Here is a 51,889-nt window from a genome sequence, read left to right on the forward strand (position 1 = left end):
GTAATCGCGCTGGCTACGTCGTACACCTTCTGCCATGGAGCGCTCCTGAAAATAAGGGCAAAGGTGTAAACCTTATTCAGGACGGGACACCTGAAATGAAAAAGCCCGGTCTCTGGACCGGGCTTTTTTATGTCAGGGGTATGCCAGTTGTAGGGCGATTTCAATCGCCAAGCAGGCCGGAGGTGTGCTCCGGGGTGTTGAGAGGGGCCGCTGCGCCGCCCTTGGCGAATGAATTCGCCCCTACAACAGAGCCTTCGGCCTTGGCCAACTGCTGATCCAGGTACTCGTAGGCGATATGCAGTGCCTGCTCGATATTGAAGCCATCGCCCGACAAGGCGCCGCGCAGCCACAGGCCGTCGATCAGCGCGGCCAGGCCACGGGCAGCAGAGCGCGCCTGGTCCTGGGGCAAGGCGCGGCGCAGTTCGCAGCAGAGGTTGGAGTAGAGCCGGTGATCGTTGATGCGCTGCAGGCGACGCAGGGAGGGCTGGTGCATGCTCGCGGCCCAGAAGGCCAGCCAGGTCTTCATGGCCGGTCCGCTGACCTGGCTGTCGTCGAAGTTGCCGGCGACGATCGCCCGCAGGTGCGCGCGCGGGGTATCTTCGCGCAGGCCGGCGCGGCGCTGGCGCACGGCGCTGCTCAGGGCGCCCATCAGGTGGCGCATGGTCGCTTCCAGCAGGCCGTTCTTGTCCTGGAAGTAGTGGCTGATGATGCCATTGGAGACGCCGGCGATGCGGGCGATGTAGGCGATGCTGGCATCGCTGAGGCCTACCTGGTCGACAGCTTCGAGGGTGGCCTGGATCAACTGCGAGCGGCGGATCGGCTGCATTCCGACCTTGGGCATCGGGTATTTCCACCATTTTGTGCGGGAATTGGGAGCGCGCAGTCTAGGGGGAAATTGATTGATCGATCAATCGATGGGGTTGATCGTTGTTGGAGCGTTCTTACTGTAGGGGCGATTTCAATCGCCAAGCAGGCCGAAGGTCTGCCCTGCAAACGTGAAAGGGGCAGCTGCGCCGCCCTTGGCGAATGAATTCGCCCCTACAAAGAGCCTGCCCCCCACAAAAGCAGAACGCCCCCGCGGGCGATGGCCGGCGGGGGCGTTCTGGAGCAAGGAGGCTGCTTACTTCAGCCACTCATCCACACGTTGCGGGTTCTTGGCGATCCACTCCTTGGCGGCCGCTTCCGGCTTGGCGCCTTCGCGGATGGCCAGCATCACTGCACCCACTTCCTCGCCGCTCCAGGAGAATTTCTTCAGGAATGCGGTGGCGTCGGCGGCCTTGGCTTCCAGGCCAGGGTTGACCACGGTGTCGACGTGCTCGTCATCGCCATAGACTTTTTTCGGGTCTTCCAGGAAGCGCAGCTTCCATTTGGCGAACATCCAGTGCGGAATCCAGCCGGTCACCACGATCGGCTTCTGCGCTTTCTCGGCGCGGGTCAGGGCGGTGGCCATGGCCGGGCCGGAGCTGGGCATCAGCTTGATATCGAGGTTGTATTGCTTGATGGCGTCTTCGGTGCGGCGCATCACGCCCGCGCCCGCGTCGATGCCGGTGATCTTGCCGTCGAAGTCGGCCTTGTAGGTGTTCAGGTCCTCGATGGATTTGGCTTGCACGTAGTCAGGGACGATCAGGCCGATCTTGGCGCCCTTGTAGTTGGAGCCCAGCACGACGACCTTGTCCTTCAGCTTTTCGAAGTACTCGCCGTGGGTAGCGGGCAGCCAGGCCGAGAGGGTGGCATCCAGGTCGCCACGGGCCACGCCCTGCCACATGATCGCTGGCTCGACGGGCTTCAGTTCGACGCCATAGCCGAGCTTCTCCTTGAGGATTTCGCCCGCGACGTAGGAAGCGGCGACGCTGTCGTCCCAACCGTTCACGAAGCCGATCTTCAGGGTGGGTTTATCCGCGGCGTTGACCATGCCCATGCCAAGGGCAAGGGTGGCGACGCCGAGGGTCTTCAGACACAGGGATTTCAACTTGCGCATACGTATTGCTCCATCAGGTGGGATTGGCAGCCAACTACGTGGTCGATGGCCCGTTCTCTGGCGGGTTCGCGACAGTGCCCGTCGTGGCCCGTTGCCGGGCCACGATTGGCGAATTGCAAGGAAACAGGCTCCGGAGCGGAGCCCGGGAATTACAGGCCGATGTGTTTCTTCACGGCAGCGGCGCCGTCCTGGCCATCATAGGTGGTAACGCCAACCAGCCACTTGTCGAGCACGGCCGGGTTGGCCTTGAGCCAGCCGGTGGCAACTTTCACCGGGTCTTCCTTCTCGAGGATCTTCTCCATCAGCTGGCTTTCGATCTCGACACTGAACTGCAGGTTGTTCAGCAGTTTGCCGACGTTGGCGCAGCGCTGCTCGTAGTCCGGCGGTACCACGGTGAAGACCTTGGCGGCGCCAAAGTCCGGGCCGAACACATCATCGCCGCCAGCCAGGTAGGTGATGTCGAACTGGGTGTTCATCGGGTGAGGTGCCCACCCCAGGAATACCACCGGTTCCTTCTTCTTAACCGCGCGCTGCACCTGGACCAGCATGCCGGCTTCGGACGACTCGACCATGCGGAATTGACCCAGGTCGAACTGGTTGCCCTTGATCATCTTGTCGATCAGCAGGTTGCCATCGTTACCCGGTTCGATGCCGTAGATCTTGCCGCCCAGCTGGTCCTTGAACTTGGCGATGTCCTGGAAGCTCTTCAGGCCGGCATCAGCTGCGTAGGTGGGAACTGCCAGGGTGTACTTGGCACCTTCCAGGTTCGGGGTCGGCAACACCTTCACGCCGTTGTCCTTGGTGAAGGGCTCGATCACCGCGTCCATGGAGGGCGCCCAGTAGCCGAGGAAGACGTCGATCTGCTTGTTCTTCACGCCGGTGAAGGCGATGGGCACGGACGCCATGATCTTGCGCGGGGTGTAGCCCAGTCCTTCGGTCAGCACCATGGCCACGCCGGTGGTGGCGGCGATGTCGGCCCAGCCGATCTCGGCGAAACGGACCTGCTTGCAGCTCTGCGGCTCCTGAGCCCAGGCACCCTGGGTCAGCGCGCAGGCCAGCAGGCCCAATGCAGCGACTTTCTTCATTTTTTTCATTAGCGACTCCCTGACATTGAAAAGGTGAAGCGTTCTTAGTGCGCTTGCTGCCGCTGCAGTTTGGCTCCGAGCCGGCCAAAGACACGACCGCGGGTCGTGGTCTGGCGAGTACCGAAGCTTTCGGTGATGCGGTCGAGAATGATCGCCAGCAGTACCACGGCCATGCCGCTTTCGAAGCCCAGGCCGATGTCCAGGCGCTGGATACTGGCGAGTACGTCGTTACCCAGACCGCCGGCGCCGACCATCGACGCGATGATCACCATGGACAGCGCCATCATGATGGTCTGGTTCACGCCGGCCATGATCGACGGCATGGCATTCGGCAGCTGCACTTTGTATAGCAGTTGCCAGCTGTTGCAGCCGAAGGATTGACCGGCCTCGACGATTTCCTTGTTCACCTGGCGGATACCCAGGGCGGTCAGTCGCACCGCCGGCGGCATGGCGAAGATCACCGTGGCGATGATGCCGGGCACGCGGCCGAGGCCGAAGAGCATGGCCGCGGGGATCAGGTAAACGAACGCCGGCATGGTCTGCATGAAGTCCAGGACTGGGCGGATGATCACCGCCACGCGCTCACTCTTGGCGGCCCAGATGCCCAGCGGAATGCCGAGCAACAGGCTGATCAAGGTGGAGGAGAAGGTCAGGCCGAGGGTGACCACGGTCTGCTCCCAGAAGCCCGTGAGGACGATCAGGATCAGCGATGCGGCGGTGAACAGGGCGAACTTGACGCCGATGCGCCAGAGACCGAGGCCGACGAATACGGCGATCAGCACCCAGGCCGGCGGCCACATCAGGAAACGCTCGATCAGCTCGGAGAAGCCGCTGACCACGTTGCCGACGCTTTCGAAGGCGCCGCTGTAGTTTTCGAGCAGGTGCTGGACGACGTCATTCACCCAGCTGCCAAGATCCAGTTTCTCGCTCATCGTCATTCTCCCCGCAGGCGGCTCAGCAGGCGGCCTTTGCTGATCGCACCGCTATAGCGGCCACTCTGGTCGACCACCGGGATCGGCCCCTCGTTGATCACCAGGCGCTGGATGACGCTGTCGAGCGGCAGGTCTTCCGGTACCGGATCGATGTGCTTGAGCAGGCTCTGCTCCAGGTCCAGGGTGCGGCCACCCTCGACCAGCAGCGCGATCTTCTCGAGGCTGATGGAGCCACGGAAATTGTTCTTCTCGTCGACGATGAAGGCGTAGTGCTTGTCCATGGCCTGCAGCTTCTGGCAGACCGTCTGCGCGTCCGGCGCCTTGCCGTTGTGCACGAACAGCGGAACGCTGTCGGACTTGAGCTGGCCGGCGGTGAGGTAGCGGCTGGTATCGACCGTGTTGAAGAAGTTGCGCACGTAGTCGTTGGCGGGGTTTTCGATGATCTCCTGGGGCGTGCCCACCTGGATCAGCTTGCCGCCTTCCATGATGCCGATGCGCGAACCGATGCGCATGGCTTCCTCGATATCGTGGGAGACGAAGATGATGGTGCGGCTGTGCTTCTTCTGCAGGTCCAGCAACACATCCTGCATCTCGCGACGCTTGAGCGGGTCGAGGGCGGAGAAGGCCTCGTCCATGATGATCATCGACGGGTCAACGGCCAGGGCGCGGGCCAGGCCGACACGCTGCTGCATACCGCCGGAAAGCTCATGGGGGTACTTGTGCGCGAAGCTGGCCAGGCCGACCTGTTCCAGCACTTCCATGGCGCGCTTCTCGCGTTCCTTCTTGCCCTTGCCGGCCACTTCCAGGCCGAAGGCGGCGTTGTCCAGCACACAGCGCGAAGGCATCAGGGCGAAGGACTGGAACACCATGCTCATGTCGCGACGACGCAAGTCGATCAATTGCGACGTGGGTAGCTTGGCGACGTTCTGCCCGTCGATGAACACGTCACCGGCGGTAGGTTCGATCAAGCGGTTGATCAAGCGAATCAAGGTCGACTTGCCCGAACCCGACAGGCCCATCAGCACGAAGATTTCACCTTCGTTGACGCTGAAAGACACATCGCTGACGCCAATCACGGCGCCGCGCTCAGCCAGAATCTTTTCCTTGCTCCAGCCCTGCTTGAGTAAATCGATTGCTTCTTGTGGTTGTTGCCCGAAAACCTTGTACAGGTTTTGAACCACGATCTTTCCAGACTGCATGGGATATTTCCCCTTCAGTAGACATCCAGGACAGCTACACGGAGCCAGAACTGGCGCTCGACGACGCTCAGTCCGGTGATGCCGACTGTCTTGCCTGTGTGGATAACAATGTTTCGAGAACCTCGCAGCCCTCTGGCAGTGTTACGAAACCCATTCCCTGGGCGGGTTCTGCACCTCGGTCCGAGGTGCGCGTACTTCCGAAATTTCTTATTAGGCCGACCTCTACTCGGGGGGAGGCCGCCGCTTGTGTTCTTCGGTCCGGAGCGGAGTGCTCACGGTCTGCCGGTTCACGGGAACCGACAGCGACGAAATCGGGTGACTCAACGATAAAGCCTTGAGGCCTTGGCAATTGTCGGTTTGCGACGTTCATATGTTGCGCGACGACATGGCCCATGGATATCGCTGGATGGGACGCATCAGGGTGCTTTGGCCTGTGTGAGGGCCAACGGCAGCGGGCTGCCGTCGCGCGCGGTAACACCCTGTAGCCAGGCAGACAGGGTGTCGGGATTGGCCTTCAGCCACGCCTTTGCTTCGCGTCGGCGGTTGGTGCTTTGATTCAGTATGGCCTCCATCAGGTGGTTCTCCATGGCCAGGCTGAACTTGAGGTTCTTCAACAGTAGCCCGAGGTTCGGGCACTCCTGGGTCAGGCCCTTGCGCACGTTGGTGTAGACGGTCGCGCCGCCGAAATCGGGGCCGAACCAGTCGTCGCCGCCGGCCAGGTAGTGCATGTTCAACTGGTTGTTCATGGGGTGCGGCTCCCAGCCGAGGAACACCGCCCACTGGTTGAGGTGCTCGGCGCGTTTGACCTGCGACAGCATGCCGTTCTCGCTCGACTCCACCAGTTTGAAGTCGGCAAGGCCGAAAGCGTTCCCTTTGATCATCTTGTCGATCAGCTTGTTGCCGTCGTTGCCCGGCTCTATGCCGTAGATCTTCCCGCCCAGCTGCTGCTTGAACTTCGCCAGGTCGGCGAAGCTTTTCAATCCGCCATCCCAGGCCGCCTGGTTCACTGCCAGGGTGTACTTGGCGCCGGTAAGGTTGGCGCCGAGGTTTTCCACCGTGCCCTTTTCCAGGTAGGGGCGGACGTCGTTTTCCATGCTCGGCATCCAGTTGCCGAGGAACACGTCGATCTTGCCTTCGCCAAGGGCCTTGTAGGTGTCGGGCACCGACAGACGCTTGACCTTGGTGACGTAGCCGAGCTCGCTCAGCACATGGCGGGTGACGGCGGTCGTGACGGTGATGTCGCTCCAGCCGACGTCGGCGAAATGCACCGTGGAGCAGCGTTCGGGATCGGCGGCTGCCAGGGTGGCCTGGGTACTGAAGAGGGAGATGGCCAGCAGCGACGCTGCCAGCAGGGGAGTGGTGGGTCGAGTCATGGGAGGGGTCCATCCACAGCAGGATTTATTGTCGTTTTCCGGACTCGCGTGGCTGTCGGACTGCTGCAGGCCCCCGCCCCCGGGCGCGGGAATGATGCGGGCCAGACGCATCGCCTGACTACCGACTCGGTCGCAGTCAGAACTTATCTGTCGCGGGTGACATAGGAAAGCTGTTGCTCAGTCGCGACGACTCTCTGTAGGGGCGAATTCATTCGCCAAGGGCGGCGCAGCTGCCCCAACTGGCCGTGCTGGGCAGACCTTCGGCCTGCTTGGCGAATGAATTCGCCCCTACAAGGACAGAGCGAACCATCCTCGGCCGCGGCGTATTTGGATACGAGCAAGTCGGTGTGGGAAGTCCGCGCTTCGGTGAAATGCCGATCATGTCGCCAAGTGTCATTCCTACCGGAGTTTTACCTGTGGCCATCAGCGTGTTCGACCTGTTCAAGATCGGTATCGGCCCTTCCAGCTCGCACACCGTGGGCCCGATGCGGGCAGCGGCGCTGTTCGCCACGGCGCTGCGCGAGCGCGGCCTGCTGGCGCAGGTGACGCGCGTCGAGGTGCGCCTGTACGGCTCGCTGTCGGCCACCGGCGTTGGCCACGGCACCGACCGCGCGACCCTGGTGGGGCTGATGGGCGAATGGCCGGACCAGGTCGACCCGAAACAGATCGCCCCGCGCATCGAGGCGCTGAAGGAAGCCCGCGAACTGCTGCTGGCCGGCAGTCATCCGGTGGCGTTCGACTGGCAGCGTGACCTGTTGCTGCTCGACGAGAACCTGCCGTATCACCCCAACGCCATGACCTTGATTGTCGAAGGCGCGACAGGTGAACTGCACCGCGACACCTACTACTCCGTCGGCGGCGGCTTCGTGGTCGACGAGGCCCAGGCCAAGGCCGGGCAACTGGATCAGGACGCCACCGAACTGCCCTACGACTTCTCCAGCGCCGAGGAGCTGCTGGTGCTGTGCCAGCGCCATAACCTGCGCATTTCGGAACTGATGCTGGCCAACGAGAAGGCCTGGCGCAGCGAGGCGGAGATCCGCGCCGGGCTGCTGAAACTCTGGGACGCCATGCAGGAATGCGTAAGCAACGGCCTCGGCCACGAAGGCATCCTCCCCGGCGGGCTGAATGTGCGCCGCCGCGCGGCCAAGCTGCACCGCAGCCTGCAGGAGCTGGGCAAGCCCAACGTCATCGGCAGCACCATGAGCGCCATGGAGTGGGTGAACCTCTACGCCCTGGCGGTGAACGAGGAAAACGCCGCCGGCGGACGCATGGTCACCGCGCCCACCAATGGCGCGGCCGGAATCATTCCGGCGGTGCTGCACTACTACATGCGCTTCAACCCCGAAGCCAATGACGACGACGTGGTGAATTTCCTCCTCGGCGCCGCCGCCGTCGGCATCCTGTGCAAAAAGAACGCGTCCATCTCCGGTGCCGAAGTCGGCTGCCAGGGCGAAGTGGGCTCGGCCTGCGCGATGGCGGCAGCCGGCCTGGCGGAAGTGCTGGGGGCGACCCCGGCGCAGCTGGAGAACGCCGCCGAGATCGGCCTGGAGCACAACCTCGGGCTGACCTGCGACCCGGTCGGCGGGCTGGTGCAGGTGCCGTGCATCGAGCGCAACGCGATTGCCGCGGTGAAGGCGATCAACGCCGCGCAGATGGCCCTGCGTGGCGACGGCGAGCACTTCATCTCGCTGGACCAGGTGATCCGCACCATGCGCGACACCGGTGCCGACATGCATGACAAGTACAAGGAAACCTCGCGCGGCGGCCTGGCGGTCAGCGCCATCGAATGCTGAGCAGTCATCGACCAGCCTGACTGCCGCTGCCCCGTCCTGGTGCGCAAAGCGATGGAAATGGCGGTGACTGGACGGTCAATGAATGAATCGTCCGTCTGTTACTGAAGGTTGTGTCCTACGGCACGGGGTGACATTCGCTGACACCCCCAGTGCTACCTAAGTCCACAGGCCCCAGGACGCGCGGGCTCTGGCGGTCGCAAACAGAATGATTCTGTCGCTCTCACCTAGGCCCAATGGCATGGGCCTTGGATGAAATCCGCCATTTTTAATTGAATGACCAATCAAGTTAGGCACGACCTTTGCCTAGATTTGGTATCACCTGGTTTAGCCGTACCAGGCCATAACAAAAAAGCCCCGAAAACGGGGCTCCGCCCGTGCCTAGTCTGAGGGTTTCGCGAATGTCACAGTTCAACCAAGGGGCTCAACCCCAGAACCGTGTTCCCCAGTCCATCGGTTTCCTGCTGCTGGACAACTTCACCCTGATTTCCCTGGCGTCCGCGGTGGAGCCGCTGCGCATGGCCAACCACCTCTCCGGTCGCGAACTCTACCGTTGGTACACCCTCAGCCAGGGTGCCCGCCCGGTCAGCGCCAGCGACGGCCTGCAGATCACCCCCGACAGTGGCCTGGACAATGCTCCGGCCCTGGATGCCGTGATCGTCTGCGGCGGTGTCGATATCCAGCACAGCGTCAGCCGCGAACACGTGCAGTGGCTGCAGTCCCAGGCTCGCCAGGGCCGCCAGCTGGGCGCCGTGTGCACCGGCAGCTGGGCGCTGGCCAAGGCCGGCCTGCTCGATGGCTTCGAGTGCAGCGTGCACTGGGAGTGTCTGGCTGCGATGCAGGAGGCCTTCCCGCGTGCCGGCATCACCACCCGCCTGTTCTCCATCGACCGCAATCGCAATACCTCGTCCGGCGGCACTGCGCCCATGGACATGATGCTGCACCTGATCGCCCGCGAGCATGGTCGCGAACTGGCGGCGGCGATCTCCGAGATGTTCATCTACGAGCGCATCCGTAACGAACAGGATCACCAGCGCGTCCCGCTCAAGCACATGCTCGGCACCAACCAGCCGAAGCTGCAGGAAATCGTCGCGCTGATGGAAGCCAACCTTGAAGAGCCCATCGACCTCGATGAGCTGGCCACCTACGTCGACGTCTCGCGCCGGCAGCTGGAGCGCCTGTTCCAGAAGTACCTGCACTGCTCGCCTTCGCGTTATTACCTGAAGCTGCGCCTGATCCGTGCGCGCCAGCTGCTCAAGCAAACCGCCATGTCGATCATCGAAGTGGCTTCGGTGTGCGGCTTCGTTTCCACACCGCACTTCTCCAAGTGCTACCGCGAGTACTTCGGCATTCCGCCGCGCGACGAACGCGCCGGCCAGAACGCCAATGTGGTGGCCCTGATGCCGGTGCCGGACGAACTGGTACGCAATGCACCGTCCACCGCCGGCGTGGCGCTGAGCCGCGCCCAGGGCGAGTCCACCTTCGCCAGCGTGCGGGTGGTGTAACGCACCTCCCTTGGCGAATGAGGAGCCTGTAGGGGCGAATTCATTCGCCAAGGGCGGCGAAGCTGCCCCATTCAGGACCAGAAGGGCGGACCTGCGGCCCGCTTGACGATTGAAATCGCCCCCACAAGGTTTCGAATGATTTTGCGGCAACAAAAAAGGGCGCCAATAGCGCCCTTTTTCATGGCCGGATATACTGCCGCTCAGCGCGGCACCAGTGCCGGCAGCAGCGTGCGTGAAATGGCTTCACGCACGTTCGGCAGCAGGGTGGCGCTGCCACCCAGCAACTCTTCCACCAGGCGGCGCAGCGCCAGTGCGCGCTCCGGGCTGAGACCGCTCACCGCCTGCTCGCAGGCCTGCTCGGCGCTCACCCCTGGCGGGATGCTGATTCCCAGCGCCACCAGGCGCTCGCGAAAGTCTTCCTGGTCGATCAGATCGGCATGCATCATCGCGCTATTCCTCCGCGTCAGGTGCTGCGCGATCAGCGCAGCACGCCCTCTTCCAGCAACAGTTTGAAGATAGCTTCGGCGCCCGCTTGCGGCGAGACGTCCTTGAGTACCTGGCCGCCACCGCCGGATGCCTTGGCGGTGGCCGCCTTCATCCGCTCGGCGCCGGTCTTGGCCTTGATCACCTTGAGCCGCTTGGGTCGCGGACGGGCCGGCTGCAGCTGGGCCTCGGCGAACATTACATCCTCCACGAGCTCGACGTCTTCCGCTTCGACGCGGCCGCGACGGGCCGGACCGAAGGCGCTCTGGCGAGCGGTGGGCGCGGCGTTGTCGACGCTGGCGAGGAAGGGCAGGCGAACCTTCAGGCGGCGACGTTGGCCCCGGGGCAGGGCTTGCAGCACCTGGGCCACACCATTGTCGACTTTCTCCACCTCGGCCAGGCCCACCACCAGCGGCCAGCCCAGGCGTTCGGCCAGCAGGTAGGGCAGCAGCCCCGAGCCTTCGCCGGTTTCCGCCTGACTTCCGGTAAGGACGAGTTGGGCACCGCTCTCGCGGAGGAAATCCCCCAGCGGGTGCAGCGCATCGTCCTGCGGTCCCTGTTCCAGGACGATCAGCTCATCCAGCCCCATGCCCAGATAGGCGCGCAGGGCTTCTTCCTGGGGATCGCCGGCATGCACCACGCGCAGGCGCGGGCCTGCCAGGCGCAGGCCGAGTTCGACGGCGCGGGCGTCCTGGTCAGCTCGGCGCGCGCGGCCCGAAGTGGGGTGCGCGCCGATGGAGACCAGGCTGACGATCTTGAGTGCGTCATGCGGCATCGCGTGCCCCTCCCTGACGGTATTCGGTGGCCAGCTGGATCAGCGCGGCGAGGATGGCGCCCGAGTCGCCGATCACCGAGAGATCGGCGCGTTTGATCATGTCGCAACCCGGGTCCATGTTCACGGCCACCACCTTGTCGCAGGCGCCGATGCCCTGCAGGTGCTGGATGGCGCCGGAGATACCCACGGCCAGATAGACCCGTGCGGTGACCCAGGTACCGGTGGCGCCCACCTGGCGATTGCGCGGCATGAAGCCGTCGTCCACCGCCACGCGGGAAGCCCCTTCGGTGGCGCCGAGGGCGCCGGCCGCTTCGTGGAACTGTGCCCAGTCCTTCACCCCATTACCGCCGGAGAGGATGAACTCTGCCTCGGCCATGGGGATCTGCGCCGGGTCCACGGCCACGGGGCCGAGGTCCTCGATGCGCGGCAGGCTGTGGGCGATGTTCGCCGTCAGTTCCAGCGAACGGGCTTCATGACGGGTTTCGCTTACCGGTTCCGCACATTCGACGGCGGCGAGGATCAGGCGCGGCACGGCGCGGACCAGGTCCTCGCGGCCTGCACCGGCACGGCCAGTGGCTTGTTCGTTGGCGACTTGCCAGACGCGCGTGGCCGGGCGTTCGCCCAGCTTCGCGGCCAGGCGGCGGCCCAGTTCGCCGCCACCGGTGCGGCTGTCGGGTAGCAGCCAGTGACGCGGTGCCAACTGGCTTTCCACGGCGCTCAGGGCCAGCACGCGGGCTTCCGGTGCGTAGCCGTCGAAATCGCTGCCGGCAATGCGCAGGATGCGGTCGACGCCGGCGGTGTCGAAGGCGGATTCCTTGTCCTCGCCGAAGAGCACGGCAACCACCGCTCCTTCGTTGCCGGCCAGCTTGTTCGCCAGGCCGAGGAGGTCCTTGTCATGGCTGGACAGACGGCCACCGACCATGTCCGGTACGACGCAGATATGGAACGCCGGCTGCTCGATCACGTGCAGCGGCAGCTGTACCACTTCGCTGGCCGCGCTGCGCTTGCCGGCGGTGCCCTGTTGGGCGCCACTGCGGTCTATGCGCTTGAGGCCGTTGGGGCCGATGAAACCGGCGGCAGCGGCGTGGGGATTCTTGCGAAGCAGGCCGTTAGGGCCCATCCAGCTCGTCTGTCCCTGGGTCTGCATGGCGGCATGCAGCGGGTGCAGGCGATTGCGGGCGATCCACTCGGCACGCGGGTCGCGGCGGATGATGTCGCTCATGCGATGGACTCCTGCTCAGGTACAGAATGTCCCCTCTCCCCTGTGGGGGAGAGGGTTAGGGTGAGGGGGTAATGGGTGGGCACGGAGCTGCTGCCGAACACCCTCACCCCCGGCCCCTCTCCCAGAGGGAGAGGGGAGAAGAGCGACGGGAGAAGTGGGCTGTAAGTACCCATCACGCCACCTCCACAGCAGCTTTAGCCGCCGACGGCTTTTTTGCTTCCACCGGCACCTCGATCAGCACGTCGGCCACCAGTTCGGCGATGTCCTTGATCTCCGGGCGCGGAGCGACCACGCCTTCGAGCATCGCGGTGCACTGCGGGCAGCCGACAGCCACGAGCTCGGCGCCGGTTTCCTTGATATCCACCATGCGCATATCGGGAATCCGCTGCTTGCCGGGGATGTCGGTGATCGGTGCGCCACCGCCACCGCCGCAGCAACGGGAACGGAAGCCGGAGCGTTCCATTTCCTTAACCTCGATGCCGATGGCCTTGAGCACGGCGCGCGGCGCTTCGTACTCGCCGTTGTAGCGGCCGAGGTAGCACGGGTCGTGGTAGGTCACGCTGCCGCCCTTGTGCTGGCCGAGGCTGAGGCTGCCGCCTTGCATCAGTTCGTTGATGTAGGTGCTGTGGTGCAGGACTTCGTAGCTGCCACCCAGGGCGCCGTACTCGTTCTTCAGCACATGGAAGCTGTGCGGATCGCAGGAGACGATTTTCTTGAAGCGGTACTGGTTGAGGGTCGCGATGTTGCGTTTGGCCAGTTGCTGGAAGGTGGCTTCATCCCCCAGGCGCCGGGCCACGTCACCGCTGTCGCGTTCTTCCAGGCCGAGTACGGCGAAGTCGACGTTGGCGGCTTTCAGGACTTTGACGAAGGCGCGCAGGGTGCGCTGGTTGCGCATGTCGAAGGCCCCGTCGCCAACCCAGAACAGCACGTCGGCCTGTTTCTTCTCGCTCATCAACGGCAGGTTCAGGTCCGCGGCCCAGTTCAGGCGGCCGCCGGGGGCGAAGCCGCCGGGGTTGTCGGTGGCGATCAGGTTTTCCAGCACCTCGGCACCCTTGTTCGGGGTGGCGCCCTTCTCCAGGGTGAGGTGGCGGCGCATGTCGACGATGGCATCGACGTGCTCGATCATCATCGGGCATTCCTCGACGCAGGCACGGCAGGTGGTGCAGGACCAGAGGGTGTCCGCTTCCACCAGGCCCTTGCCGCCCTGGACCACGATCGGCTGGTGCGGGCCACCAGCGTGTTCGCCCAGCGGGATGCCCGGATAGGGACTGCCGGCGAACTTGGCGTCATTGCCGCCAGCCAGGCCGATGACCATGTCCTGGATCAGCTTCTTCGGGTTCAGCGGCTGGCCGGCAGCGAACGCAGGGCACACGGCCTCGCACTTGCCGCACTGCACGCAGGCGTCGAAGCCGAGCAGTTGGTTCCAGGTGAAGTCGGTGGGTTTCTCGACGCCGAGCGGTGCCTCGGGATCGTTCAGGTTCAGCGCCTTGAGACCGGTGGAGCGGCCGCCGCCGAAGCGCTCGGCACGGCGGTGCCAGGCCAGGTGCAGCGCGCCGGCGAAGGCGTGCTTCATCGGGCCACCCCAGGTCATGCCGAGGAACAGTTCGGACACGCCCCAGGCCACGCCAATGGCGAGGATGCCGGCGAGGAACCAGCCGCCGAAGCCTTCTGGCAGGATGCCCGCCACCGGCAGCGTCGCGATGAAGAAGCTCGCCGCGAACATCAGCAGGCTCTTCGGCAGGCGCATCCACGGACCCTTGGACAGGCGGGACGGCGGGTCCAGACGGCGTTTGGCGACGAAGAGGGCGCCCACGAACATCAGCACGGTGGCGGCAAGCAGGGCGAAGCCGAGGATCCGGCTCTGCAGGCCGAAGCCGTGTACCGCGATTGCCAGCACGGCCGACAGCACGAAGCCGCCGGCGGTGGCCACGTGGGTCTTGGACATGTACTTGTCGCGCTCGACCACATGGTGCAGGTCCACCAGGTAGCGGCGCGGCATCTTCATCAGGCCGCCGATCCAGTCGACCTTGGAGGGTCGGCCCCGGCGCCACATGAAGAAGCGCTTCGCGGCGCCCAGCACGGCAAGTGCCAGGGCGGCGAAGAGCAGGATGGGAAGAAGGGTGTTCAGCATTGTTGGTCTCCTACCGGGACCTGAAAGCGGCACGGATGGCTCCCTCTCCCCGTGGGAGAGGGCTGGGGTGAGGGGAGCGTGGCGTCACTGGAAATCCGTGCCGGTCCTCGCCATCCCTCACCCCCGGCCCCTCTCCCAGAGGGAGAGGGGAGCGTCCATCAGAAGTCCTTGCACAGACGCAGAGCGTCGTAGATCGCCGCGTGGGTGTTGCGCTGGGCCACGCAGTCGCCGATACGGAACAGCAGGTAACCGTCGCCGGGCTGGCTCAGGCAGGGCTGCGGCTTGATGGCGAATAGCGCCTCGACGTCGATCTGGCCCTTGTTGCGCGAACCGTCCTTGAGCGCGTAGTACAGGCTCTCGTCCGGACGCACGCCGTTCTCGATGACGATCTGGTCCACCACGCGCTCTTCGCGAGCGCCGGTGTACTCGTTCTCCAGCACCGCCACTACCTTGTCACCCTCGCGGTAGACCTTCTCCAGCATCAGGTCGCCGGTCATGATCACTTCCTTGGGGTACATGCTGCGGTAGTAGGTCGGGAAGGTGGTGCCACCCATGGCGATGCCCGGCTTGATGTCGTCGGTGACGATCTCCACCTGGGCGCCCTTGTCGGCCAGGAAGTCCGCCGCCGACATGCCTCCGAACTCGCAGATGGTGTCGTAGACCAGCACATTCTTGCCCGGCGCCACGGTGCCGTTGAGCACGTCCCAGCTGCTCACCACCAGGCCTTCTGCCGCGCCCCAGTGCTCGTTCTGCTCCAGGAACGGATGACCGCCGTTGGCCAGGACGACGATGTCCGGCTTGAGGTCGAGGATGGCTTCCGGGTTAGCCGCGGTGCCCAGGCGCAGATCGACGCCGAGGCGCGCGATTTCCAGCTGGTACCAACGGGTGATACCGGCAATCTGGTCACGTTGCGGTGCCTTGGAGGCGATGGTGATCTGGCCGCCGAGCTGGTCCTTCTTCTCGAACAGGGTCACGTCGTGGCCGCGCTCAGCCGCCACGCGGGCCGCTTCCATGCCAGCCGGGCCACCGCCGACGACGACTACCTTGCGCTTCACGCCGGTGGTCTTCTCGATGATGTGCGGCACGCCCAGGTATTCACGGGAAGTCGCGGCGTTCTGGATGCACAGTACGTCCAGCCCCTGGTACTGGCGGTCGATGCAGTAGTTCGCGCCGACGCACTGCTTGATCTGATCGATCTGGCCCATCTTGATCTTGGCGATCAGGTGCGGGTCGGCCATGTGGGCGCGGGTCATGCCCACCATGTCCACATAGCCGCCTTCCAGGATACGGGTGGCCTGGTTCGGGTCCTTGATGTTCTGCGCATGCAGGACGGGGACGTTGACCACTTCCTTGATGCCGGCTGCCAGGTGCAGGAACGGCTCCGGCGGGAAGCTCATGTTCGGGATCACGTTGGCCAGGGTGTTGTGGGTATCGCAGCCTGAGCCGACCACGCCGAGGAAGTCGATCATGCCGGTGTCGCTGTAGTACTTGGCGATCTGCTTCATGTCCTCGTGGGACAGGCCGTCCGGGTGGAACTCGTCACCGCAGATACGCATGCCGACGCAGAAGTCGTCACCGACTTCGGCGCGCACGGCCTTGAGCACTTCCAGGCCGAACTTCATGCGGCCTTCGAAGGTGCCGCCCCACTCGTCGGTACGCTTGTTGACGCGCGGGCTCCAGAACTGGTCGATCATGTGCTGGTGCACGGCGGACAGCTCGACGCCGTCCAGGCCGCCTTCCTTCGCCCGGCGCGCGGCCTGGGCGTAGTTGCCGATCACACGCCAGATCTCTTCCACCTCGATGGTCTTGCAGGTGGCGCGGTGCACGGGCTCGCGGATGCCGGACGGCGACATCAGGGTCGGCCAGTTGAAGCCGTCCCAGCGGGAGCGGCGACCCATGTGGGTTATCTGGATCATGATCTTGGCGCCGTGCTTGTGCATGGCGTCGGCCAGATTCTGGAAGTGCGGGATGATGCGGTCGGTGGACAGGTTCACCGAGCTCCACCATTCCTGCGGGCTGTCGATGGCGACCACCGAGGAACCGCCGCAGATGGCCAGGCCGATGCCGCCCTTGGCCTTCTCCTCGTAGTACTTCACGTAACGCTCGGTGGTCATGCCGCCATCGGTGGCGTAGACCTCTGCGTGGGCGGTGGACAGCACACGGTTGCGGATGGTGAGTTTGCCGATCTGGATCGGCTGGAACATTGCTTCGAATGCCATTGCCCTAGCCTCGCCTTACAGAGGTTTGACGATGAACAGGCCGTCGTCGTGGCCTTCCTCGGAGCCGCCGTACACCTGCTCGGCGACGGTGCGGACACTGCTGCCACGGGCCTGGAGGATCTGGTCCATGGCCCCGGCGAACCAGCCGGTGAACATGTAGTCGACTTTGCGACCGACCTTGCCGTACACGTACACGAACGCAGAGTGCTTCAGGCGCACCTGGGCGGTGCCCTTGTCGAGGTCGATGGATTCGATCTGGAACAGGCCCCAGCCGCGCTGGGACAGGCGCTTCATGTAGTGCTCGAACACCGCCACGCCTTCCAGGCCATGGCATTCGGCTTCCTTCTCGCACCAGTGCCAGGCGGACTTGTAGCCGGCCTTGTAGAGGATTTCGGCGTAGCGCTCCGGGCCCAGCTCGGCTTCGATGCCCATGTGGTTGTTCACGAAGAAGTGACGGGGCACGTACAGCATCGGCAGGGCGTCGGTGGTCCATACACCGGTTTCGCTGTCGACTTCGATGGGCAGTTCGGGGGCGTGTTTGGCCATGTTGTTTTAGCTCCGGAATTCGATTTGGGCCCGGCTGCGGGCTTCATTAACCCCCTCTCCCTTTGGGAGAGGGTTGGGGTGAGGGTTTGAGGGGTTGCGAGCGGGATTCGACATCCCTCACCCCCGGCCCCTCTCCCATAGGGAGAGGGGAGAAGAGCGGTTACTCGCCCCAGACGTCCTTCAGTACGCGAACCCAGTTCTCGCCCATGACCTTGCGCACCACGCGCTCGGGCATGCCGCGCTTGAGCAGGGTTTCGGTGAGGTTGGGGAATTCGCCCACGGTGCGGATGCCCAGCGGGTTGACGATCTTCCCGAAGTTGGTCAGGCGGCGGGCGTAACCCTTGTCGTGGGTCAGCCACTCGAAGAATTCCTTGCCATGGCCCTGGGTGAAGTCGGTACCGATGCCGATGGCGTCTTCGCCAACGATGTTCATCACGTACTCGATGGCTTCGGCGTAGTCATCGATGGTCGAGTCGATGCCCTTGGCCAGGAAGGGAGCGAACATGGTCACGCCGACGAAACCGCCGTGATCAGCGATGAACTTCAGCTCTTCGTCGGACTTGTTGCGCGGATGTTCTTTCAGCCCGGACGGCAGGCAGTGGGAGTAGCAGACGGGCTTCTTGGATTCGAGGATGACTTCTTCGGACGTCTTGGAGCCCACGTGGGACAGGTCGCACATGACGCCGACGCGATTCATCTCGGCAACGATCTCGCGGCCGAAGCCGGAGAGGCCGCCGTCGCGCTCGTAGCAGCCGGTGCCGACCAGGTTCTGGGTGTTGTAGCACATCTGCACGATGCCCACGCCCAGCTGCTTGAACACCTCGACGTAGCCGATCTGGTCTTCGAACGCATGGGCGTTCTGGAAGCCGTAGAGAATGCCGGTCTTGCCCAGTTCCTTGGCCTTGCGGATGTCGGCGGTGGTGCGCACCGGGATCACCAGGTCGCTGTTTTCGCGGATCAGCTTGTTGCTCGCGGTGATGTTGTTCACCGTCGCCTGGAAGCCCTCCCAGACCGACACGGTGCAGTTGGCTGCGGTCAGGCCGCCCTTGCGCATGTCTTCGAAGAGTTCACGGTTCCACTTGGCGATGATCAGACCGTCGATGACGATGCTGTCGGCGTGCAGTTCGGCTGGGCTCATCAGGCTGTCCCCTGTTATCCATGCGCCGAATCTTCTGCCGGCGCTTTGAGGGGAGCATATCCCTGGGGAATTCGGCGCTATCGCGCAAAAGCGACCGGGGTATTGCCGAAAGCGTCAAGCCGGTCGCTAATGGGCAAGCGGGGTTCGGAACTGCCGTTTTTACGGGGCGTACAGCCAACTCAGCAGCAAACCACAGGTCCGCCCGTCGCCAAGTGCCTTCGCCAACCACCTATAAAGGAAGGTACGGAGCGCTCCGTCGGCCTGCGTCGGTTTCAGAATGCGCAGGGTCGCTGGGGTGAAATTTCCGAATGACGGGGATGGCAAGCTCCCCGAATGTCCCGACGAGCGCGCGTAGATGTGCTTCGGGGCGCTAGGACGGCCACCACAGACCACGCTCCGTGACGTGGTGAGTGAGCCGCAGCCGAGACCTCCGGACGATGAACGGCACTGCCCTGTCGTCCGCGAAGCAGAGGAACGCTGTATGCCCGATGAGACGCTTCACCTGCCTCTGATCCATAGCGTGCTGGAGCGCGAGAAGGACACCCCTGGTGCCCTGCTGCCGATCCTTCACGCCATCCAGGAAGGCGCGGGTTACATCCCAGTCGTCGCCATTCCCGAAATCGCCCACGCCCTGAACCTCAGCCTGGCTGAGGTGCGTGGGGTGATCAGCTTCTACCACGATTTCCGTACCACACCGCCGGCGAGCCATACCCTGCGCCTGTGCCGTGCCGAGTCCTGCCAGAGCATGGGCGCCGAGCGCCTCGCCGCGCAGTTGCGCGAGCAACTGGAGCTGGATGACCACGGCACCAGTGCCGACGGCCAGATCAGCCTGCGGCCGGTCTACTGCCTGGGCGCCTGCGCCTGTTCGCCCGCCCTGGAGCTGGACGGCCGCCTGCACGCGCGCCTCACCCCGGAGCGCCTGAGTGCGCTGGTGAAAGGCTGCCTGGAGGACGGTTCATGCTGACGCTGTGCATCTCCTGTGATTCCGTCGCCCGTGCCGTCGGCGCGGACGATGTGGCAACGGCGCTCGCCCGTGAAGCCGAACAGCGCAAGCTGCCACTGGACATCCGGCGCACCAGTTCCCGTGGCCTCTACTGGCTGGAACCGCTGCTGGAGCTGGATAGCGCCGAAGGGCGCCTGGGCTTCGGTCCGATTGCACCCGAGGATGTGCCCTCGCTGCTGGACGCCCTGCAGGGCGATGCCAGTACCCATCCGCTGGCCCTGGGGCCGGTGGAGGAACTGCCGTACCTGAAGAGCCAGCAACGGCTGCTCTTCGCCCGCGCCGGCATCACCCGGCCGCTGTCCCTGGATGACTACCGCGCCCACGGCGGTTTCGAAGGGCTGGCGCGCGCGATTGGTTTGAGCGGCGATGACGTCGTCACCGCCGTGCTGGATTCCGGCCTGCGTGGTCGGGGCGGTGCGGCCTTCCCGGCAGGCATCAAGTGGCGCACCGTGCGTGGCGCCGCCTCCTCGCAGAAGTACGTGGTCTGCAACGCCGACGAAGGCGACTCCGGCACCTTCGCCGACCGCATGCTGATGGAGGGCGACCCCTTCCTGCTGATCGAGGGCATGGCCATCGCCGGCCGCGCCGTTGGCGCCACCATGGGCTACATCTACGTGCGCTCCGAGTACCCGCAGTCGGTGGATAACCTGCGCGCGGCCATCGAGATCGCCCGTGAGGCCGGCTACCTCGGCGCCAACGTCGGTGGCAGTGGCCTGGCGTTCGACCTGGAAGTCCGTGTCGGTGCCGGTGCCTACATCTGCGGCGAAGAAACCGCTCTGCTGGACTCGCTCGAAGGCAAGCGCGGCGTGGTCCGTGCCAAGCCACCGCTGCCGGCGCTGCAGGGCCTGTTCGGCCTGCCGACGCTGGTCCACAACGTGCTGACCCTGGCCTCGGTGCCGGTCATCCTCGCCCGTGGTGCGCAGTTCTACCGCGACTTCGGCATGGGCCGCTCGCTGGGCACCATGCCCTTCCAGCTGGCCGGCAATATCCGTCACGGCGGCCTCGTGGAGCGCGCCTTCGGCCTGACCCTGCGCGAGCTGGTGGAAGGCTATGGCGCTGGCACTGCCAGTGGCCGCCCGCTGAAGGCCGCGCAGGTGGGCGGCCCGCTGGGCGCCTGGGTGCCCCCGTCGCAATTCGATACGCCGCTGGACTACGAGGCCTTCGCCGCCATGGGCGCGATGCTCGGTCACGGTGGCGTGGTGGTGGCCGACGACACCCTGGACATGGCCCATATGGCCCGCTTCGCCCTGGAGTTCTGCGCTGAGGAGTCCTGCGGCAAGTGCACGCCATGCCGCATTGGCTCGACGCGCGGCGTGGAAGTGGTGGACCGGCTGATCGCCGCCACGGACATCACCGCCCGCGAAGAGCAGGCCCTGCTACTCAGGGACCTCTGCGACACGATGACGTACGGCTCGCTCTGCGCCCTGGGTGGCATGACCGCCTTCCCGGTGACCAGCGCGCTCAAGCACTTCCCTGCCGACTTCGGTCTTGAGCCCGTGGAGGCCGACCAATGATCAACATCTTCGATCCCGCCAGCGATATCGATCTCGGCACCCCGGCCCGCGAAAGCGAGGTGCAGGTCAGCCTGAGCATCGACGGTCGTGAGATCAGCGTGCCGGCCGGCACCTCGGTCATGCGTGCCGCCGCGCTGCTCGGCACCACCATTCCCAAGCTGTGCGCCACCGACAGCCTGGAAGCCTTCGGTTCCTGCCGCATGTGCCTGGTCGAGATCGACGGCATGCGTGGCTATCCGGCCTCCTGTACCACGCCTGTGACCGAAGGCATGGTGGTCCACACCCAGACGCCCAAGCTCGCCACCCTGCGCCGCAACGTGATGGAGCTGTATATCTCCGACCACCCGCTGGACTGCCTGACCTGCTCGGCCAACGGCAACTGCGAACTGCAGACCGTCGCCGGCCAGGTGGGCCTGCGCGAGGTGCGCTACGGCTACGACGGCGCCAATCACCTGGATGAGCAGAAGGACGTCTCCAACCCCTATTTCGACTACGACCCGAGCAAGTGCATCGTCTGCAACCGCTGCGTGCGCGCCTGCGAGGAGACCCAGGGCACCTTTGCCCTGACCATCAGCGGCCGTGGTTTCGAGTCCCGCGTGGCGGCGGCCGGTGGCGAGAACTTCCTCGACTCCGAATGCGTGTCCTGTGGCGCCTGTGTACAGGCCTGCCCGACCGCCACCCTGATGGAAAAGAGCGTGGTCGAACTCGGCCAGCCGGAACGCAGCGTCATCACCACCTGTGCCTACTGCGGTGTCGGCTGTTCCTTCCGCGCCGAAATGAAGGGCGACCAACTGGTGCGCATGGTTCCGGACAAGAACGGCCAGGCGAACCACGGTCACTCCTGCGTGAAAGGCCGCTTCGCCTGGGGTTATGCGACCCACCCGGACCGCATCACCAAACCGATGATCCGCAAGCACATCGAAGATCCCTGGCAGGAAGTCAGCTGGGAAGAAGCGGTGAACTACGCGGCCAGTGAATTCCGTCGCATCCAGCTCAAGTACGGGCGCGACTCCATCGGCGGCATCACCTCCAGCCGCTGCACCAACGAAGAGACCTACCTGGTGCAGAAGCTGGTGCGCGCCGGCTTCGGCAATAACAACGTCGACACCTGCGCCCGTGTCTGCCACTCGCCCACCGGTTACGGTCTCAAGCAGACGCTCGGAGAATCCGCTGGCACCCAGAGCTTCGACTCGGTGATGCAGGCCGACGTAGTACTGGTGATTGGCGCCAACCCCACCGACGCCCACCCGGTGTTCGGCTCCCAGCTCAAGCGCCGCCTGCGCGAGGGCGCGCGGTTGATCGTCATCGACCCGCGCCGTATCGACCTGGTGGATTCGCCCCACGCCCGCGCCGACCTGCACCTGGCGCTGCGACCGGGCACCAACGTGGCCATGCTCAACGCCCTCGCCCACGTGATCGTCACCGAAGGCCTGGTCAAACAGGACTTCGTCGACGCCCGCTGCGAAGCGACTGACTTCGCCCGCTGGCGCGATTTCGTCAGCCTGCCGGAAAACTCCCCCGAGGCCATGGGGCCGATCTGTGGAGTGTCGCCTGACGACATCCGCGCCGCTGCGCGGCTCTACGCCACCGGCGGCAACGCGGCCATCTACTACGGCCTGGGCGTGACCGAGCACAGCCAGGGCAGCACGTCGGTAATGGGCATCGCCAACCTCGCCATGGCCACCGGCAACATCGGCCGCGAGGGCGTCGGGGTGAACCCGCTGCGTGGCCAGAACAACGTGCAGGGCTCCTGCGACATGGGTTCCTTCCCCCATGAACTGCCCGGCTATCGCCATGTCTCCAACGACGCGGTGCGCCACCAGTTCGAACAGGCCTGGGGCGTTACCCTGCTGCCTGATCCGGGCCTGCGCATTCCCAACATGTTCGAGGCGGCGCTCGGCGGCACCTTCAAGGCGCTCTACTGCCAGGGCGAGGACATCGCCCAGAGCGACCCCAACACCCAGCACGTCACCGCCGCCCTGTCGGCCATGGAGTGCGTGGTGGTGCAGGACATCTTCCTCAACGAAACCGCCAAGTTCGCCCACGTCTTCCTGCCGGGCAGCTCGTTCCTGGAAAAAGACGGCACCTTCACCAACGCCGAGCGGCGTATCTCCCGCGTACGCAAGGTGATGGACCCGCTGGGCGGCAAGGCCGACTGGGAGGCGACGCAGCTGCTGGCCAACGCCCTCGGCTACAAGATGGACTACAAGCACCCGTCCCAGATCATGGACGAGATCGCCAGCCTGACCCCGACCTTCACCCGCGTCAGCTACGCCGAGCTGGATCGTCACGGCAGCCTGCAATGGCCCTGCAACGACGCCGCGCCGGATGGCACGCCGACCATGCACATCGAGGAATTCGTGCGGGGCAAGGGGCGCTTCATGCTCACTGGCTACGTGCCTACGGAAGAGAAGGTCAACAACCGCTATCCGCTGCTGTTGACCACCGGCCGCATCCTCAGCCAGTACAACGTCGGCGCCCAGACCCGGCGCACCGACAACGTTGCCTGGCATGAAGAGGACCGCCTGGAGATCCACCCGACCGATGCCGAGAGCCGGGGCATCAACGAGGGCGATTGGGTGGGCGTGGGCAGCCGCGCCGGACAGACGGTGCTGCGCGCCAAGGTCAGCGAGCGAGTGGCGCCGGGGGTGGTGTACACCACCTTCCACTTCCCCGAATCGGGGGCCAACGTGATCACCACCGACAACTCCGACTGGGCCACCAACTGCCCGGAATACAAGGTGACGGCGGTGGAGGTGACGCGGGTCTACCACCCTTCCGAATGGCAAAAACGCTATCAAGAGTTCAGTGACGAACAGCGGCGCCTGCTCAAGGACCGCCGCAGGACCGAAAAAGTCGAGGTACGCCGATGAGCACCGACAACCTGATCAAGATGGCCAACCAGATCGCCCAGTTCTTCGCCTCCGAGCCGGACAAGGAGCAGGCCGTGAAGGGGGTGCGTACGCACCTGCAGAGCTTCTGGACGCCGGCCATGCGCATCGAGCTGATGGCCTGGCAAGTGGAGCATCACGGCGAATGTCTGCACCCCCTGGTGCAGCAGGCGCTGGCGGAGCAGGGGAGGGCGGTTTAGCCCTGCTCAGGGCTTGCAGGCGCGAATGCTGTAGGGGCGAATTCATTCGCCAAGGGCAGCTCAGCTGCCCCCATGCAAGGCTTCAGGGCAGACCTGCGGCCTGCTTGGCGAATGAATTCGCCCCTACAACAAACCAGTGCCCCCACGAGCCCTCGGTTCACCTGGTCTGCCGCGCTGGGACATCTCTCTGGCGGATATTGGTGGGCCTTGCGGGTACGAATGCCTGTAGGGGCGAATTCATTCGCCAAGGGCAGCTCAGCTGCCCCCTGCAAGGCTTCAGGGCAGACCTACGGCCTGCTTGGCGAATGAATTCGCCCCTACAGGTTCTTGATCCGGATGCTCATGCCGGTCCTGGCTCGGGCAGGTGTTGAAGCGCGCGCGGTAGGCGCGAGAGAAGTAGGACGAGGACTCGAACCCGCAGGCCAGCGCCACCTCCAGCACGCTCATGTCGGTCTGGCGCAACAGCTGCCGTGCCTTCTCAAGGCGCAGGCCGAGGTAAAAGTTCGACGGTGTTTCCTTCAGGTGCAGGCGGAACAACCGCTCCAGTTGGCGCGGCGTGACGTTCACCCGTTCGGCCAGCTCCCGCGAGCTCAGGGGTGCCTCGCTGTGCCGTTGCATCTCGCCGATTACCTGCACCAGTTTCTTGTTGTGCACATTGAAGCGGCTGGCGACCTGCATGCGCTGGTGGTCCTGCTGGGTGCGGATGCGGCCCAGCACGAACTGCTCGGAAACCTGCAGCGCCAGGGCTTCGCCATGGCTGCGGGCGATGAGGGTGAGCATCAGGTCTAGGCTTGCGGTGCCGCCGGCACTGGTGATGCGTCGTCCGTCGATCTCGAAGAGCTCCTGGGTGACGCTGAGTGCCGGGTAGCGCTCCTGGAAGGCTTCGATGGCTTCCCAGTGCAAGGTCAATCGCTGCCGGCTGAACAGCTCGGCTTCGGCGAGCACGAAGCTGCCGGTATCTATCCCACCCAACAGCAACCCGTCGTGTTCCGCACGGTTGAGCCAGTGGGCCAGGCGCGGACCGAAGCTGGCCAGCGGATCGAAGCCGGCCACCACGAATAGGCAATCCCCTTCCGGCGGAGTCTCCAGCCCAGCGTCGACGTTCAGCGACATGCCATTGCTGCCCGCCACCGGGCCCCCGTCCAGACTGAGTAGCCGCCAGCGGTACAGCTCACCGCGAAAGCGGTTGGCCACGCGCAAGGGTTCCACCGCCGACATCAGTCCCATCATCGAGAAGCCAGGCAGCAGGAGGAAGCTGAAAGTCTGGGACATGGTCGGTTTCCGCGCATGGGATAACCCACTAAAAGGGAATGGCCCTAAGAGCGCAAGAAAGGTGGTCGTTCCTGTTCAACAGGTAGTCGTTTTAGTTCGAATCGACGGACGCAACGCTGCGTAATTTGTGTTCATCGGGTTGTAGTGGCGCCCGAAAACGGATGGAGTCGCCCCCGGCTCCTGCACAACAAATACAAACCGTATGGCCGCAAGGGGAGCATCAATGAAACGTCTTACCGCATTCGCTGGTTGCTGTTTGTTCGCCCTCTCCAGTTCCGCCGCATTCGCCGCCGAAGACGCCAGTTGCCAGAAGATCCGCGTGGGCGTGGTCGGCTGGACCGACGTCGTCGCCACCACCGCCGTTGCCAACGAACTGCTCGGCAGCCTGGGGTACCAGACCACCCAGACCCAGGCGTCACAGCAGATCATCTTCGCTGGCATCCAGAAGAAACAGATCGACGTCTTCCTCGGCTACTGGAAGCCGATCATGGATGACAACATCAAGCCATTCCTGGAATCCAAATCGGTCAAGGTCGCCGCCGAGCCGTCACTCAATGACGCCATCGCCGTACTCGCCGTTCCTACCTACACCGCCGAGCAGGGCCTGCGCACCTTCGCCGATATCGCGAAATTCAAGGACCAGTTGGACGGCAAGATCTACGGCATCGAATCCGGTTCCGGTGCCAACACCGCGATCCAGAAGATGATCGACACCAATCAGTTCGGCCTGGGCGGCTTCAAACTGATCGAATCCAGCGAGGCGGCCATGCTCACGGCGGTCAAGCGGGCGGTGAAGAACAACAAACCGGTGGTGTTCTTCGGCTGGAAACCACATCCGATGAACATCCAGATGCCCATCACCTATCTCACCGGTAGCGAGGATGTGTTCGGCCCCAACGATGGCGCCGCCACGGTCTCCACCGTTACCGCTCCGGACTTCGCCCAGCGTTGCCCCAATGCCGATCGCCTTCTGGCCAACCTGCGCTTCACCAGCGCGCAGGAGGCTGAGCTGATGCAGCCGATCATGGAGCGGCAGGACCCCGCCAAGGTCGCCCGTGAGTGGCTGAAAGCCAACCCGGAAGTGGTCAAGGGCTGGCTTGCCGGGGTCACCACCTTCGACGGCAAGAGCGGTATCGACAGCGCCCTCGCTTCGCTGAAGTAACTCAACGCAACGCCCAGTGCGCGGGCCTGCCCGCGCACGGTTTCCGATCGCCTCGCAGAAGGATGAAACAACCGTGAACTACGAAGTCATCGTCACCTGTGCCGTTACCGGCGCCGGCGATACCGTCGGCAAACACCCGGCCATTCCCGTCACCCCGAAGGAAATCGCCGCCGCCGCCATCGAAGCCGCCAAGGCCGGCGCCACCGTCGCCCACTGCCATGTGCGCGATCCGAAGACCGGCAAGCCGAGCCGTGATGTGGCGCTGTACCGGGAGCTGGTGGAACGTATCCGCGAGAGCGACACCGACATCATCATCAACCTCACTGCCGGCATGGGCGGTGACCTGGAAATCGGCAAGGGCGAGCAGCCCTTGGAATTCGGCACCGGTACCGACCTGGTCGGGCCGCTGGAGCGGCTGGCCCATGTGGAAGAGCTGCTGCCGGAAATATGCACCCTGGACTGCGGCACCCTGAACTTCGGCGATGGCGACTTCATCTACGTCTCCACCCCGGCGCAGCTGCGCGCCGGTGCCAAGCGCATCACTGAGCTGGGCGTGAAGGCCGAGCTGGAAATCTTCGACACCGGCCACCTCTGGTTTGCCAAGCAGATGCTCAAGGAGGGCCTGCTGGAAGACCCGCTGTTCCAGATCTGCCTGGGGATTCCGTGGGGCGCGCCGGCTGACACCACCACCATGAAGGCCATGGCCGACAACCTCCCCGCTGGCTGCACTTGGGCCGGCTTCGGTATCGGCCGCATGCAGATGCCCATGGTCGCCCAGGCCATGCTGCTGGGCGGCAACGTGCGGGTAGGCCTGGAAGACAACATCTGGCTCGACCGCGGTGTGCACGCCAGCAATGGCCAGTTGGTGGAGCGGTCCATCGAGATCATCGAACGCCTCGGCGGCCGCGCCCTGACCCCGGCCGAGGGGCGCAAGAAGATGAACCTCAAGCCGCGCTGATGCTTTCTCCCCTCTCCCTCCGGGAGAGGGGCCGGGGGTGAGGGCAGCCGGATTGCACCTGGCCTTCCCCAACTCGCCATTCATTCGCCCACCAGGAGCCACCATGTCCTTCGTCACCCAGATCAAGACCTTCGCCGCCCTCGGCAGCGGCGTCATCGGCAGCGGCTGGATCGCCCGCGCGCTGGCCCACGGACTCGACGTCATCGCCTGGGACCCGGCACCCGGCGCCGAGGCCGCACTGCGTGCACGCATCGCCAATGCCTGGCCGGCGCTGCAGAAGCAGGGCCTGGCCCCTGGTGCTTCGCAGGAGCGTCTGCGCTTCGTCGCGACCATCGAGGAGTGCGTGCGGGACGCCGACTTCATCCAGGAAAGCGCGCCGGAACGACTTGACCTCAAGCTCGATCTGCACGCGAAGATCAGCGCTGCCGCACGGCCGGATGTGATCATCGGTTCCAGCACCTCGGGCCTGCTGCCCAGCGAGTTCTACGCAGACGCCGTGCACCCGGAACGCTGCGTGGTCGGCCACCCGTTCAACCCGGTCTATCTGCTGCCACTGGTGGAAGTGGTGGGCGGCGAGAAGACCGCGCCGGAGGCAGTCCAGGCCGCCATCGAAATCTACACCGCGCTGGGCATGCGCCCGCTGCATGTGCGCAAGGAAGTGCCGGGCTTCATCGCGGACCGGCTGCTCGAAGCCCTCTGGCGCGAAGCGCTGCACCTGGTGAACGATGGCGTCGCCAGCACCGGCGAGATCGATGACGCCATCCGCTTCGGCGCCGGCCTGCGCTGGTCATTCATGGGGACTTTCCTGACCTACACACTGGCAGGCGGCAACGCCGGTATGCGGCACTTCATGGCCCAGTTCGGCCCGGCGTTGCAGCTGCCGTGGACCTACCTGCCGGCGCCGGAGCTGACTGACACCCTGATCGACCGGGTAGTGGAGGGCACCTCCGAGCAGCAGGGTTCACGTAGCATTGCCGAGCTGGAACGCTATCGCGACGACTGCCTGCTGGCGGTGCTCGGTGCCATCAAGGACACCAAGGCCAATCACGGCTTCGCTTTCGCCGACTAACCTCAAACCTTCCCGCCACTCCGAGCCGGCCCCCTCTCCCTTCAGGGAGAGGGTTGGGGAGAGGGCGCATTGCTGGGAGTTTTCTAATGGGCCACGCCCTCACCACCTACCGCACTGCCGTCCTTCCCGACTGGGTGGACTACAACGGCCATCTGCGGGATGCGTTCTACCTGCTGATCTTCAGCTACGCCACCGATGCCCTGATGGACGAGATCGGCCTCGACGAACAGGGGCGTGCGTCCACGGGCCACACGCTGTTCACCCTGGAGTGCCACCTCAACTACCTGGCCGAGGTGAAGCTGGGAGCCGAAGTGGAGGTGCGTACCCAGCTGCTCGACCATGATGCCAAGCGGCTGCATATCCACCACGGGTTATATCTGAAGGGGGGAGAGGAGTTGCTGGCGGCCAGCGAGCAGATGTTGATGAACGTGGCTGCCGATACATCGCGCTCGGCGGTCTTCGCTGCGCCGGTGGCGGCGAAGGTAGAGGCCGTGTCGGCGGCTCATCGCGAACTGCCGCGACCCCGGCATGTGGGGTGTGTGATCGGGCTGCCGCCGCCCCGCTGAGGCGGCGGCATTTTCTTTTGGTGCGCGTTCCTCAGGGGGTGGGCACCACATAGCGGCGAGCGAAGTCGATCAGGTCGACCTGGTTGCGGGTCTTCAGCTTGTCCATCAAACGGGATTTGTAAGTACTGACCGTCTTGTGGCTGATGAACAGCTGCTTGGCGATTTCCTGATTGTTCTTGCCATTGGCCAGATTCTGCAGGACCGCCAGTTCGCGGTCGGACAGCGTGTCCAGCAGATGGCTGTCGCTGCACTCGCCCCGCTGCGAGGTATCCGGCAGGTGCACCGTGCTGGGAAACAGGCTGTACCCGGACAGTACCGAGCGCACAGCCGAGACCAGACTGACCGCCTGCTCCTGCTTGGACATGTAGCCGGTAGCGCCCGCCTGCAGGCAGCGGTTGGCGTACAGCGAGGCTGGCAGCGAGGTCAGCACCAGCAGTTTGAGGTTGGCGTCCATGCTGCTGAGTCGGCCCAGGACTTCCAGGCCGTCGAGCTTGGGGATGGCGATATCCAGTATCACCAGGTCGGGTCGCAGCGAACGCGCCATGCTCAGGCCTTCCACGCCGCTCTCGGTCTCACCGATCACTTCATAGTCCTCTCGCTCCAGCAGTACACGAGTTGCAAATCGGATCATGGACTGATTGTCGATCAGCAGTACCTTGTTCATCTGTTGGTTCTCCATGTCAGGTTTCCAATGAGTACGGAGCGCTCACAGGCCTTCGGGAATTGCCGTTGAGCATGGGGGCTATCGAAGATGTGGATGGCCACGCCGGCCCATTGAAATCGGGGTGCGTTTCGACCGGCGTGAGAATGCCAAGTTGGCTTTAACGGAAATCCTATTCAGAATCTCGGCAACTTATCCTTCAGACCGATCTGATAACTTCGTACTAACTTTCACCTTTTTCTGAGACTTGCCCGTACTGTTTTCGGGTGTCCCAAGTAGCAGGTGAATGTTCAGGGGCGGAAGTATATTGGCGGTTTTTCTGTTGATTGGACGTTTAGGAAGTTTCCTACAGAGTCTGTAGGCAGACTTCTTGGCGTGTAGGTCGCCCCGAAAAAAGTGCCCTCTTTCAACTAATGTTCTGTTCATTCAATTCTGCGAGGCGGACCGGCCAGGTGATCCGTAATTTCCTTTCCAGAGCAGTCCTGCACTTCTTCTGGCTTCTCATGGTGGGGACTGCCTACGCTGGCGAGGATGCCCGCCCATTGACCCTTTCCAGCCAACTGGTGGTCGATCAGCAGGAACTGTTGATCAGCGAGGAGGACTGGCACTGGCTACGGCAGAAGCGCGAACTGGTGCTGGGCGTCACGGGTGGAGAGTTCGCGCCCCTGGAAATCATCGGGCGTGATGGCGGCTACGAAGGCATCGCGGCCGACGCCGTGGCACTGGTCCAGCAATTGCTCGGCATGCAGATCAGGCTGCGTCGGTACCCCGACCGGCCGGCCCTGCTGCAGGCCCTGGTCGCCGGCGAGATCGACCTGCTGATTGGCGATGGCCAGGACGGTGCCGGCCAGAGTGTCGTTCGCAGCGTGCCCATTGCGACTGATCGGCTGGCGCTGTTCCGCCGCTATGACGACCAGCGCGACTTCCCGCAGGACCTCGCTGGCGTTACCGTCGCCCTGGTGCCGGGGCATGACCAGGCGCTCGGCCAACGCTATCCCGGTGCGCGGCAGGTGGTCGCCCGGTCGGTGGAGGATGGCTTGGCGGCGGTCGCGTTCGGGGAGGCCGATCTGCTGCTGGGCGACTTGCTGCCGGTTTATTACCAGCTCAATAGCAACTTCTATGGCATGGCCAGGTTCGATCGCTTCGTCGACCAGCCGGATGTCGGCGTCGCGTTCATCGTGCGGGAGCAGGACCAGCGCCTGTTGCGCGGCCTCGACGCGTCCCTGAGGGCGGTGGGTCGCGCGCGCCTTGACGAGATATCCCGGCGCTGGATGGGTGTTGGTGTGATTCCCGTACGCGACCTGCAGCCGCTCACACCTGAGGAAGCGCGCTGGATTCAATCCCATCCGGTGGTGCGCCTGGTGATCGATGACGACAAGGCACCGCTGGCGTACTTCGACGACAGTGGGCAGCTACGTGGTGGTGTGGCGGACCTGCTGGAAATGGTCTCGGTGCGCACGGGATTGCGTTTCGAAGCAGTCAGTCGTACCGGTGGCCCCGCCCGCCAACTCGAGGATCTGGAAGAGGGTGACGCGGACCTGGCCATCCTGACGCCGAGCAAGGAGCGGGAAAGCCAGCTGCGCTTCACCCGTCCGATCTCTACCAGCCCCTTCGTGTTGGTGGCGCCTATGGGCGACGAGGGCCAAGTCACGTCGATCGGTGAGAGGGGGCAGCGCCTCGCCCTTAGCCGCGGCAACGTGGCCCGGGAGCAAATCCGGCAGATCTATCCCGAGATGCAGTTTATCGATGCCGCCTCCTCTCTGGACGCCATGAATAGGGTGCGTTCCGGCGAAGCGGACTTCGCCTTGGTGGCGATGCCGGTGGCGCAGTACTACACCGTGCCCCTGTTCGAAAACAAACTGAAGATCGCGGCACTGCCGCCCATCGACACGGCGCATGCCAACTTCGCCGTGCGCCGCGCCGATACCGAGTTGTACTCGATCATCGAGAAGGCCCTGGCCAGTATTTCGCCGGACGAACTGAACGCAGCATCGAATCGTTGGCGCGGTAGCCGGGCCATGAGCCCGCAGATCTGGCGCGACTACAGCGCGCTGATTCAGCGCATCCTCATCGGTGCGTCCCTGCTGCTGCTGCTCGTGTTCGCCTGGGTCCTGCACCTGCGTCGCGAAGTGCGGCGGCGGAAGACGGCCGAGCGTCAGCTCAGCGACGAACTGCGCTTCATCGAAACCTTGACCGACAGCATGCCGCCGCCGCTTTATGTGCGGGATACCGAAGGGCGGCTGCTATCGTGCAACCGCAGCTATTCGACGAGCCTGGGACTGGCAGCGGATCAGGTGCGTGGACTCACTCCGATGGAACTGCCTGGAGACGTTTTCGAGGCTGCGCCGGAGTTCCATCGGCTCTACCTCCAGGCGATGGCGGAAGGGCGGATGATCAAGGGCGTCCACCACGTTCGTCTCGGTGGCAAGAGCCTGTGGATCGATCACTGGATCCAACCTTTCCAGGACTCCTCCGGCAAGGTCAAAGGCGTGATCTGCGGCTGGCTCGACATCACCGAGCACCGTCATCTGGTGCAGGAGCTGGAATCGGCGAAGAACCTGGCGGACGAGGCCAGCCGGGCCAAGACCACCTTCCTGGCGACCATGAGCCACGAAATCCGCACGCCGATGAACGCTGTGATCGGAATCCTCGAGCTGGCGCTGAAGCGTGCCGCCGACCAGCCCATCGACCGCTCCAGCATTGAAGTGGCCTACGGCTCGGCACGCAGCCTGCTGGCGCTGCTCGGTGACATCCTCGACATCGCCCGTATCGAATCGGGCCGGCTCAGCCTGGCACCGCAGCGGGCCAACCTGCGCGAACTGGTGGAATCGGTGGCACGGGTGTTCGATGGGCTGGCACGGCAGAAGCGCCTGAGCCTGCTGCTGGATATCGATTCCAGTATCCAGGGCGACGTCCTGGTGGACTCGCTGCGCTTCAAGCAGATCCTTTCCAACCTGGTCAGCAACGCGATCAAGTTCACCCGCGAGGGCAGCGTTCGCGTGCACATCCGCGGTGAGGCGCTGGAGGGTGAAATGCTGCGCGTCCACCTGGGGGTCGAAGACACGGGCATCGGTATCTCGCTGGAGGAGCAAGGCCGGCTGTTCCGCCCCTTCGCCCAGGTGGAGCGCGGCAACCAGCAGACCGAGGGCGCGGGCCTGGGACTGGTGATAAGCCGCTCCCTCTGCGAAATGATGGGTGGCCGGCTGAACCTGACCAGCACGCCTGGACAGGGCACGCGAATTGACCTGGAGCTGCGCCTGCACCGCCTCGAACCGGTCGAGGAGCCGGCGTTGCCCTCTCCCGATCGCGTACAGCAGCGCCGCAGGTTGCGGGTGCTGGTGGTGGATGATCATCCGGTGAACCGGCAAATCCTCGCCCAGCAACTGGCCTACCTGGGACACGAAGTGGTCGCGGTGGAGAATGGCGTGGAGGCCCTTGCCGCCTGGCGTGCCTACCCGTTCGATGTGATCGCCACCGATTGCCATATGCCGCTCATGAATGGCGCCAGCCTCACTCAAGCGATCCGCGCCGAAGAGCGCCAGGGGCCGCGTGCGCCGGTCCTGATTCTCGGCCTGACGGCCGATGCTCAGCCGGAAGAAATCGAGCGGGGCCTGCAAGCTGGCATGGACGATTGCTTGATCAAGCCCATCGGTCTCGACCTGCTGGAAGAGAAGCTCTGGGGGGCGTCGGGCGGCGAAGCCGTGGGGGAAACGGACCCAGCGGAGGAAGCCAAAGGTGATGCGCTGTTCGACCTGTCTCCCCTGGCGCCGCTTACTGGCGGTGATGCGGTTCTGGTTCGCAATCTGGTGAACGAGTTGCTGGAGACCAATCGGCGGGATCTGGAGCCCTTGGCCGAACTGGCCGGGAGGAATGATGCGCCTGCCCTGGCTGAACTCGCCCACCGCCTCAAAGGCGCCGCACGTGTGATCCGCGCGGACCCGCTGATCGACGCCTGCAATGACCTCGAACGGACATGCAAGCTACCGGCGCCGCAACCCTCGGACCTGCGTGCGGGTGCGGAGGGGCTGCGGCGGGCGATGCTGGAGCTGGAGAGTGCGTTGCTGGCGGAGCTGGCCCAGTCTCAGTGACGTCCGGGGTGCGCATGATCGGCCAGCAGCGCCCGGAAGCTGTTGCGATCCAGCGGCCGTGCAAAGAGGAAACCCTGTGCCACCTTGCAGCCGAGCGAAAGCAGGCGCTCACGTTGCTCGGTGGTTTCCACGCCTTCCACCACCAGCGTCAGATCCATGGCCTCGGCCATGGCGACGGCGCCGCGGATGACCGCCCCGCTGCGCGGCTGGTTATTCAGCTTGCGGACGAATGCCGCGTCCAGCTTGACCTCGCTGAAGGGCAGTTCACACAAGCGATCCAGCGACGAATAGCCGGCGCCGAAGTCATCCATGGCCAGTCCGCAGCCCATCAGGCGCAGGCGGACCAGGCTTTCCAGGCTGGCGGCTGGCGCTTCCAGCAGGCCGGTTTCGGTGAGTTCGAACGTCAATCCGGAGCCTGGCAGCCCAACCAATTCCAAGGCCTGGCCAACACGCTCGGCGATATCGAGATTGCTCAGCTGTCGTGGGTGGAGATTGAAAGCGAGGTTCACCTGCCGCCCGCTGAGGCCGAGTTCCTGCTGCAGTTCCAGACCTTGCTCGAGGAGCCGCCAGAACAGGCAATCGACCAGACCGTGATGCTCGATGGCTGGCAGGAAATGGCCGGGCGATAACACGCCTCGGTGTGGATGGCGCCAGCGGGCGAGGACTTCAGCACCCTGGAGCTCACCGCTCCTCATGCACACCTTCGGCTGGAAATAGGGTTCGAACTCACCCTGTTCCAGGCCTCTGAGGATTTCCTCCAGGCTGGGCGGCGCATTCGTTGCTACGAGGGCTTCGGGCCGCGTGGGAAGGGCGATATGGCGCTCGAGCAGGTCGGCAGCACGCTGCATGTCGAAGGGCTTGCCGAGGTCGCCGAGGAAATCCAGGCCAAGGCAACGGATCATCGCGGTGGTCGCCTGGCGCAGCTCTGGTCCCACCTCGCTGCTGAGAATCACCGAACGGATGACGCCGGCCTGGCTGGCATGGCGGAGAAAGGCGGCGCCATCCATGCCGGACATGCGCAGGTCGCAGAGGGCGATATCGACTCCGCCGCAGGCTTCGAGCAAGGACAGCGCGCTGGCGCCGTCCGCCGCTTCGTGGATTTTCTCGAGCCCCAGTTGCCGAAGGGCGGTTACCGCGATCAGACGCTGGAATGGTTCGTCTTCCAGCACCAGAATGCTCAAGTTCTTCATGGCGGGCTCGACAGTGGTTGGGATAACGGCCAAGTTACCTAGGGACACGCGCCCCCAGCTAGGAGACGCGTCCTAGGTGGTTGTAGGAAAATTCATCGGGTGTCGGCTTTGGCCAAGTTCGGGTGCAGCGTCATGGATGCCTGGCCCCTTTTTCGAGGTTGCAATGAGAAGTGCCCTGATCGTCGACGATCATCCAGTGATCCGTATGGCTGTCCGCATGTTGCTGGAGCGCAACGGAATGGAGGTCGTCGGCGAGGCTGACAACGGCGTCGATGCCTTGCAGATGATTCGTCAACACGAGCCGGATATCGTCATCCTGGACATCGGCATCCCGCGCCTTGATGGCCTCAATGTCATCTCGCGAATCCAGGCGCTGGGGCTCGACAGCCACGTCCTGGTGCTGACTTCGCAGTCGGCAGAGGGCTTTTCCCAGCGCTGTCTCCAGGCGGGAGCAAAGGGCTTCGTCAGCAAGGAAGAGGACCTGCAGAACCTGCTAACGGCCATCAACGCCATCAACGCCGGATTCACCGTGTTTCCGTCCATTGCGATGAGCGGCAGCCAGGCACCGGCGCTGAGCGAAAGCGAGCTGGTAGAGAGATTGTCCAACCAGGAGCTGATGGTCTTGCAGTACCTGGCGACCGGGCTTACGAACAAGGAAATCGGCGAGCGCATGCTGCTCAGCAACAAAACCGTCAGCACCTACAAGACCCGTATCCAGCAGAAGCTCAACCTCGGGTCCTTGCTGGAGCTGATCGAGTTCGCCCGGCGCAACGACCTCGCCGAACGACCCGAGGGCTGACCTTTCTTCCCTCAGTTCTGGCAGCTGAGGCGATAGCGCTGGTAGTTGTTGGATTTGTCCTGCGGCGGTAGCGAGTAAGCGGCGGCGCATTGTTGCCCACTCCACTTGATGGTCAGCGTGGCCTGGTCCTCTTCCACCAGGGCCAGTGCCCTGCCGCTCGGGTCAGAGATGGCAAGCTGCTTGCCCTTGGCATCTTCCAGCGAGGCGCCGAAGGGGATGGGTTGGCCCAGCCTATCCAACAGCTCGAACTGGACGCGTTGCCCCTTTTTCCCTTCATAGCGGGCCAGCACGATGGCCCCGCGGCGCGGCACGACCTGTTGCGTGGCATTGTCGATCTCGACATCGCCGCCGAGGTTGCGTGTGTCCAGGGTGAGCCAGTTGACCCGGTAGGGCTGGGTGTTGGGCACCACGGCATAGCCGTTGTATCCGGTATTGACCCCGCTGAAGTTACTGACGCCAACGCCCGAGATGTCGGGTACTTCCACCAATGCGAAGGTTTCACCTACCGGTTGGCCCAGGTTGATGCCGCCAGCATGGCCCACGACGGAGCCGGACAGGGTGAGGTTCTCCGACGTGTAGTTGCGTCCCTTGCTGTAGCCAAGGTTGATCTCGGCAAGCGAAGTGCGGCTGTTCAGGTTGACCGAAGTCGAGCTACCCCCGCTGCTGTTCTGGCTGCCTTGCACCGAGTAGGAGGTATCGCCGTCTTCTGACAGGTAGCCGTTCACGCCGACCTGCGTGTTGTCGTTGCTGTCCTGGTGGGTTGTCGAGAGGTAGACGCGCGGCGCCCGCGGCCTCGAGCCCAGAGGAAAGGACACGGAAAGGTTTAGCTGGGTGTCGTCGTTCGATGGGCCGGCGGTACCGATGTTGCGGGTCTGGCTCACGCTGAAGTTGTAGCTGACGTCGCGCCAGCCATTGGAATACCCGGCGGAGAGGCTGCGCGTGCCGCCCCGATTCCAGAAACGCTCGTCGCTGGCATTGATGTAGAGGGTGCCATACTTGCGCTGGCCAAGGGTCTGGCTGACGGTAAGGTCAGTACGGATCTTCGAGCGGCCACTCGTGCTCGGTACGCCCAGGGAGAGTTCCTGAACATGGTCGGAGAGCGTCCGGTAGCCTTCGGTGGAGTAGCGATAGGCCGCTAGGGTGAAGCTGGTGTCGGTGCCGGTGAAGGTCTTCGCATACAGCGCACGCAGGCTGTTTCCTCGGGCGGAGAGCCCGCGAACCCGGCTGGCCGAATGCGTAACGTCGACCGATACGGCGCCGATCGGCGTATTCCGCCCGGCCCCGAGCGATACGGCATTGAAGTCCTGGGTGGCCTGGGTGCCAGCAATGCCCGTGAAGTTGCTGCTGAGGCCGTAGGCTGCGGTCCCGCTGATGAATGCCGGGTTCTTGAGGTCGTCACTGTTGCTGTTGAACTCGCCTGCAGAAAGGCTGTAGTTCAATTGGCCTTCGCGGACCATGGTCGGCAGGCTCGAAAAGGCCTGCAGGCTCACCCGCCGACGCCCGTCGGCCTCGATGATGGTGATCTCCAGGTCGCCGTTGGAACCGGTGGGGAAGATGTCACTGATCTCGAACGGACCCGGCGCCACGGTCGTGGAGTAGAGGATGTAGTTGTTCTGGCGGATCTCCACGGTTGCGTTGGTTTCCGCAACGCCACGGATGACCGGCGCATAGCCGCGCTCGCTGTCCGCCCTCATGGCTTCATCGGAGGCCAACTTGATGCCGCGGTAGCGCACACTGTCGAACAGGTGGGCGTCGGAGTAGATTTCCCCCAGGCTGAACTGCCCCTTGAGCCTTGTGATGTCGCGCTGCAAATAAGTGCGGTTGCTGGTGAAGGAACTTGGCCGGCCAGTGCCCGTGCGGTAGTTGGATTCGTTCCGCAGGCGCCATGCCCCCAGGTTGATGCCGTTGCGCAGGCCCAGGTTGTTGTATGTCTGACGGCCGTAGTCGTCCCGGTTCCGGTTGGTGTTGAACTGGTAATTGATGAAGGCGGCGGCGACACCGTTGTCCCACAACGCCGGGTCAACGTAGCCGCGCCGGCCCTGGAGCATGGCGATCTGCGGAATGCTGGCGCTCAGGCGCAGGCGAGTGGAGTCGTAGCGCAGTGTGGCCTGGTCGATCAGTGTCGACAGGTCGTAACAGGTGTCGGCCCCGTCGGGATCGACCACGCCCTGTTCCACCAGCTTTGCCAGGTCGATGCCCAGCAGGTGGAGCAGCTCGATGTTCAGGCAGGGTTCGACGATTCCCGTCTGCTGATTGCGCAAAAAGTCGATGTCCTTGCGCCCGACCAGTACCTCGTTGCTGTAAAGGTCCACCCGATAGTTGCCGGGTACGACGCTGTTCGCGTGCAGCAGGGACTGCAGGTCAACGGCCGAGGGCGCGCCTTTGAGGAAGGTCGTGTTGAACGAGTCGACCTGGGCGTCTGCCACCGGTAACGGTTCGGGGGATTTGGCATGCAGCGCCATCGAAGGGAGCGCCAGGGAAATGGCTAGCGCGAGTCTGCTGCGGCGAACCAGGGGGCGCGTCCTTCGGTTGCCCGAGGGAAACCGAGTGCATGGTCCCTCGATGTGGCTGGGCCAGTTGCTCATTTCTCAATGTCTCTGCACTGCCCGGTTCACCTCCCCTCAGGACGAGCGGTGCCAGGCGGGAGCGTTCAGCACCCGCCGGAGGTGAACCAGAGGTTTGGGGATAGCGCTCGTTACAGAGCTCAGCTGGACCGCTTTGCCGTGGCTCCAGCGGTGTTCCCGATGGAAAGGCTTGCGGAGTAGAGCACCAGGGCTCCGTAGTCGTTGATGCTGAAGAAGGTCAGATCAACGGTTTTCGCAGAGGGCAGATCCGGGACGCTGAATACCCGTTCTTCGCCGGGGGCGATCATGGTCGAGTCGACGGCCACCGAGGTGCCCAACTTCACATCGCTCATGGAGACGTGGTACTTGCCCGGGTTTCGGATCTTCAGCTCCGTCTTGCTGCCAAGTCGCGCGAGCTGCCATTGCAGTTCTTCCGGCGCACGGTGGGCTTCGGTCGTCAGCCCCTCTGGACGGAAGAACATCTTGATTCGCTGGCGGACGGCCAACTGCAAGATGTTCCGACCTTCGGTGGTCTGGGGGATTTCCTGAACGTTGAGCCATACCACCGACTCCCGGTCGGTAGGCATGCCGCTGCCTTCATAGAGAATGCGCAACAGCTGTCGTTCGTTCGCCGGTACGCGTGCGAGAGGAGGCGTCACGGCAAAAGGTGGTGGCGTGTCCGTATCCTTGTCGCTGTCGATCCATGACTGAACAAGAACGTCCTTTCCAGTGTTGCGAACGGTGATGCTGGCCTCTTTGTTGGGGCTGTTGAAGACAAGACGGGTGGAGCTGAGAGAGATTCCCGCGCATGCGTGGGAAGCCAGCACCAGGCTCAAGGCGCCCAGGCAGGTGGAGATCGTGCGACGGAGCATAGGAATTACCATCAGGTACCAGGGAAGTAGCGGGGCCGGATGGCCCCGCCAGGCTTCAAGGACGCCGTTCCTGCTTATTCATACTGCAGGAGGAATGGCAGGGTGGCGTTACCATCACCCGCAGTGGCGGTCTTCGGGTCGGCAGTGGTGACGTAGGCGGCGGCGAAGGTCAGGGTGCCGTCGTTGCCGTACAGGTCGCTTTCGATCTTGGCTGTGGCTTCGTTGTTCAGGTCAATGATTTCACCATTGCTGTCCATGATGGCGATGCCGACGTTCTTGGCAGTGTCGGTGCCCCGGTTCAGTTGCAGGACCTTCGTGCCGTCGACCACCCCGGAACCTGCCCTGGCCTTGAACAGCATGGAGACCTTGGTGCCTTCGTTGCAGTTGACCTTCAGGTTGAAGTTGCTTGCGCCGATTCGGCCGCTGGTCGGGGCGGTATCGGTGCCGATGTCCTTGATGGCAAGGTTGCCCATATCGACGATGATGGCCTTTTCCTTACCGACGGAGCCGTCTACCGTGCAGGCGTCGTTGTTGATGAAGCCGGTGAAGTTGATCTGGCCGGTGCCTGCGTCGGTGGGGGCGGCAAAGGCGGAACCGTTAGCTGCGATGACGGACATCGCGAGGAATGCCAGAGAAAGCTTTTTCATGGTGTTACTCCAGACAAATTGATCACGAAAAGTGGTGCATCGAAATGCCCGGTCAAGATAATCCCTGGTGATATTCGGGAATATCAGATGGGGTTTTTGATTCTGTAAGGAATTACCGATATTGGGGGTAGCCGCTTTCTTGCCGGTGTTTTCAGCGACGATCGTGGTCGTTTCAATGCAGGCTGAAAGCCTCGATGAACGGCTGTTTCAGCGCGATGGCATCTTGCGTGTCGCAGCTTTCGGAGAGCGAGTCCAGGTCGAAGCGACGGCTTTCCGCTTGTGCGTACGGGGAGAAGGAAGCAGGCACCTGCTTGGCCGGGGCGATACGGAGTGGATTTCGCGCGGGGGCATTCGGCCGATGCCAACACTTCGTGATTGAAAACTGTCTGCTTCCGACGGCAGCTGCAGGTTACCGTTTCCCCCACTGGAGATAGCAGGCGAGGCCCTGGGGGTCTTGACCCTTTCAGTTGAAGGTGACGATCACCACCTTGCCGCGAATCGTGGAACGGGAGCTGCTGGCGACTGCATAAGTGCTGATGGACGACGTATCAGCCACGCCTGCACAGACTCCATTTGCAGCAGGAACTGCCCCAGCGCTGCCCGGACTGACGCCACTCATTCGACCCGCATGCCGATTCCAAGTGGCTGTGGAGTATTCACACGGTCCCCTCTCAATGCTCCCTACGAAGTGAATGACGCCATGAGTCGTCTTGCCGTCGCTTGCATGAGAAACCGCTGAAAATGCAATCAGCAGCATCGCTATTGGGATAAGAATTTTCTTCATGGCTGAGCCCTCTGTCTGACTTATGGTCAGTAAAGATCAGACGGCTCTGACCTACTAGATCTTGGGGTTTCCGATTTTTCTGTAGGAGTTCAGGGTCCGTCTGAAGTCTCTTCGCGGTCTTCGGAGAATTCCCATGGGGAATGTGTACTTATCCGCACTTCCTCAGGAATGGGAAATTTCACACAGCCAATTTCCCGCTGGAACTGAGGATCATTGAGGGTTTTGCCGGGCCGACTGTGCTTCTGAACGGATGTTGGCTGGGGATGGCGGGCAAAAAAAAGCCCCCGTCAGGGCCGACATCCCGACGAGGGCGAGGGTGGTCCTTGAGGGGACCTCAGTGTGAGCGGTCGGACCAGGCCTTGAGCAGGCTCGAGGCCAGTCCATAGAGCGTCAGGAGGATGGCGAAGCCGAGGCATACGGACATGGCTGTTCCTCCGCCCGGCGAGGCTGCCGCAGCCGCCTCGCCGAGCTCCCTGGAAGTGTTACTCGTTGACCTGGCGCAGCTGGGTGGCCGGGGTATCACCGAGGTTGTTCAGCATGCGTTCGCTGTACCAGTCGAGGAAGTTGATCACGCCGAACTCGTAGGTCTTGGAGTAGGGGCCCGGCTGGTAGGCCGTGGAGTTGATGCCGCGCTGGTTCTCTTCGGCCAGGCGACGGTCCTGGTCGTTGGTGGCATCCCAGACTTCACGCAGGCGCTGCACGTCGTAGTCCACGCCCTCCACCGCGTCCTTGTGCACCAGCCATTTGGTGGTGACCACGGTTTCCTGGGCGCTGATGGGCCACACGGTGAACACGATCAGGTGATCGCCCATGCAGTGGTTCCACGAGTGCGGCAGATGGAGGATGCGCATCGAGCCCAGGTCCGGGTTCTTGATGCGGCCCATGAGCTTCTTGCTGCCCTGCTTGCCGTCCATGGTCATGGATACGGTGCCGTCGAGCAGGGGCATGCGCACGATCCGGTTGCGCAGGCCGAAGCTGGCGTGGGCGTAAGGGATCTTCTCCTCGTCCCAGGCCTTGGTGCAGGCGGCGACCTGGTCCTTGAAGGCCTGGCTGGCGCGCGGGTCGGTGACGTCGTCCCATTCCAGCAGGGTTTTCAGCAATTCCGGGTGCGAGCCGTTGCAGTGGTAGCACTCGCGGTTGTTCTCCAGCACCAGCTTCCAGTTGGCGGCTTCCTTCAGCGTGGTCTGCACGGCCACCTTGGTGTTCTCCATGTCGTACGGCTCCATGTAATGGGCCAGGGTGGAGAGGAAGTCGTCGATGGCTGGCGGGTTCTCGGCCAGGGAAATGAAGATGTAGCCGCCCGCGGTCTTCACATTGACGGGTTTGAGGCCGTATTCCTTCATGTCGAAGTCGGCACCCATCTCGGTACCGGCGAACAGCAGGCGGCCGTCGAGTTCGTAGGTCCACTGGTGATAGGGGCAGACCAGCTTGGCGACCTTGCCTTTCTCGCTGACGCACAGGCGCGAGCCACGGTGGCGGCAGACGTTATGGAAGGCATGGATCTGGCCCTCGGCGCCACGGATGACGATGATCGGGTTGTCGCCGATCTGCAGGGTCAGGTAGTTGCCCTTGGCGGGGATTTCGCAGGTCATGCCGGCGATCAGCCACTCCTTGTGGAAGATCTCCTGCATGTCGATCTGGAACAGGCGCTCGTCGCTGTAGAACGGCTGCGGCAGGGAGAAGCTGTGGTCGCGTTCGCGGAGCATTTCGGCCGTGGCCTTGCGTGCGGGTTCAAGCGGATCGCCCAGGCTCAGGGTGGAAGTGACGTCCATCGGTAACTCCTCAATGGCTGGTCGCGCCGGCGACCGCCGCAAATAAGTGGCTGATTCGGTTGTCACGCAAGGCGGCGTGACCTGCCCTCGTTTCTTGCCTGCCGATTGGCTGCCCTGCTGTGGGTGCGAGGGTGGTTCGCTCGGAAGCCTTATGGTTCGGCTGGGAATGAGTGTGCTGGCGCTGGGAGGTACGACCTTATCCATGGGCGACATGGGGACATCCGTTTCCGACGGGCAAGCCCCGGTGGTTGCTGGCAGGTCGCGATGAGCATGTGAATGTCGCGGACAGGTAAATGGGCCGTTTTTGCGTTATTCACAATCCGCCACATTAGGCCGATATCCGGCCACGCGCGGAGCAGCGTCCATGACCAATAACTTCCTCAATCCGATCACGACCCAGACCTGGACCAACGGCCGGCACATGGTTCGCTGCGTCAAGGCGATCCAGGAAACCTGGGATGTGCGTACGTTCTGCTTCATGGCCGACCAGCCCATGGTGTTCTTCTTCAAGCCGGGGCAGTTCGTGACCCTGGAGCTGGAAATCGACGGCCAGCCGATCATGCGCTCCTACACCATCTCCAGCTCGCCGTCGGTGCCCTACAGCTTCTCGCTGACCATCAAGCGCGTGCCGGGCGGCAAGGTTTCCAACTGGCTGCACGACAACCTGAAAGAAGGCGACGTGATTCCGGTGCACGGACCGGTCGGCCTGTTCAACGCCATCGACTTCCCGGCGGAGAAGGTGCTGTTCCTTTCTGGCGGGGTCGGCATCACTCCGGTGATGTCCATGGCGCGCTGGTTCTTCGATACCAACGGCGCGGTGGACATGATCTTCGTCCACAGCGCGCGGACGCCGAAGGACATCATTTATCACCGCGAGCTGCGCCACATGGCCTCGCGCATTGAGAACTTCAAGCTGCACCTGATCTGCGAGAAGTACGAGATCGGCGAAACCTGGTCGGGCTATCGCGGCTACCTGAGCCGCGCGATGCTCGATCTGATGGCGAGCGATTTCATGGAGCGCGAGATCTTCTGCTGCGGCCCGACGCCTTACATGTCCGCGGTCCGGCGCCTGCTGGAGGCCGCTGGCTTCGACATGAAGCGCTATCACGAGGAAGCCTTCGGCCCGACGCCGCCGGAGATACGCGAAGAAGTGAAGGAACATGCCGCCGAGGCAGCCGAAGCGGCGGCGGAAGTACCGGCCGGCGCCATGAACCTGGTGGAGTTCACCGGCACCGGCAAGAGCATCCGCGTGGCGCCGGGTGAAACCGTGCACTCGGCCGCCGCCAAGGTCGGCCTGCATATTCCCAAGGCTTGCGGCATGGGCATCTGCGGAACCTGCAAGGTGATGAAGACCGCCGGCGAGGTGGAGATGGAGCACAACGGCGGCATCACCGACGAAGACGTCGCCGAGGGCTACATCCTGTCCTGCTGCAGCATTCCCAAGGGCGACGTAGCCATCGACTACTGATGGTTTTCTGAGCAACTCTCGCCAGCCCACGGCAATCGTGGGCTGGCGCCATCTATCCACAGCTTGTGGACGCAGCGGTGCACAGTTGTTGTGCGCAACTCGCTGAAATCGCTGAAAAAACCACCAATCCTCTGCAGGCTGCGCGGCTCGCGGGCAAGCATCAGGCACGAACAGCTTTTCCACAGCCTGGTCCACTGTTGGTGGGGGTAACCCCCGCTATGCTTGATCGGACCTTCGTTCCGCCGGCGCACCTGCCTGCGCCGGTCCCCTGCGACCTGCCTGAGGTGCCATGCGATGAAACTCTACTATTCCCCCGGAGCCTGCTCCCTCGCCGTGCATATCGTCCTGTGCGACATCGGCAAGCCCTTCTCCCTGGAGAAGGTCGACCTGGCCACGCACAAGACGGCCGACAACTGGGACTACTACCGCAGCAATCCCAAGGGCTATGTGCCGCTGCTGGAACTGGACGATGGCCAGAAGCTGACCGAAGTCCCGGTGATCTGTCAGTACCTGTGCGATGAGGCCGGGCGCACCGACCTGATGCCGCCACATGGCGACCTGCTGCGCTATCGGGTCATGGAGTGGCAGGCATTCATTGGCAGCGAAGTGCACAAGACACTCGGAGCCCTGTTCAATTCGGCGCTGGATGAAAAGGCCAAGGCAACCTACGCCGGCATGGCTCACCAGCGTCTGCTCTGGATTTCCCAACAACTGCATGACCGGCAGTTTCTCACTGGCGATGACTTCACCGCAGCGGATGCTTACCTCTTCACGGTCACCAACTGGACGGGTTACCTGAACATGGACATCTCCGATTGCCCCGATCTCCAGGCTTTCCAGGGCCGCGTGGCGGGCCGTCCGGCCGTGCAGGCAGCGCTGAAGGCGGAAGGGTTGGTCTGAGGTGGGGCTACTGCTCCTGTTTTGATTGTGGGAGCGATTTCAATCGCGATTGGGCTGTGGAACTGCGGCAAGCCTTCGCGAATGAATTCGCTCCCACAACAAGCAGGTGGTAATGAGGCAGTCTCCTTCAATCCTCCTCCTGCACCGCCTTGTAGTTGCCGGAGAGTTTCTGCTGAACATCCTGGGGTGCGGCGTTGTAGTGGCTGAGGACCATGCTGAAGGCGCCGTGGCCCTGGGTGATAGCCTTGAGGCGTCCGGCGTAGCCGTCCAGCTCCGCCAGGGGCACCTGGCCGTAGACCAGCGCCAAACCCTGGGACAGTGACTCGGTACCCGTGACCTGGCCGCGCCGGCCAATCAGGTCGGTGGTGATATCACCCAGGTTGGCTTCCGGCGCAGTCACTTCCACTGCTACCACAGGCTCCAGCACTACCTCTCCGGCAGCGCGCAGGGCATCGAGCATGGCCTTGCGTCCGGCGGCCTGGAAGGCGATGTCCTTGGAGTCCACAGGGTGGTGCTTGCCGTCGTAGACGGTGACCTTCACATCCTCCACCGGCAGGCCTGCCAGCGGTCCGCAGGTAAGCACCGAGCGCACGCCCTTTTCCACCGAGAGAATGAACTGCGACGGAATCACTCCGCCCTTCACCTCGTCGGTGAAGGCGAAACCGGTGCCACGTGGCAGCGGTTCGATACGCAGGAACACCTCGCCGAACTGGCCGGCGCCGCCCGTCTGCTTCTTGTGCCGGCTGTGGCCCTCGGCGGGGCGGGTGATGGCTTCGCGGTAAGGGACCTTGGGCGGGCGGGTCTCCACCTCCAGCTTGTAGGTGCCGGTGATGCGATCCAGCAGGTAGCGCAGGTGCAGCTCGCCCATGCCGCGCAGTACGGTTTCCTGGGTAGAGGCCTGGTAGTCCAGCTTCACGCAGGGGTCTTCGGCCTGTAGGCGACTCAATACCTCGGCGATGCGCTGCTCGTCGCCACGGCGCTTGGCCTCGATGGCGAGCCCTTGCATCGGCTCGGGGAAATCCAGGGCCTTGAGATGAATCTGATCTTCGTCGTGGGAGTCGTGCAGGACCGAGTCGAACTCCACTTCGTCCACCTTGGTCAGGGCGCCGAAATCGCCGGGGACCAGTCGCGTCACTTCCTCATGGCGCTTGCCTTGCAGGCGCAGCAGGTGACCGAGCTTGAAGGGTTTGCGCCCATCGCCGACGAACAGTTGCATGTCCCGCATCAGGGTGCCCTGGTGCACGCGGAAGATGCCCAGCTTTCCCACGAACGGGTCGATCACCACCTTGAATACGTGGGCCAGTACGTGTTGCTGAGGGTCGGGCCGGGAGCGGAAGGCCTTGGCGTCCGCTCCCTCGCCCTTGAGAAAGAGCGGGGGGTTGCCCTCCGTGGGGTTGGGCGCCAGGCGCGCGAGGATATCCAGCAATTCGGCCACTCCGGCTCCTGTGCGCGCGGAGGTGAAACACAGGGGGATCAGATGCCCTTCGCGCAGAGCCCGCTCGAAGGGTTCATGCAGTTCAGCCGGGGCGATTTCACCCTGCTCCAGGTAGCGCGCCATCAACTCCTCATCCACCTCTACCACCTGGTCGACCAGGGCCTGGTGTGCTTCGGCCACCGAAGAAAAGTCGGCCTCGCCGGCAGGCTCGAAGAAGCAATCCACCACGCGGCTCGCATTGTCCGCCGGCAGGTTCAGCGGCAGTACCTCCTTGCCGAAGGCTTCCCGAAGGTTGGCCAGCAGGGCAGGGAGGTCGACCCGCTCGGCATCGATCTTGTTCACCACCAACATCCGGCACAGCCCGCGCTCGGCAGCCATGGTCATCATCCGGCGTGTGGTCAGCTCGATGCCGTTCTGGGCATTGACCACCACCAGCGCGGTCTCCACGGCCGCCAGGGCGGCGATGGACTGGCCGATGAAGTCGGGATAGCCGGGGGTGTCGATCAGATTGAGTTCGGCACCCTCGTGGCTGCAGTGAGCCAGGGCGGAGGCAAGGGAATGGCGGTATTCGCGCTCCAGTGGATCGAAGTCGCAAACCGTGTCCCCGCGCTCCAGGCTGCCGGCGCTGGCAATCGCGCCGCTGCCCTGCAGCAGGGCTTCGGTCAGGCTGGTCTTGCCGCTATCGCCATGGCCGACCAGGGCGACCGTTCGAATGGATTCCACCGAGTAGTTCGCCATGAATACCTCCGCACACTGGGTGTTTCCAGTATAGGCAGGCGGCCCATGCCTGCCCGGATGGCTCGCGCTTTCTACAACTCATTGATATTGCTTGAAAAATGTACGAATCGCGGAAGGCCGCGCCATTACTGGTGCCGGAGAGAGTCTGTACAGCTTGTCCACAGAAGACTCCACTGGCTTTGTGAGTAAACGCCGGGTTTTCCACTGGCTGAACAGGTTTTTGGCCACCGGATGCACCTGAAAGGCCGATAGAGCGGCAAGTGATCGCTTCTCTATACGCTGCGTAAATACTGGCGTTGATCGACTTGTAAACGGTTTTTCCACAGGGTTCTCAACGGATTTTGTGCGCAATATTCCGGCGGTTGACTGCTCCGCTCCGTGAGTCTGTTTGAAAGCCTTGAGCTGCGGGGCTTTGGCTATACATAGCCACCAACAGGTTTTCAACAGGGTTATGCACAGGTTGTGGGGATAAACCTGCGGGCGGTTTTGGTTGGCTATTTATTGATCGCTTTCATGCAGGGCAGGCAGGACTAGGTGCGCGCTCCGTTTTCCACAGCTTGTGTACCTTTCGCTGCACAGAATCTGTGTGGAAGAAGTGCCAAGTCGTTGAAATAGATCAGGAAATATACAAGCGGCGGGAGGCCGCGAATGGCGCGGGCTGCAGCAGTGGCTCTACAGATTGTCCACAGGTTGGTCCACGGAAAACGGGGGTAAGGCGGGAAAACTGTAGGGGCGATTTCAATCGCCAAGCAGGCCGAAGGTCTGCCTTTCGAGGCCATGGCTAGACAACGATCGTTGGGCTTCGCTGCGCTCTGACGGAACGCCGCCCGCACCAACCTACGGGGCAGCTGCGCTGCCCTGGCGAATGAATTCGCCCCTACAGGTTCAGCGGTGCGAATCAGGCGGCCCCCATCGCCGCACGGATATCCGCGGCCAGCTCACGCACGCGATCCATCTCGGTGTCCCAGGAGCACATGAAGCGCGCACCGCCGGCGCCGATGAAGGTGTAGAAGCGCCAGCCCCTGGCGCGCAGGTATTCCAGCGCCGGCTCGGACATCTGCAGGAATACGCCGTTGGCTTCCACCGGGAACATCAGGCTGACGCCCGGTACGTCGGCGACCAGTTCGGCCAGCAGTTGTGCACAGGCGTTGGCGTGCTTGCCGTAGTGCAGCCAGGCGTCGTCCTGCAGCAGGCCAACCCAGGGCGCGGCAAGGAAGCGCATCTTCGACGCCAGCTGGCCGGCCTGTTTGCAGCGGTAGTCGAAGTCTTCGGCCAGTTCACGGTTGAAGAAGAGGATGGCTTCACCCACCGCCATGCCGTTCTTGGTGCCGCCGAAGCAGAGCACGTCCACCCCGGCTTTCCAGGTCAGGTCGGCCGGGGAGCAGCCGAGGAAGGCGCAGGCATTGGAGAAGCGCGCACCATCCATATGAAGGTTCAGGCCCAGTTCCTTGCACACCTGGCTGATGGCGCGGACTTCCTCGGGACGGTAGACCGTGCCGACTTCGGTGGCCTGGGTGAGGGTGACCACGCGGGGCTTGGGGTAGTGGATGTCCTGGCGCTTGAGGGCGATTTCGCGGATCGCCTCGGGCGTCAGCTTGCCGTCGGCGGTCTTGGCCAGCAGCAGCTTGGAACCGTTGGAGAAGAACTCTGGCGCGCCGCATTCGTCGGTCTCGACGTGGGCCGTCTCGGAGCAGATCACGCTGTGGTAGCTCTGGCACAGCGAAGCCAGGGCGAGGGAGTTCGCCGCGGTACCGTTGAAGGCAAAGAAGACTTCGCAGTCGGTTTCGAACAAGTCCCGGAAGTAGTCGGAGGCCCGCGCCGTCCATTGGTCATCGCCATAGGCGCGTTCATGGCCGCGATTGGCCTCGGCCATCGCGGCCCACGCTTCCGGGCAGATACCGGAGTAGTTGTCACTGGCGAATTGCTGGGTCTGGTCGGTCATGTACTGGTCCTTCTGTCCGATCGCCTGCAGGCACAGGCGTATGGGGCCTAACTTTACGCCAGGTTGGAGGCTTGGGATTCGCTCGAGGCGACATCCTTTTCCATGGCTGGCGCCTGATCAGACCAGGGGAACTCCGGCGGCCATCCGCCCCTCAGAATCCTAGAGCCCGCCTCACGGCGACGCCCTGCCCAGGAAGGAGGAACCGACATGCGTTACCCGACCCTGATCGCCCTGTTCATCCCCGCGTTGATCGGCCTGCCGGCCATAGCCGCCGAGTGGCCCAGCGGCGAGCGCGACCACTTCATCCAGGAGTGCAAGACCAGCGCGCAGGCCAATGTGTCAGGCGACAAGCTGCAGCGTTATTGCAGTTGCGCCGCTGACCGGGTCAGCACTGAGTTCAGCACTGCCGAGCTTGAAGAACTCAAGACCCAGAAAACCCCCTTGCCCGATCAGACCCAGCAGCGCCTGATCAAGGTGTCCCAGTCTTGCCTGAGTTCGCTGAACGGCTGAGCATAAATTGATCGATCGGCTGCAGCCCAGGCATTACACGGGCTGCGTAGCCGCTCCCACAGTTTGTCCACAGGAACGTCCACGCTTTGTGGGGATAGCAGTCAGTCGACCGGTTGCCAGGTGGCCGCCCGCGCGCGGACATCTTCCGGAAAAGCGCGGGCCTTGCGTGCCTGGGTATCCAGGTGTATGCCCACCAGGGTCGTGACGGCGGCGATCTCACCGGTCTCGTCATTGCGCATTTCGTGGCAGAAACGGATCGACTTGTCCTTCATCTCCAGCACCCGCGAATGAATGGACACCACGTCGCCGGCATGCAGCTCGCGCCGGTACTCGATCTGCTGTTCCACCGCCGCCATCCCCGTGTTCTCGCCGCGCAGCCGCGATGGCGCAAGACCGAGCAAGGTGAAGAGCTGCCAGGTCGCTTCATCGAACTTGCCGACGTACCACATCACGTTCATGTGGCCCATGTGATCGCAGTGCCAGGGATAGACGGCGCCGCGGTAAGTGAGGGTATCGGTCATGTCAGGCTGCCTCGTTCAGTCGGGAATGTTCGAAGTCCGCCAGCACCTGCGGGAACTGGTTGATCACGATGGAAAGGTGCCCTTCTTGTGGATAAAGACGCAGATTGGCGCAGGGCAGATGCGCCTGCAGGTGGCGGCCCATGGCTTCGGGTACGTGGCGGTCGAGGCCGCTCTGGTAGAGGTGCACGGGCGACTGGATGTCTTCCAGCGCGAAAGGGCGCGGCGCGGCGATCAGCGCGGCTTCCAGGCAGGCACCGCGAACGCCCTGGCGATAGGCCTCGGCAAGAAAGTCCGCGAAGTCTTCCGCTGTCTGCGGCTTGGCCGCCAGCAACTGGCGATCCGGTTCGGCCAGGAGCCCGGCGAGGGCGTTCAATGCGCGCGCCGGATTGCGCAGGAACATCAGCCGGTCCAGTGCCAGTAGCGGACTGGCCAGTCGGGGATGGAGGCGGGCGAGGCCGAACAACGCCTTGAGTGCCGGCAGTTGCGCCGTGCGCAGTGCGGGGATGTCCATCGGACCTATACCGGCCAGCAGCCCGACATAGTCCAGGCGCTCGCCCAAACGATGGGCGCAGGCCAGGGCGTAGGGTCCCCCGCACGATACGCCGAGCACCCCGAAGCGCTGATGGCCCAGGGTGTCGGCCATGAAGGCGACGTCCTCGGCCCAGTCGAGGATGTTGCGTCCGGGCTGGTAGTCGGACCAGCCAAAGCCCGGTCGCTCCGCCGCTACCAGGCAGACATTGGCTGCCAGCGCCTGTTCATGGTGCAGCGCTGCCTGCAGGCGGCTGCCGGGAAAGCCGTGGAAGTAATAGAGCGGGCGGCCATCGCTGGCGCCATAGAACTGATAGGCCAGGATGCGGCCGTCGGGCAGCCGTAACCGCCGAGGCCGGGCGTCGGGTCGAGTCATGGTGGTCTCGGTATGAATCAGGCGTGTGACTGGAACAGGGTGTCGGGTTCTGGGATGGTCATAATTTGAACGCGATCAGTTATACCAGCCGCTTTGAATAGGGTCCGCCGGGGTTACAAAATTTAATCGCGCGTTTAATTTGATTGTTTTTTGATCGAACCTTGGCAGGGCACGGCCCGCCGCCATCCGGGATAGACACCCACACCTTATCCACAGCCCACTGCACAGATTCTGGGGGCAGCTGTTTCGGCAAGTAACTGAAACGGCTCAAGAAATGACCATCCCTCTGCAAGTGCCGCAGCGCCTGGGTCTGGGCGGTGGCTCTACAGCTTATCCACAGCTTGATCCCCGGTTTCTGTGGGCGAGGGCGGTGCGCCGGTACATTTTCGGGTCGGATACGGACAGATTCTGCTGAGGTCGGACCGGGAGAATCCTGTAGGAGCGAATTCATTCGCGAAAGGGACGCGCAGCGTCCCCTGGCAGTCCTACAGATGCAGTCGAGGAACCGGCATGGCCATCAGCGTGTTTGACCTGTTCAAGATCGGTATCGGCCCTTCCAGCTCGCACACCGTGGGCCCGATGCGGGCGGCGGCGCTGTTCGCCACGGCGCTGCGCGAGCGCGGCCTGCTGGCGCAGGTGACGCGCGTCGAGGTGCGCCTGTACGGCTCACTGTCGGCCACCGGCGTCGGCCACGGCACCGACCGCGCGACCCTGGTGGGGTTGATGGGCGAATGGCCGGACCGCGTCGACCCGAAGCAGATCGCCCCCCGTATCGAGGCGCTGAAGGAAGCCCGCGAACTGCTGCTCGATGGCAGCCACCCGGTGGCCTTCGACTGGCAGCGTGACCTGCTGCTGGACGAGAACCTGCCGTATCACCCCAACGCCATGACCCTGATCGTCGAAGGCGCGGCGGGCGAACTGCACCGCGACACCTACTACTCCGTCGGCGGCGGCTTCGTGGTCGACGAGGCCCAGGCCAAGGCCGGGCAACTCGATCAGGACGCCACCGAACTGCCCTACGACTTCTCCAGCGCCGAGGAGCTGCTGGTGCTGTGCCAGCGCCATAACCTGCGCATTTCGGAA

At 63.6% G+C, this 51,889-nt stretch carries 40 protein-coding genes; 16 read left to right on the forward strand and 24 right to left on the reverse strand.

Going from position 1 to position 51,889, the window contains the following annotated elements; all coding sequences use genetic code 11:
* Positions 1 to 160: 160 nt before the first annotated feature.
* The 6 genes from betI to choX (MnOB_RS00030) form a co-directional block, all read right to left on the reverse strand.
* Entirely contained in the window at positions 161 to 841 is a 681-nt protein-coding gene (betI, locus tag MnOB_RS00005) for a transcriptional regulator BetI (RefSeq protein WP_234358176.1), read from the reverse strand.
* A gap of 279 nt (positions 842 to 1,120) precedes the next feature.
* Positions 1,121 to 1,978 (reverse strand): glycine betaine ABC transporter substrate-binding protein, encoded by an 858-nt coding sequence (locus MnOB_RS00010; protein WP_077520401.1) that lies wholly within the window; start codon positions 1,976 to 1,978, stop codon positions 1,121 to 1,123.
* 149 nt (positions 1,979 to 2,127) lie between these two features.
* Positions 2,128 to 3,072 (reverse strand): choline ABC transporter substrate-binding protein, encoded by a 945-nt coding sequence (locus MnOB_RS00015; protein ID WP_077520404.1) that lies wholly within the window; start codon positions 3,070 to 3,072, stop codon positions 2,128 to 2,130.
* Between the two features lie 35 nt (positions 3,073 to 3,107).
* A complete protein-coding gene (locus MnOB_RS00020; protein WP_077520407.1) occupies positions 3,108 to 3,995 on the reverse strand; it encodes an ABC transporter permease in 888 nt (295 codons plus the stop codon).
* 2 nt (positions 3,996 to 3,997) lie between these two features.
* A complete protein-coding gene (locus MnOB_RS00025) occupies positions 3,998 to 5,194 on the reverse strand; it encodes a quaternary amine ABC transporter ATP-binding protein (protein WP_077520410.1) in 1,197 nt (398 codons plus the stop codon).
* 416 nt (positions 5,195 to 5,610) lie between these two features.
* Positions 5,611 to 6,567 carry a choline ABC transporter substrate-binding protein gene (gene choX / locus MnOB_RS00030; protein ID WP_077520412.1) on the reverse strand — a complete coding sequence of 319 codons (957 nt, stop codon included), beginning with the start codon at positions 6,565 to 6,567 and terminating at the stop codon, positions 5,611 to 5,613.
* 416 nt (positions 6,568 to 6,983) lie between these two features.
* Between choX (MnOB_RS00030) and MnOB_RS00035 the strand changes: the two genes are divergently transcribed.
* Both MnOB_RS00035 and gbdR read left to right on the forward strand, forming a co-directional pair.
* Positions 6,984 to 8,360: an L-serine ammonia-lyase gene (locus MnOB_RS00035; RefSeq protein WP_077520415.1), complete on the forward strand. Its 1,377-nt coding sequence runs from the start codon at positions 6,984 to 6,986 to the stop codon at positions 8,358 to 8,360.
* A 398-nt stretch (positions 8,361 to 8,758) separates the two neighbouring features.
* Entirely contained in the window at positions 8,759 to 9,862 is a 1,104-nt protein-coding gene (gene gbdR / locus MnOB_RS00040; RefSeq protein WP_077520418.1) for a choline metabolism transcriptional regulator GbdR, read from the forward strand.
* Positions 9,863 to 10,062: 200 nt separating this feature from the next.
* Here the strand turns inward: gbdR and MnOB_RS00045 are convergent, their stop codons facing one another.
* From MnOB_RS00045 to MnOB_RS00075, 7 genes are all read right to left on the reverse strand, one after another.
* Positions 10,063 to 10,308, reverse strand: coding sequence for a hypothetical protein (locus MnOB_RS00045; protein WP_077520421.1), 246 nt, complete (start codon positions 10,306 to 10,308; stop codon positions 10,063 to 10,065).
* Between the two features lie 32 nt (positions 10,309 to 10,340).
* Positions 10,341 to 11,120 carry an electron transfer flavoprotein subunit beta gene (gene etfB / locus MnOB_RS00050; protein WP_077520425.1) on the reverse strand — a complete coding sequence of 260 codons (780 nt, stop codon included), beginning with the start codon at positions 11,118 to 11,120 and terminating at the stop codon, positions 10,341 to 10,343.
* Positions 11,110 to 12,342, reverse strand: a complete 1,233-nt coding sequence (gene etfA, locus MnOB_RS00055) for an electron transfer flavoprotein subunit alpha (RefSeq protein WP_077520428.1) — start codon at positions 12,340 to 12,342, stop codon at positions 11,110 to 11,112. Before etfA ends, etfB begins: the two co-directional genes overlap by 11 nt.
* Before the next feature lie 172 nt (positions 12,343 to 12,514).
* A complete protein-coding gene (gene dgcB, locus MnOB_RS00060) occupies positions 12,515 to 14,473 on the reverse strand; it encodes a dimethylglycine demethylation protein DgcB (protein ID WP_077520431.1) in 1,959 nt (652 codons plus the stop codon).
* A 158-nt stretch (positions 14,474 to 14,631) separates the two neighbouring features.
* Positions 14,632 to 16,692, reverse strand: a complete 2,061-nt coding sequence (dgcA, locus tag MnOB_RS00065; protein WP_077520434.1) for a dimethylglycine demethylation protein DgcA — start codon at positions 16,690 to 16,692, stop codon at positions 14,632 to 14,634.
* Between the two features lie 15 nt (positions 16,693 to 16,707).
* Entirely contained in the window at positions 16,708 to 17,238 is a 531-nt protein-coding gene (locus MnOB_RS00070) for a DUF5943 domain-containing protein (RefSeq protein WP_077520436.1), read from the reverse strand.
* Positions 17,239 to 17,398: 160 nt separating this feature from the next.
* Positions 17,399 to 18,376: a dipeptidase gene (locus tag MnOB_RS00075; protein ID WP_044871141.1), complete on the reverse strand. Its 978-nt coding sequence runs from the start codon at positions 18,374 to 18,376 to the stop codon at positions 17,399 to 17,401.
* A 481-nt stretch (positions 18,377 to 18,857) separates the two neighbouring features.
* On the opposite strand from MnOB_RS00075, the gene MnOB_RS00080 reads away from it, so the two are divergent.
* The 4 genes from MnOB_RS00080 to MnOB_RS00095 are packed head-to-tail and all read left to right on the forward strand — an operon-like array spanning position 18,858 to position 23,984.
* Entirely contained in the window at positions 18,858 to 19,340 is a 483-nt protein-coding gene (locus MnOB_RS00080) for a formate dehydrogenase subunit gamma (RefSeq protein WP_077520439.1), read from the forward strand.
* On the forward strand, positions 19,334 to 20,893 hold the full coding sequence (locus MnOB_RS00085; RefSeq protein WP_077520442.1) for a formate dehydrogenase beta subunit: 1,560 nt from the start codon (positions 19,334 to 19,336) through the stop codon (positions 20,891 to 20,893). Before MnOB_RS00080 ends, MnOB_RS00085 begins: the two co-directional genes overlap by 7 nt.
* Positions 20,890 to 23,766 carry a formate dehydrogenase subunit alpha gene (gene fdhF, locus MnOB_RS00090; protein WP_077520444.1) on the forward strand — a complete coding sequence of 959 codons (2,877 nt, stop codon included), beginning with the start codon at positions 20,890 to 20,892 and terminating at the stop codon, positions 23,764 to 23,766. Before MnOB_RS00085 ends, fdhF begins: the two co-directional genes overlap by 4 nt.
* Positions 23,763 to 23,984, forward strand: a complete 222-nt coding sequence (locus MnOB_RS00095; RefSeq protein ID WP_077520446.1) for a formate dehydrogenase subunit delta — start codon at positions 23,763 to 23,765, stop codon at positions 23,982 to 23,984. Before fdhF ends, MnOB_RS00095 begins: the two co-directional genes overlap by 4 nt.
* Positions 23,985 to 24,260: 276 nt before the next feature.
* On the opposite strand, the gene MnOB_RS00100 is transcribed toward MnOB_RS00095, so the two are convergent.
* A complete protein-coding gene (locus MnOB_RS00100; RefSeq protein WP_077520449.1) occupies positions 24,261 to 25,256 on the reverse strand; it encodes a GlxA family transcriptional regulator in 996 nt (331 codons plus the stop codon).
* A gap of 223 nt (positions 25,257 to 25,479) precedes the next feature.
* On the opposite strand from MnOB_RS00100, the gene choX (MnOB_RS00105) reads away from it, so the two are divergent.
* The 4 genes from choX (MnOB_RS00105) to MnOB_RS00120 all read left to right on the forward strand — a co-directional run bounded on the left by choX (MnOB_RS00105) (position 25,480) and on the right by MnOB_RS00120 (position 29,011).
* Positions 25,480 to 26,418, forward strand: coding sequence for a choline ABC transporter substrate-binding protein (gene choX, locus MnOB_RS00105; RefSeq protein WP_077520452.1), 939 nt, complete (start codon positions 25,480 to 25,482; stop codon positions 26,416 to 26,418).
* Positions 26,419 to 26,491: 73 nt separating this feature from the next.
* Complete coding sequence (gene cdhC / locus MnOB_RS00110) at positions 26,492 to 27,376, forward strand: 3-dehydrocarnitine:acetyl-CoA trimethylamine transferase CdhC (protein WP_077520455.1); 885 nt, start codon at positions 26,492 to 26,494, stop codon at positions 27,374 to 27,376.
* Positions 27,377 to 27,479: 103 nt separating this feature from the next.
* A complete protein-coding gene (locus MnOB_RS00115) occupies positions 27,480 to 28,445 on the forward strand; it encodes an L-carnitine dehydrogenase (RefSeq protein ID WP_077520458.1) in 966 nt (321 codons plus the stop codon).
* 86 nt (positions 28,446 to 28,531) lie between these two features.
* Positions 28,532 to 29,011 carry a thioesterase family protein gene (locus tag MnOB_RS00120; RefSeq protein ID WP_077520461.1) on the forward strand — a complete coding sequence of 160 codons (480 nt, stop codon included), beginning with the start codon at positions 28,532 to 28,534 and terminating at the stop codon, positions 29,009 to 29,011.
* Positions 29,012 to 29,042: 31 nt separating this feature from the next.
* Here MnOB_RS00120 and MnOB_RS00125 read toward each other — a convergent pair whose 3' ends face one another.
* Entirely contained in the window at positions 29,043 to 29,675 is a 633-nt protein-coding gene (locus MnOB_RS00125) for a response regulator transcription factor (RefSeq protein ID WP_077520873.1), read from the reverse strand.
* A 500-nt stretch (positions 29,676 to 30,175) separates the two neighbouring features.
* On the opposite strand from MnOB_RS00125, the gene MnOB_RS00130 reads away from it, so the two are divergent.
* Positions 30,176 to 33,760, forward strand: a complete 3,585-nt coding sequence (locus MnOB_RS00130; protein ID WP_107504013.1) for an ATP-binding protein — start codon at positions 30,176 to 30,178, stop codon at positions 33,758 to 33,760.
* Here MnOB_RS00130 and MnOB_RS00135 read toward each other — a convergent pair.
* Entirely contained in the window at positions 33,754 to 34,950 is a 1,197-nt protein-coding gene (locus MnOB_RS00135) for an EAL domain-containing response regulator (protein ID WP_077520466.1), read from the reverse strand. The two genes, MnOB_RS00130 and MnOB_RS00135, sit on opposite strands and share 7 nt — an antisense overlap.
* A gap of 163 nt (positions 34,951 to 35,113) precedes the next feature.
* On the opposite strand from MnOB_RS00135, the gene MnOB_RS00140 reads away from it, so the two are divergent.
* The gene (locus MnOB_RS00140) at positions 35,114 to 35,749 is read left to right on the forward strand and encodes a response regulator transcription factor (RefSeq protein WP_077520468.1); all 636 of its coding nucleotides are present in this window, start codon (positions 35,114 to 35,116) and stop codon (positions 35,747 to 35,749) included.
* 11 nt (positions 35,750 to 35,760) lie between these two features.
* Here MnOB_RS00140 and MnOB_RS00145 read toward each other — a convergent pair whose 3' ends face one another.
* From MnOB_RS00145 to gbcA, 4 genes are all read right to left on the reverse strand, one after another.
* Entirely contained in the window at positions 35,761 to 38,211 is a 2,451-nt protein-coding gene (locus tag MnOB_RS00145) for a fimbria/pilus outer membrane usher protein (RefSeq protein WP_234358178.1), read from the reverse strand.
* A 242-nt stretch (positions 38,212 to 38,453) separates the two neighbouring features.
* Positions 38,454 to 39,185 (reverse strand): fimbrial biogenesis chaperone, encoded by a 732-nt coding sequence (locus MnOB_RS00150; protein WP_077520473.1) that lies wholly within the window; start codon positions 39,183 to 39,185, stop codon positions 38,454 to 38,456.
* Positions 39,186 to 39,259: 74 nt separating this feature from the next.
* A complete protein-coding gene (locus MnOB_RS00155; RefSeq protein ID WP_077520476.1) occupies positions 39,260 to 39,832 on the reverse strand; it encodes a fimbrial protein in 573 nt (190 codons plus the stop codon).
* A gap of 1,266 nt (positions 39,833 to 41,098) precedes the next feature.
* Complete coding sequence (gbcA, locus tag MnOB_RS00160) at positions 41,099 to 42,388, reverse strand: glycine-betaine demethylase subunit GbcA (RefSeq protein WP_077520479.1); 1,290 nt, start codon at positions 42,386 to 42,388, stop codon at positions 41,099 to 41,101.
* 364 nt (positions 42,389 to 42,752) lie between these two features.
* On the opposite strand from gbcA, the gene gbcB reads away from it, so the two are divergent.
* Positions 42,753 to 43,856 carry a glycine-betaine demethylase subunit GbcB gene (gene gbcB, locus MnOB_RS00170; RefSeq protein ID WP_077520485.1) on the forward strand — a complete coding sequence of 368 codons (1,104 nt, stop codon included), beginning with the start codon at positions 42,753 to 42,755 and terminating at the stop codon, positions 43,854 to 43,856.
* Between the two features lie 294 nt (positions 43,857 to 44,150).
* The gene (gstA, locus tag MnOB_RS00175; protein WP_077520488.1) at positions 44,151 to 44,756 is read left to right on the forward strand and encodes a glutathione transferase GstA; all 606 of its coding nucleotides are present in this window, start codon (positions 44,151 to 44,153) and stop codon (positions 44,754 to 44,756) included.
* A gap of 127 nt (positions 44,757 to 44,883) precedes the next feature.
* On the opposite strand, the gene fusA is transcribed toward gstA, so the two are convergent.
* The gene (fusA, locus tag MnOB_RS00180; RefSeq protein WP_077520491.1) at positions 44,884 to 46,929 is read right to left on the reverse strand and encodes an elongation factor G; all 2,046 of its coding nucleotides are present in this window, start codon (positions 46,927 to 46,929) and stop codon (positions 44,884 to 44,886) included.
* An 898-nt stretch (positions 46,930 to 47,827) separates the two neighbouring features.
* Entirely contained in the window at positions 47,828 to 48,871 is a 1,044-nt protein-coding gene (locus tag MnOB_RS00185; RefSeq protein ID WP_077520494.1) for a threonine aldolase family protein, read from the reverse strand.
* A 207-nt stretch (positions 48,872 to 49,078) separates the two neighbouring features.
* Here MnOB_RS00185 and MnOB_RS00190 point away from each other — a divergent pair, with 207 nt between their 5' ends.
* Positions 49,079 to 49,381, forward strand: a complete 303-nt coding sequence (locus tag MnOB_RS00190; RefSeq protein ID WP_077520497.1) for a hypothetical protein — start codon at positions 49,079 to 49,081, stop codon at positions 49,379 to 49,381.
* A 101-nt stretch (positions 49,382 to 49,482) separates the two neighbouring features.
* Here MnOB_RS00190 and MnOB_RS00195 read toward each other — a convergent pair whose 3' ends face one another.
* Both MnOB_RS00195 and MnOB_RS00200 read right to left on the reverse strand, forming a co-directional pair.
* Positions 49,483 to 49,902 carry an acyl-CoA thioesterase gene (locus MnOB_RS00195; RefSeq protein WP_077520499.1) on the reverse strand — a complete coding sequence of 140 codons (420 nt, stop codon included), beginning with the start codon at positions 49,900 to 49,902 and terminating at the stop codon, positions 49,483 to 49,485.
* Between the two features lies 1 nt (position 49,903).
* Positions 49,904 to 50,806, reverse strand: a complete 903-nt coding sequence (locus MnOB_RS00200; protein ID WP_077520501.1) for an alpha/beta fold hydrolase — start codon at positions 50,804 to 50,806, stop codon at positions 49,904 to 49,906.
* A gap of 510 nt (positions 50,807 to 51,316) precedes the next feature.
* Here MnOB_RS00200 and MnOB_RS00205 point away from each other — a divergent pair.
* Positions 51,317 to 51,889: serine dehydratase beta chain (locus MnOB_RS00205; protein ID WP_305775716.1), on the forward strand; the 573-nt coding region annotated here is incomplete at its 3' end.

The sequence above is a fragment of the Metapseudomonas resinovorans genome (assembly GCF_002003485.1).
Lineage (GTDB): Bacteria > Pseudomonadota > Gammaproteobacteria > Pseudomonadales > Pseudomonadaceae > Metapseudomonas > Metapseudomonas resinovorans_D.

What these genes read in the sequence shown, in the direction of transcription:
- betI (WP_234358176.1), bottom strand. Translation starts at nt 841, where the DNA reads ATGCCCAAGGTCGGAATGCAGCCGATCCGCCGCTCGCAGTTGATCCAG.
- MnOB_RS00010 (WP_077520401.1), bottom strand. Translation starts at nt 1,978, where the DNA reads ATGCGCAAGTTGAAATCCCTGTGTCTGAAGACCCTCGGCGTCGCCACC.
- MnOB_RS00015 (WP_077520404.1), bottom strand. Translation starts at nt 3,072, where the DNA reads ATGAAAAAAATGAAGAAAGTCGCTGCATTGGGCCTGCTGGCCTGCGCG.
- MnOB_RS00020 (WP_077520407.1), bottom strand. Translation starts at nt 3,995, where the DNA reads ATGAGCGAGAAACTGGATCTTGGCAGCTGGGTGAATGACGTCGTCCAG.
- MnOB_RS00025 (WP_077520410.1), bottom strand. Translation starts at nt 5,194, where the DNA reads ATGCAGTCTGGAAAGATCGTGGTTCAAAACCTGTACAAGGTTTTCGGG.
- choX (WP_077520412.1), bottom strand. Translation starts at nt 6,567, where the DNA reads ATGACTCGACCCACCACTCCCCTGCTGGCAGCGTCGCTGCTGGCCATC.
- gbdR (WP_077520418.1), top strand. Translation starts at nt 8,759, where the DNA reads ATGTCACAGTTCAACCAAGGGGCTCAACCCCAGAACCGTGTTCCCCAG.
- MnOB_RS00045 (WP_077520421.1), bottom strand. Translation starts at nt 10,308, where the DNA reads ATGATGCATGCCGATCTGATCGACCAGGAAGACTTTCGCGAGCGCCTG.
- etfB (WP_077520425.1), bottom strand. Translation starts at nt 11,120, where the DNA reads ATGCCGCATGACGCACTCAAGATCGTCAGCCTGGTCTCCATCGGCGCG.
- etfA (WP_077520428.1), bottom strand. Translation starts at nt 12,342, where the DNA reads ATGAGCGACATCATCCGCCGCGACCCGCGTGCCGAGTGGATCGCCCGC.
- dgcB (WP_077520431.1), bottom strand. Translation starts at nt 14,473, where the DNA reads ATGCTGAACACCCTTCTTCCCATCCTGCTCTTCGCCGCCCTGGCACTT.
- dgcA (WP_077520434.1), bottom strand. Translation starts at nt 16,692, where the DNA reads ATGGCATTCGAAGCAATGTTCCAGCCGATCCAGATCGGCAAACTCACC.
- MnOB_RS00070 (WP_077520436.1), bottom strand. Translation starts at nt 17,238, where the DNA reads ATGGCCAAACACGCCCCCGAACTGCCCATCGAAGTCGACAGCGAAACC.
- MnOB_RS00075 (WP_044871141.1), bottom strand. Translation starts at nt 18,376, where the DNA reads ATGAGCCCAGCCGAACTGCACGCCGACAGCATCGTCATCGACGGTCTG.
- MnOB_RS00080 (WP_077520439.1), top strand. Translation starts at nt 18,858, where the DNA reads ATGCCCGATGAGACGCTTCACCTGCCTCTGATCCATAGCGTGCTGGAG.
- MnOB_RS00085 (WP_077520442.1), top strand. Translation starts at nt 19,334, where the DNA reads ATGCTGACGCTGTGCATCTCCTGTGATTCCGTCGCCCGTGCCGTCGGC.
- fdhF (WP_077520444.1), top strand. Translation starts at nt 20,890, where the DNA reads ATGATCAACATCTTCGATCCCGCCAGCGATATCGATCTCGGCACCCCG.
- MnOB_RS00095 (WP_077520446.1), top strand. Translation starts at nt 23,763, where the DNA reads ATGAGCACCGACAACCTGATCAAGATGGCCAACCAGATCGCCCAGTTC.
- MnOB_RS00100 (WP_077520449.1), bottom strand. Translation starts at nt 25,256, where the DNA reads ATGTCCCAGACTTTCAGCTTCCTCCTGCTGCCTGGCTTCTCGATGATG.
- choX (WP_077520452.1), top strand. Translation starts at nt 25,480, where the DNA reads ATGAAACGTCTTACCGCATTCGCTGGTTGCTGTTTGTTCGCCCTCTCC.
- MnOB_RS00115 (WP_077520458.1), top strand. Translation starts at nt 27,480, where the DNA reads ATGTCCTTCGTCACCCAGATCAAGACCTTCGCCGCCCTCGGCAGCGGC.
- MnOB_RS00120 (WP_077520461.1), top strand. Translation starts at nt 28,532, where the DNA reads ATGGGCCACGCCCTCACCACCTACCGCACTGCCGTCCTTCCCGACTGG.
- MnOB_RS00125 (WP_077520873.1), bottom strand. Translation starts at nt 29,675, where the DNA reads ATGAACAAGGTACTGCTGATCGACAATCAGTCCATGATCCGATTTGCA.
- MnOB_RS00130 (WP_107504013.1), top strand. Translation starts at nt 30,176, where the DNA reads ATGGTGGGGACTGCCTACGCTGGCGAGGATGCCCGCCCATTGACCCTT.
- MnOB_RS00135 (WP_077520466.1), bottom strand. Translation starts at nt 34,950, where the DNA reads ATGAAGAACTTGAGCATTCTGGTGCTGGAAGACGAACCATTCCAGCGT.
- MnOB_RS00140 (WP_077520468.1), top strand. Translation starts at nt 35,114, where the DNA reads ATGAGAAGTGCCCTGATCGTCGACGATCATCCAGTGATCCGTATGGCT.
- MnOB_RS00145 (WP_234358178.1), bottom strand. Translation starts at nt 38,211, where the DNA reads ATGGCGCTGCATGCCAAATCCCCCGAACCGTTACCGGTGGCAGACGCC.
- MnOB_RS00150 (WP_077520473.1), bottom strand. Translation starts at nt 39,185, where the DNA reads ATGCTCCGTCGCACGATCTCCACCTGCCTGGGCGCCTTGAGCCTGGTG.
- MnOB_RS00155 (WP_077520476.1), bottom strand. Translation starts at nt 39,832, where the DNA reads ATGAAAAAGCTTTCTCTGGCATTCCTCGCGATGTCCGTCATCGCAGCT.
- gbcA (WP_077520479.1), bottom strand. Translation starts at nt 42,388, where the DNA reads ATGGACGTCACTTCCACCCTGAGCCTGGGCGATCCGCTTGAACCCGCA.
- gbcB (WP_077520485.1), top strand. Translation starts at nt 42,753, where the DNA reads ATGACCAATAACTTCCTCAATCCGATCACGACCCAGACCTGGACCAAC.
- gstA (WP_077520488.1), top strand. Translation starts at nt 44,151, where the DNA reads ATGAAACTCTACTATTCCCCCGGAGCCTGCTCCCTCGCCGTGCATATC.
- fusA (WP_077520491.1), bottom strand. Translation starts at nt 46,929, where the DNA reads ATGGCGAACTACTCGGTGGAATCCATTCGAACGGTCGCCCTGGTCGGC.
- MnOB_RS00185 (WP_077520494.1), bottom strand. Translation starts at nt 48,871, where the DNA reads ATGACCGACCAGACCCAGCAATTCGCCAGTGACAACTACTCCGGTATC.
- MnOB_RS00190 (WP_077520497.1), top strand. Translation starts at nt 49,079, where the DNA reads ATGCGTTACCCGACCCTGATCGCCCTGTTCATCCCCGCGTTGATCGGC.
- MnOB_RS00195 (WP_077520499.1), bottom strand. Translation starts at nt 49,902, where the DNA reads ATGACCGATACCCTCACTTACCGCGGCGCCGTCTATCCCTGGCACTGC.
- MnOB_RS00200 (WP_077520501.1), bottom strand. Translation starts at nt 50,806, where the DNA reads ATGACTCGACCCGACGCCCGGCCTCGGCGGTTACGGCTGCCCGACGGC.